This is a genomic window from Streptomyces cyaneofuscatus (genome assembly GCF_033109485.1).
Taxonomy (GTDB): Bacteria; Actinomycetota; Actinomycetes; order Streptomycetales; family Streptomycetaceae; genus Streptomyces; species Streptomyces cyaneofuscatus.
In genome coordinates, this window is the sequence record NZ_CP137002.1 from 1,660,305 (window position 1) to 1,717,975 (window position 57,671).

A 57,671-nucleotide genomic window follows, 5' to 3' on the forward strand; every position below is an offset into this window, starting at 1 on the left:
TGAACGCCTCGGCGAACGCCTCGGTCAGCGAGGGCGCCAGGTGCAGTCGCTGGAGCAGATGGCTCAGCGTGGTGAGGATGAAGAAGCGGCTGCGCAGCTTGGCCATCATGATCTGGCTGGCCGAGGCGCCCCCGGTGAAGAAGGACATCGCCAGGTAGATGGCGATCTCGATGAGCAGCCGGATGATCTCGGCGATGACCTGCCACTTGGACTCCATGATGTCCATGGAGGTCTTGCGGCGGCCCTCGGCGATCTTGTCGAGCTGGTCGGAGAAGTCGCGCAGGTAGTTCTTGCCGCCGTCGTCGATGAGCATGCCCATCGCCTTGGCGTACGACGAGGCGAGGTCGTCCGGCATGGACTCGCCGATGTCGTGGATCGACTTGTCGATCAGCGAGGAGAGCCGGTCCAGTTTGCGCCCGAGGCCGGAGTAGGGCCGGCGGCTCTCGAAGGCGAGGTCCTCGTCGGCGTCCATGAGCTTCTCCCCGGTGAGGATGAAGATCATGGCGTTGACCTCGGGCGATACCTGGATGCTCACCGACGGCCGTCCCGGGGGCCGTGCGGGAAGGACGGGCCGTGCGGGCAGGACGGAGCAGCCGCTCCCGGTCGCGTACGGGAGCGGCCTGCGGTGCGGAGATCAGCGCCGGCCATGCCCGCCCGGGCCGTCGATTCCATCGGTCTCCAGGCGGCTGTTGCCGTGCTCGATCTCGTCGATGTTGCGGTCGCGGGTGTCCTTCATCATCCGGACGTTGCCGATCGTGGCGTCGGTGATGCCCACCAGCGCGTCCCGGATGGAGAGCATGGTGTCCTTGGTGGTCTGCCGCTCCTTCTGCTCCTGCGGCTTGGCCTTCTCGGAGAACTCGCTGTTGGTGCCGGGCCAGCTGACCGTGGGCGCCAGCTCGTCGAGGAACTCCTCGGTCATGGACCGGGTGAGCGTGCCGATCTCCTCCAACTGCCGTGCCAGGGCCTCGATGCGCTCGGGGTCGACGTAGTACCGCTGTCCCATCCCCTCAGTCCTCTCCCTCGTCGCCGAGCGCGTCCCGCCAGGCGGGGGTGGCCGGGCCGCGCTCGGTGTCCTGGTCGTCCTCGCGCAGCACCTCGGGGCCGAAGATGCGCTCCCAGTCCAGCTCGAAGCCCTTCAGCTCGGGCACGTTGCTGCTGGGTTCGGCGAACGGGGCCATCGCCTTCATCACATGGCGGTTCATCTTCAGCCGGGCCGCGCTCGCCGCCTCCAGCACGCTGGCGGCCAGCTCCTGCGGGGACATGTCGCGGTACTTGTTCTCCAGGAACTCGATCCCGGTCAGCTCACCCTGCGGGCCCGCGGTGGCCCGGACCGCGCGGTCGGAGGAGAGCGCGGCGAACGACGCCGACCGCAGCTCGCGCTCGGTACGCGCCACCGCCTCCTGGGCCGCCTGCAGTTCGGCCATGGCCTTCTCCAGGCGCTTCTCCAGCGGTTCGGTCACGCCCGCTCCCCTCCTTCTGCCTCGGTCTTCACGTACGTACGGATGTCGGTTCGGGCTCGGCGCCCGGCCCGCTCATCCTGCCTGGTGACAGGCGTCTGAGCGAACGTCACCTCCCGATGACGGCCGGGGTGCCGCCCTCCTCGGTGCCCCAGACGTCCGCGTCCTCCTCCAGGTAGTCGGCGGAGGTGACGGGCCTGCGCCCCTGCTCCTCCTCGTCCTCGGCCGGGGAGTTGCCGCCGGTGGTCGTCACCCGGGAGGCGGGAGTGAGGAAGGTGTCGCTGTCCTCCTGGCGGTTCCACGGGCTGCGCCTGCGGCGGTTGCGGCGCTCGCTCTCCTCCGCCGCGTCGACCAGGACGGCGCGCACGCGCTCGCCGTTGCCCTTCTCGCTGCCCCCGCCCATGCCGCCCATGCCGCCGCCCATCGGCATGCCGGGGGTGCCGGGCGTGCCCGGGGCGCCGGGGGCTCCCGGTCCGCCGCCGGAACCGCCGCCGGGGACCGTCGCGTTGTTCGTGGCGCTGTCGGAGAGCGGGGCGACCTGGCCGAGGGTCTCCGAGGACGGGAGGTTCGCACCGGGGAGGCCGCCGCCGGAGCCGAGGGGGCCGCCCGCACCGACCTGGGCGCCCAGCCCCAGCTCCGAGAGGGAGACGTCCCGGGTGGTGGTCCCGTCGCCTCCCCCACCCCCACCACCGCCACCGCTGCCGCTGCTGCCGTTGGCCAGGTCCTTGAGCCCGTCGAGATCGAGGTCCCGGTTCCCGTTCGGGCCGTCCAGGTCCCGGTTCCCGTTGAGGTCACCGAGGTTGCCGAGGTCGCGGTTCCGGTCCAGGTCCCGGTCGAGGTCCCGCAGGTCGTCGAGGAAGTCCGGCCTGTCGTTGGCGCTCCCGCGCGAGTTGAGCTCGTCGAGGGTGACCGTCTCGGTCCTGCCCTGGGGGTCGGTGACGGTGGCGATGCCGGTGTCCGGGTCGATGGAGTGGCTGGAGCCGTCCGGGAAGGAGTTGACGAACCGGCCGTTGTCCAGCGAGGAGACCGAGCCGTCCGGGTTGGTCACGTCGGCCCCGTGGGTGAGGTCGGTGACGACCTTGGAACCGTCCGGAGCGATGCTGGTGAGCTGCCCGGTGTCCGGGTCGAAGACGGTCTTGCCGCCGTCCGGGAACGTGGTGGCGAAGTCGCCGTTCTCCAGCCCGGTGAGACTGCCGGTCGAGGACTTCAGTCCCGTGTCTCCGGTGTTGAGGTTCCCGAGGTCGCCCAGGTCGTTGATGGTCTCCCGGTCGCCGAGGTTGCCGAGGTCACCCAGGTCCCCGCGTGATTCGGTCGGCAGGTCGGCGTTGATGTCGCCCAGGTCGCCGAGGTCGCCCAGGTCGCCGATCCCGTTCCGGCCGTTCAGGCCGCCGAGGCTGCCGAGGTTCTCCGTGGTGACGGTGCCGTCGGGGGCGGTGGAGGTGGCCTGGCCGGTCGCGGGGTCGATCTCCTGCTTCGTACCGTCGGGGAACGTCGTCGTCAGCTTGCCGTCGTCGCCGAGGGAGGTGACCGAACCGTCCGGGTTGGTCACCCGGGCGCCGTCGCCCAGGTCCTGCGTGGTGACGCTGCCGTCCGGGTGGGTGGTGGTGAGGATCCCGGTGTCCTTGTCGAAGGAGGTGTTGCTGCCGTCCGGGAAGTCCGTGGTGAGGCCGGATGCGTCGAGCTGGGTCTTGCCACCGGTCGGGGTGGAGAGGGAGCCGCCCGCCCCGTTGTTGAGGTCGCCGAGGCTGCCCAGGTTTTCGGTGATGGCCTGGTTGGCCGCGTCATTGGGGTTCCGCGTGGAGCCGGGGCCGCCGTTGAGCCCGCCGAGGTTGCCGAGGTTCGAGGTCACGGGGACCGGCCCGCCGCCGGGGTTGTTCACGTCGCCGAGGTTACCGAGCTTCTCGGTGACCGCGTTGTTCACGTCGTCGAGGCTGGGGGTGTTCGAGCCGCCGGGGCCGCCGGGCGTGTTGATGGAGCCGAGGTCACCGAGGCTCTCGGTCACCGGGATGTCCGACTTGAGGTTCAGCAGCTCGTCGAGGTTGCCGAGGTTCTCACCGCCGCCGCCCGGCCCGTTGATGTTGCCGAGGCTCTCCTCCATCTGCTTGGCCTGTTCCTCGGCCTCCCGCTTGGCCTCCTCCTGCTCCCGCCGCTGCTCCTCGCGCAGCTCGTCCTGGTACTTCTTGTCCTCGGCGCGCTGCTCCTCCTGCTCCTTGCGGAGCTCCTCCTGGAGCTTCTTGTCCTCCTCGCGCTGGAGGCGCTGTTCCTCGCGGAGCTCGTCCTGGTACTTCCGGTCCTCCTCGCGCTGCTCCTCCTGCTCCTTGCGCAGTTCCTCCTGGAGCTTCTTGTCCTCCTCCCGCTGCTTGCGCTGCTCCTCACGCAGCTCCTCCTGGTAGCGGCGGTTCTCCTCGTTCTCCTCGTTGATCTTCTCCTTCTCCTCCTCCAGCTTCTTCTTCTCGTACTCCTCGCTCGCCGTGCCGGTCGACTTGGGCTCGGGTACGTTCTCGGAGAAGTCCTTGGAGAGGTCCAGGAACTGGTTGTTGAGCCGCGACTGCACAATGCGGGCGTTCTTGACGAGCATGTCGTCCACGGCCCGGCTCCAGATCGTCACCGCCTTGTCGCCGACCTTGGCCCAGTTGGCGATGTCGGTGAGGTCTCCGTACTCGGGGTGGACCTGAGAGAACCCGGCCTGCGGGCTGTGCCTGACAGTCGAGCCGTAGCGGGTCGTGGTGGACGTGATGTCCGTCTTGGCCACGTTCTCCGCGTCCACCCACTTGGCGAGGTCGTCCAGGACGTAGCGCAGCACCCGGTGCGGGTCGTAGTAGTCGGACTGGGCCCAGGTGAGCCAGTAGCCGAGCAGGTCCCGGGCGGCCTGCTCCAGGTGGGAGCGGCCCAGGGAGAGTGCGCGGGAGTAGACGGTGCTGCCGGTGCCGGTGGCGTCCCCGCTGCCCGCCGTCTCGTTGAAGGTCTCCACGTAGGCGTCGTAGTTCTCGCGGATCTTCTTGATGAGGCTGCGGAAGACCTCCGCGGCCTCGCCCTTCCAGCTCGCGTCGTCCCGGCCGAAGCGGTCCTCCCAGTCCTTCAGCACCGGGGCGTGGAACTTGAAGAACTGGGCCGCGTAGTCGAAGGAGTGGCCGGCCCTGGTGAAGGACTCCAGGTCGACGGCGTCGCCTTCCTTGGCGACCTCGCCGCTGAAGCGGCCGTCGCCGCTGTTCCCCTTCAGCAGGGCCAGGAGCGCCGCCCGGGGCCCGTTCATGTAGCGGGCCAGCGGGATGGTGCTGAACTTGTCCTTGTTGTAGTCCGTGAACTCGTTGCCCTCGCGGACGTCCACGTTGTTGACGTCGGTGGAGTCGGTGCCGGCGAAGATGATCTCGTCGCCGGCCTTCACGCGCCCCTCGAAGACGATCCGGGCCTGCATGATGGAGCGCTTCTTTCCGCTGTCGAAGAACCAGATGTCGTAGTCCTGGCCCTTGTTCTGCAGGAAGCCGGAGTCCTTGACGAGGAGGCTGAGGCTGCGTTCCTTGATGTCCATGCGGAAGAGCTTGCCGCCGTGGTCGGAGCGGAGGGTGTCGAAGATCTCGCTGCGCTTGGGCACGGGGTAGCCGGTGATGTGATGGACGAGGTCGGCCCAGTTGTCGGACGATGCCGCGTCCGTGTCCTCGTACTTGTCGACGTTCCCCACGGATGATTCGTCGTACCGGTCCGCCACCGCGCGCCCTCTCTCGTCTCTCGCCGTCCACCCCGTGCGCGGGGGCGGCTACTTCTCTTCCGTGCCCGTGGACCCGCTGGTGAGCGTGTCGACCTCTTCGAACGTCTGGAGCAGCGTCTGTGCGTCGATCGCGTCCAGGTTCTTGTTCTTGGTCTTGTTGGCCTCTTCGATGGTGTCGGTGAGGGCTTCCTTGAGCTCCTTGAAGAGCTCCATCTGGTCACCGAGCAGCTTGTCCAGCGAGGTCGCGACGGACGTCACGCTCTCGACCAGCGTCGGACCGGAGATCATCTTCTCCCTGCCGATCAGGCCGAGGCGCAGGATCTGCGATGCCTGGTCGAGGTTGTCGGGCGTGGTGTAGCCGCCGATCAGCTCGCTGAGGGGGCGGATGCGGCCCTCGCCCTCACCCTCGCCGTCCTCCTTGTGCTTCTTGGCCTTGGTGTAGACCGGGTGCACCTCGTTGTCGCGGAAGTTCTCCATCTGCTTGAGGTCGAAATGCTTGACGTCGGCCTGCTCACCGGCCATGGGACGTCCTCCTGCGCGATCGGGTCCGGACGGGGTGTACGGGAACGGAGCTACGGGAAGCCGGGGGCCGCCTCCACCGCGTACGGCGGGAGGCGGCCCCCGGCGGGAGGGCTAACGAGCCCGCACGCCACCCCAGTTGTCGGCGCTCCTGCGCTCGTCACGGGAGTGGTTGTCGTGGATGCTCTGGACCAGCTCACCGCTGTCGCCGAGGAGCAGGGCCATGTTCTTGGTCGCCTGGTCCCACTCGGCCTGGACACCGCGGTACATCGCCTGGTCGTCACCCTCCCAGGAGGTGATGAGCGGCTTCAGCTCGTCCTCCAGGTTGTTGAGGGTGGTGATGATCTGCTGGGTCTGCTGCTTCAGTTCCTCGATCGCGTTGCGGACCGTGGAGTACTGCACGTCGATGATGCCGTCGGCCATGACATCTCCTCTCGGGTGGGGGGCGGATCAGCGCAGTGCTTCGAAGACGCCTTGGCTGGTCTTGCTGTTGAGCACCTCGGTGAGGTCCTGGTTCTCCTTCGCCAGCCGGTCGGCCGACGTCACGTTCTCCTGAAGCGCGTCCACCATCTTGCTGATCTGGACGACGACCTTCTGGGCCTCGCCGTTCCAGCTGCGGAACAGCTTCAGCAGGGCCTGGCCCTCGTCACCGCCGACACCCGAACGAGCGGCGATCTCGGCGACGTTGTTCTGGATCTTCTCGACCGCGGACCGGGCCGACTCCAGAGAGGAGACACCTCCCAAGCCCTTGGCATAGTCCGCCCGCCTCTGGCCACTGTCAGCCATGTCGCGCTCCCTTCGTTGAGTGACTCTCATCGCACCGTTGCCCGCTGAGGCTAAAGAGAACTCGTCGCGCGGCGCAACGGATGTCAGGAAGATTTGAGCATGGATCTGCCCGTCAGAATCCTTGCATGCCAACGGAGTTGTCCGAAGGTTTCAGCGAAATGAACGCGCTCCGGCCAAGGTTGGCGTGTTGCGGTCCATACGGACGGGAAACGGGCAGCCGGAGAATCCGAACGGTCATCACGGCCGCCCATTCTCTGAGCTTTATCTGAGGTTTCTCTCCGCCGAGTTATGTTCGAAGCTTTACTTTCCCGCTCCCTTTTCCCTTTCTTCGGCACCGTATGGGGGGTATGCCTGGATCATGGCCGGGAGTCAACTGTGTCGCCCTTGCCGGAAGCGCACCTGGGGGCGGTGACCCTGGGCTCAGCGGCGCCCGAGGCGGCGGCCGGGTCCAGGTCCGCGCCGGTCGGCAGCGCCGCGAGGAGCGGTGCGGGCACCGAGCCGATGTCCCCCTCCCCGTACCCGAGCGCGCTCAGGGAGTCCTTGGCCGGGACGCGGTACTTCACGCCGTTCTCCGCCACCAGGTAGGTCGTCCCCGCGTGCGCCGCGCCGCTGGCGTGCAGGGCCCGGACCAGGGCGCCGCGTCCGGGGCGTACGACGGTGGCGTCCGTCCGGGCGCAGGCCTCGGCCACCGGCTGGGCGGCGCCCTGCGAGACCGCCACGGGGGCGAGCCCGGTGAGCGGCACCAGCACCGACCGGATCCGGGCGCCGCCGTTCCCGCCGTCCACCTGGGCGCAGAGCGCGGTGCCCCGGGGTGCGGACTGCGGGACCGGCGGCGTACGGGGCAGCTCGGCGGCGGCTCCGGCGGCGGCCGTCTCCTTCGCCCGGTGCGTACGGAGCGCGTCGGCGCCGACCTCGCGGGCCTCGGGCGAGCGGCCCTCGTAGGCGTCCTTCTGGGTGGCCGGGTCGCCCAGCACGAGGGCGGCCTCCAGCCGGGACAGCGGCACCAGGCCGTCCTTGCGCAGCAGGTGGTACGTGGACCCGCCGCCGACCACGCTGACCTCGAAGAGCTGGCCGATCCGGGTCGGTTCGCCGCCGAGCACCGGGCCCTTTTCGCCACGCCCCGGGACCTCCGGCGGCTTCAGGGCCGGTCCGGGGGCCAGGGCGTCGAGGAAGGCGGCGGAGACGGGCATGGCCCCCTCGGAGCCGTAACCGAGGGCGTTGCGGGCGTCGGAGGGGCGGTCCAGGGGCAGTCGGCTGCCCCGCCACACCAGGTACTCGGTGCGGTCCGGGCCGGTCACCAGCACCCCGCGGCCGGCGCCGACGTCCTGGGTCTCCAGCGGCGCCCCGGCGACCAGGGTGGTGGCCCCCGCCCGGTCGACCCCGATGCCCGTAACGCCGCCGGAGGTGCTGGGCAGCGCCCCGTCCGGGCCGGTCACGCACATGTGCCAGGCCCCCGAGTCCAGCTGGGCGGGGCCGGGAAGGGTGTCGGGGGCGCCGGGGATGCCGGCCGGGGACCCGACGGGCACGTCGCGCAGCGAGGCGGTGGAGACGTCCACGGCCTTGAGCTGCGCGCCGCCGATCAGCCGGGCCGAGGCGTAGTTGCGCACCGGGTGGAGTACGCCGTCGGTGCCGGTCCACAGGTAGCGGGCCCCGGTCTCACGGTTGACCACCAGGTTCTCGCCCTTGCGCCAGGTCTCGTTGCCGCCGGGGCGCAGCAGCCCGTAGACGGTGGCGCCCGCGCCGATCAGGACGGTCACCAGCAGGCCGAAGACCACACCCCGGGTCGTCCGGCCCAGCGGGCTCTCCGGGGCGTCCGGGTCGGCCGTCAGCAGGCCCGAGCTGAGCCTGCCCATCATGAAACCGTGGGCCTGCACCTGGTCGCGCTTGGACTGCACAGCCTCTCCTCAACTCTTCTTCGATGGAACGGCGATGGACCGGCGTACGGGGGTGTTCCGGCCGGGTGGGCCGTACGGGAGCCACTCAGCCGAACAGGCCGCGCAGCCAGCCGAAGAGGCCCGCCACCCACAGGGTGAACGGCAGCAGCGCGACCGCGAGGCCCGTGTGGGCCAGCTCCGCCGCCCGGCCCCAGTACGGCAGCATCCGGCGGCCGGGCACGATCCAGGACGCGGTCACCAGGGCGGCCGCCACGGCGAGCAGCACCGCGAAGACGACCACGCGCCCGTCGGCGTCGCTGTCCACCGCCCAGGCCCGGGCGAGCAGCAGCAGCCCCCAGATCCCGGGCACCGCCAGGGTGAGCCGCTGGCCGATGTGGACCAGGCCCCGGGAGTGCAGGAGCAGCAGCAGGGCCAGCGCGAGCGCGGTGAGCGTCTCGGGGAGGTCCGGGGTGTGGGCGAGGACGGCGAGGGCGGCGGCGGCGATGGTGCCGGTGGCGGCGAAGAGCGCGGTGACCCAGCGTCCGGCGAGTTCGGTGCGCTCGGCGACCTCGTCGCCCGCGTACGGGTCGATGCCTTCCTGGAGCTGTCCGGCGGAGGACGGCAGGGAGGGCATCCGCATGCCGGCCAGTTTGAAGGCGAACGGTGCCACCGCTCCGGCGGCCAGCGCGACGATCGTCGCGACCAGGGCCACGGCGGCGGGCACGTCCAGGCCGGTGTAGCCCATCAGGGCCCCGGAGATCGCGGTGGCGACCGCGACCACGGCGGTGGCCAGCAGGGCGGGGGCGCCGACGGCGGAGGCGGCGAGCGCGAGGACCGCGCCGCCCGCCGCGGCGGCACCGGCGGCGAGCAGCCGGGCACCGACCACCCGGGCCGCGTCGGGGCCGGTGAGGTCGCCGCCGGGCAGCACCCAGCCGACCAGGGCGAAACAGGGGGCGACCAGCAGGCCCAGCGCGGTCGCGGAGAGGCGGTCGCCGACCGCGCGGCTGGCGGAGCCGGCACCCGCGAGGAGCAGCACTCCGGCCACGGCCGCGCAGGCGGCCCGGATGGCGGTGGAATCGGCCACTCCGGGCCAGAACACCAGCACCAGCGCGGCCACGACGGTCGCCACGGCGGTGCCCACCAGCAGGCCCCGGGCGGCACCGGCGTGCCAGGTGTGCAGCCGGCGGCCCACCGTCTCGGCGATGCCGTCGACCAGGTCGTCGAGCCGCGCCTCGGGCAGCGCCTCGGTGTGCGGGCGCAGATGGAGCACGGCTCCGTCGGCGAGACCGGCCTGGGCCAGGGTGGTCTCCTCGTCGAGCGGCGCGTCGCCGAGCCGCTGGAGCACCCAGCCGGCGTGGTCGAGCCCGGCCTCCTCGGCCTCCTCACCGACGTACCGCAGGAGGGTGGGGAGCAGATCGGCGACCGGCACGTCGGCGGGCACGGCCAGATCGATGGTGACGCTCGGCGCACGTACGGTCAGGCGGCACGATTCGGCCACCGCACTGTCGGTCATCAGCAGAACTCTCGTCTTCCGTGCAGGCTTTGACAGGCTTGGCAGGCTTTGACAGGAGGACTTCCCCGGAGAGGGAATGTGCGAACAGTACGGATAAGTCCGCGCGGCGGTGAACCGGGGGGCCGGGCAGGGAAATTGTGCCCGCACACCCGATGGCCGCCACTCCCACGTGGACAGGTCGCGTTCCGTGAATGCAGACTACTGCCTGCGGCCACCGGTCGTACTGCGGAGGGCACTTCGTATCCGGTGGACGCTTGTCCCGCACGGAAGTCGGCCGTCCCCCGCTATCCGCTCGAAACATTCACCCGGCGTTCATCGATGACCCGCCGGTATTCGGTGCGGGCCGGAAAGCCAGTGAACCGGAGGTTCTCTTCCTTGAGTGTCGTGCTGTTTCGCCGCCCCGCCCGCAGGCGCGGGCCGGAGATGCCCGAGGGGCAGTTGACCCTCCAGGAGCCGCCGGTCCTCGCCGAGACCGTGCCCGACACCTCGGCGGTGTGGACCTATCTGCCGATGGCCCTGATGTCGGTGTCGATGATGCTGATGTTCCTGCGCCCCGGCGGCGGGAACGGCGTCTTCATGTATCTGGCGATGGGCGTCATGGCGCTCTCCGCCGGTGCCATGCTGCTGGGGCAGCTGATGCGCCGCTCCAGCGAGCGCAAGCAGCGGCTCAAGGGTGAACGCCGCGACTACCTGCGCTACTTGGCGCAGACCCGTAAGCGGGTGCGGACCACCATCGCGGAACAGCAGCGGGCGCTCGCCTGGCGCCACCCCGAGCCCGCCTCGCTCCGCTCGCTGGCCCGCACCTCCCGGCTGTGGGAACGCCGCCCGGCCGACGAGGACTTCGGCGAGGTCCGGCTCGCGGTCGGCGAACAGCAGCTCGCCCTCACCCTGAACCCGGTCTCCACCCGCCCGGTCGAGGACCTCGAACCCCTCTGCGCACACGCCCTGCGCCGCTTCATCCGCGCCTACTCCACCATCCCGGAACAACCGCTGGGCCTCTACCTGCGCTCCTCGGCCCGGATCCTGCTCCGCCCGGAGGAGACGCCCGGTGAGGAGGCCGGTGCGGAGGGCACGGCGGCCGGTGCCGGCGGCAGCGATGACGTACGGGCGCTGGTGCGGGCCATGCTCGGACAGCTCGCGGTGTTCCACGCGCCCGAAGAGCTGTGGATCGCGCTCTGTGTCAGCGACGAGCGGCGGCCCGACTGGGAGTGGGTCAAGTGGCTGCCGCACGTGCTGGATCCGCACGAGGAGGACGGTGCGGGGCAGGCCCGCCGGATCACCGCCGACCTGACCGAGCTGGACGATCTGCTCGGCGCCGAGTTCGCCGAGCGCCCCGGCTTCGACCCGGACGCCCGCCCGGGCCGCGACGAGCCGTACACGGTGATCGTGCTGGACGGCGTGAGCGTCCCGGAGGGCCATCGCTGGGAGGGCCACGGCTACCGCAACGCCCTGATCCTCGACGTGTCCGGGGCGCTGCGCTGGCGCCCCGGCCGCAACACGCTGCGGCTGACCGTGGGGCCGGACCAGGTGAGCCTGGTGCGCACCGACCGCAGCCGCAAGGAGCGCTCGGTGGAGCTCGGCCGCCCGGACCGGCTCGGCCCGCTCGGCGCCGAGTCGCTGGCCCGGCTGCTCACCCCCCGCCGGATGAGCCTCGGCACGGACATCGCGCAACCGCTGGACAACGACGTCGAGCTGACGACCCTGCTCGGCATCCCCGATCTGCACCGGCACGATCCGCAGACCCTCTTCGACCGGCACACCGGCTCCGGCCGGCTGCGGGTGCCGATCGCGGTCGGCGTGGACGGCCGCCCGGTCGAGCTGGACATCAAGGAGTCCGCGCAGGGCGGCATGGGCCCGCACGGCATGCTCATCGGCGCCACCGGCTCCGGCAAGAGCGAGCTGCTGCGCACCCTGGTCCTGGGTCTCGCCCTGACCAACTCCTCCGAGACGCTCAACTTCGTCCTGGTCGACTTCAAGGGCGGCGCCACCTTCCTCGGTCTGGAGGAACTCCCCCACACCTCCGCCGTCATCACCAACCTGGCCGACGAAGTCGCCCTGGTGGAACGCATGCAGGACGCCCTGCACGGCGAACTCATCCGCCGCCAGGAGCTTCTTCGGTCGGCGGGCAACTACACCTCGGCGCTGGAGTACGAGCGGGCCCGCGCCGCCGGAGCGGACCTCGCGCCGCTGCCCAGCCTCTTCGTGGTGGTCGACGAGTTCAGCGAACTGCTCTCCACCCACCGGGAGTTCATGGAGCTGTTCGTGATGATCGGGCGCCTGGGCCGCTCGCTGGGCGTGCACCTGCTGCTCGCCTCGCAGCGCCTGGACGAGGGGCGCATGCACCAGCTCGAGAGCCACCTCTCGTACCGCATAGGGCTGCGCACCTTCTCCGCGATGGAGAGCCGCGGGGTGCTCGGTGTGCCGGACGCCTACGAGCTGCCCGCCGCGCCCGGCAGCGGCTATCTGAAGTCCGGGGTGGAGGCGCTGACCCGGTTCCGGGCCGCGTACTCCTCGGGGACGTACCGACGTCGTACGGGGGCCGTCGTGCAGGCCCGGGTGGCGAGCCAGGTGGTGCCGTGGACCAGCGGGTGGGTGGTGCCGCGTACCCTGGAGCCGGCGCCCGAGCCGGAGCCTGCGAGCGAGGAGGACGAGGAGGCGCTGCTCGATGTGGCGCTGGAGCGGCTGCAGGGTTCCGGGCCCGCCGCGCACCAGGTGTGGCTGCCGCCGCTGGACGAACCGTCGCCGCTGGACGCCCTGTTGCCGGGCATCGCGGCGGACGAGGAGCGCGGTTTGATCGCGGCGGGGTGGCCGGGCGCGGGGCGGTTGCGGGTCCCGGTCGGGTTGGTGGACAAGCCGTTCGAGCAGCGCCGCGACCCGCTGATCGTGGACCTGTCCGGGGCGGGCGGCCATGTCGCCGTGGCGGGCGGTTCGCAGAGCGGCAAGTCGACGCTCGCCCGGACCCTCATCGCCGCCCTCGCCCTCACCCACACCCCGGCCGAAGTCCAGTTCTACTGCCTGGACTTCGGCGGCGGCGGCCTCTCCCAGCTCGCCGCGCTCCCGCACGTCGGCGGGGTCGCGGCGCGGCTCAACCCGGAGCGGGTGCACCGGGCCGTCGCCGAGGTGATGACGCTCCTCGCGCGCCGCGAGCAGTTCTTCGTGGACCACACACTCGACTCCATGCAGTCCTACCGGCGCCGCCGGGCGGCCGGGGAGTTCCCGGACGAGCCGTTCGGCGATGTGTTCCTGGTGGTCGACGGCTGGTCCACGGTCCGCCAGGACTACGACGACCTCATCCCGAAGTTCAACGAACTCGCCGCCCGGGGCCTCAACTACGGCATCCACCTGATCATCACCACCACCCGCTGGGTGGAGCTGTCCGCGCAGGTCCGCGACCAGGCCGCCACCCGGCTCGAGCTGCGGATGGGTGACCCGATGGACTCCGAGATCGACACCCGTAAGGCCCGCTCGGTGCCGCGTACCGGCGGCCGGGGCATCACCGCCGACAGCAAGATGCACTTCCTCGCCGGCCTGCCCCGGCTGGACGGCAGCGGCTCGCTGGAGGACCTCGGGGAGGGCGTCGCCCACCTGGTCGCGGAGGTCGCCCGGCACTGGTCCGGCCCGCCCGCCCCGCAGGTGCGGATGCTCCCGCACCGCCTTCCGGTCTCCGAACTCCCGGCGCCCGAGGCCACGGAGGGCGGCGGTATGCGCCTGGCGCTCGGCCTCGACCAAGACGCCTTGGAGCCGGTCTGGCACGACTTCAGCCGGACACCCCACCTGATCGCGGTCGGCGACACCGAGAGCGGCAAGACCAACCTGCTGCGCCTGATCACCCAGGGCATCACCGCCCGGTACGCCCCCGAGGAGGCGAAGATCATCGCGGTGGACTACCGCCGCACCCTGGTCGACGCCATCCCCGAGGAGTACCGCATCGGCCACGTCATCTCCCTGGACAACCTCAACGAGACCATCGAGGGCGCGGCCCGGGCGATGAAGACCCGCGTGCCCGGCGCCGACATCTCGCCCGCCCGGATGCGCACCTGCGACTGGTGGACCGGCCCGCGCCTGTTCATCCTGGTCGACGACTACGACATGGTCTCCGGAAACTCCTTCCAGAGCCCCTTCGAGCCGCTCTTCGAGAACCTGACCCTCGGCTTCGAGATGGGCCTCCACCTGGTCGTCGCCCGCAGCGCCATGGGCGCGGGCCGGGGCCTGAGCGACGGCCTGATCCGCCGCCTCGACGAGGCCAACAACCCGGCCGTCCTGCTCTCCTGCCCGCCCACGGAGGGCCGCCTCTTCGGCAACGCGAAGCCGCTCAACCTGCCGCCGGGCCGGGCGCTGCACATCGCGCGGCGCAAGCCGCGGCTGATGCAGACGGCGCTGGTGGAGCAGGCCGGAGAGGTACGCCGGTAAACCGGAGAGTTACGCCGATGAGGCGCCCTCCCCCCGACGGGTGGGCGCCTCTCGCGTTCAGCCCTCGGTCGTGCCGGACCCGGCCGGGCGCCAGCCCCGGGCACGGGCCCGGGTGAGGGCGAAACCGGCCCAGAGGAGGGAGAGGACACCGGCCGACCCGAGGAGCACGAAGAGGGTCGCCCGCCCGGTGGCGCGGTCGGTGTCGGAGGTGTCGCGTACGGCCACGGGCTCGGCGGCCCGCTCCGCACCGGCGGCGGGCGCGGCGGGGTCGCCGAGGACCGTGGTGACGGCGGCGTAGGCGTCCAGCTGGGGCAGGTCGGCCGGGTACGCGGTGGCGGTCAGCCGACGGGTCACGGCATCGGCCGGCTCGTCGGGGTGCGTGGCCCGGACCACGGCTGCCGCGCCGGCCGCGTACGCGGTGGCCACCGAGACGCCTCCCCCGAGGTAGTGCCCGCTCCCGCGCGGGCCGCCGGAGACCACCCCGGCGCCGGGGGCGGCCAGATCGACGTCGGCGGTGGGCAGGGCGCCGTCCGGGCGGGTTCCGGCAGGCAGCATGTCAGCGACCGCGAGGACGCCGGGTTCGCCGGCGGGCCAGTAGGTACGGGAGGGAATCTCGTCGCCCGAGCCCCGGGCCGGCGGCTCCGGGGTGGCGGCGGCGACCACCACCGCCCCGGCCTTGCGGGCCTCGGCGACGGCCCGGGTGAGCGCGGCGTCCTTGCGCGGGAGGGCCACCGCGACCGCGATGACGTCGGCCTTCGCGGCGGTCGCGGCCCGTACCGCCGCCGTGACGAGCGCCGGGTCCGGCTGCCCGCGCCGGTCGGTGCCGCGCAGGGCGAGGATCTTCGCGCCCGGGGCGACCCCGGCCAGCCGGGGGGTGGTGGTGCCGGTCCCGGCGATCAGCCCGGCCAGGAACGTACCGTGCCCGACGCAGTCGTCGGCGGCCTCGCCCTCGGCGGTGACGCGGCCCTTGAGACCGGCGGCCCCGGGGTCGACCCCGGTGGAGACCAGCGCGACGGTGACGCCCGCGCCGGTGGAGTGCCGGTGGAGCCGGTCCAGGTCGAGGCGCTGGCGGGACCAGTCCTGCTTCTTGGCCTTCTCCTTGGAGGCGGGGGTGCAGGCGACGGCCTCGGCCCGGGGGTCGAGTGCGGTGGGCATGCCGGGCAGCTCCTGGCCCTTCGCCCCGTCGGCAGCCGGTGTACGGGTGACAGGTGCCGCCTGGGCCGGGGCGACGGCCGCGGGCAGCATCAGGGCGGCGGCGAGCCCGGCCCCGTACAGCAGGCGGGTCGTCCCCCGCGCGGGCGGCCTCACTGCGGGACCGCCTTCGGGGCCACGGCCGTGACGTCCGCCGGGAGCAGGATGCGCAGGTCGTCCAGGGTGGGCGCGGCCAGCGAACTGAGCCTGCCCGCCTGGCGGGTGACCATCGACTCGACCACCTGGCGGGCGAGCCGGGCGTTGCCGAAGGAGCGGTCCCGGGGCAGCGCGTCGAAGTACTCCTTGAGCAGCGGCCCGGTGCCGGGCCCGCACTCGTACCCCATGTTCGCGGCCTGGGCCCGGACGATGGTGACCAGCTCCTCGGAGGAGTAGTCGGCGAAGGCGATCCGGCGCGGGAAGCGGGAGGAGAGGCCGGGGTTGGAGGCGAGGAAGCGTTCCATCTCGTCGGTGTACCCGGCGACGATGACGACGACCTCGTCGCGGTGGTCCTCCATCAGCTTCAGCAGGGTGTCCACCGCCTCCTGCCCGAAGTCGGCGCCGCCGCCGCGCGGGGTGAGGGTGTAGGCCTCGTCGATGAACAGCACACCGCCACGGGCCTTTTCGAAGACCTCGCGGGTCAACTGGGCGGTGTGGCCGATGTAGCGGCCGACGAGGTCGGCGCGGGCCGCCTCGATCAACTGGCCGCGTTCCAGGACACCGAGCTGGGTGAGCACCTCCCCGTAGAGGCGGGCGACGGTCGTCTTGCCGGTGCCGGGAGGGCCGGTGAAGACCAGGTGGTTGCTGAGCGAGGGGACGGGCAGCCCGGCCGCCGCGCGGTGGCGGGCGGTGGTGATGAGGTTGACCAGGTCGGCGACCTCGCGCTTCACCTCGGCCAGGCCGATCATGTCGCCGAGGCGGGTGAGCGGGTCGTCGGCCGGTGCGGCGGTCTCGGAGGCGGTCGCGGCGGCGGTGGCGGAGACGTCGTCGGGGAGCAGCAGCCGCAGGTCGCGCTCGGTGACCTGCGCCTGGGCGGCGAGCCGGACGGCCTGCCGGTCCACCATCTCCTCGAACACCCCGCGTGCGGCACGGCCGTTGCCGAACCCGGCGTCCCGGTCCATCGCCCCGAAGTGCGCGGCCAGCGCCTCGGCGGTGCCCTCACCCAGCTCGTACTGGTGCTGGGCGCACATGCTCTCCATGATCGCGACCAGGTCCGGCACCGAGTAGTTCTCGAACTCGACGGTCCGCGAAAAGCGGGACGCCAGACCGGGGTTGGAGCTGAGGAAGGAGTCCATCTCGCGGGAGTAGCCGGCCGCGACCACCACCACGTCGTCGCGGTGGTCCTCCATGAGCTTCAGCAGGGTGTCCACGGCCTCACGGCCGAAGTCGGCGCCGCCGTTGCCGCTGTCGGCGGTGAGGGTGTAGGCCTCGTCGATGAACAGCACGCCACCGAGGGCCCGCTGGAAGGTCTCGGAGGTCTTGATGGCGGTGCCGCCGACGACCTGGGCGACGAGGTCGGCGCGGGAGACCTCCACCAGGTGGCCGCTGCGCAGCGAACCCAGCTCGGCGAGGATCGCCCCGAAGAGGCGGGCGACGGTCGTCTTGCCGGTGCCGGGCGGACCGGCGAAGACCAGATGTCTGCTCATCGGCGGTGCGGGCATGCCGAGCTGCTCGCGGCGCTGGGCGAGCTGGGTGAGGTTGACCAGGGTGCGGACCTGCTGCTTGACGTTCTCCAGGCCGATGAGCGCGTTGAGGGCGCCGAGGGGTCCGTCCGCCCGGTCAGGGGCGGGTCCGTCGGCCGCGCCGGAGCCGGCCGGGTCGGTGTTCTCTGCGCTGCCGCTGCCCCAGGCGTCCCGCTTGCCGTTGGAAACGCTGTTGAGGCCTTCCACGGCGAGCCGGTCACCGGGGGCGGTCTGCACCAGGCCGCCGCCCTCGTTCTCCCGGGCGGTGCAGTTGACGAGCGAGACGGGCGCGGTGGACTCCACCCGGAAGCCGTCCTGGGCGCCGCCGTTCGCCTCGCAGCCGCTGAGCGAGGCGAGGGCGCCCTCGCGGAGCAGGAAGCCGTGGCCCTTGGGGGCGTGCACGGAGGTACGGTTGGCGGTCAGTTCGCCGCCCGCGGCGACGACCACGCCCTCCTCACCGGAGATCTCGACGCGGAAGTCGCGGACGGTGACGTTGCCGCCGTCCTCCACGATCAGGCCGCTGGTGGCGGTGTCGGAGACCCCGCCGCCGGCCAGGTAGAGGGTGGAGCCGGAGGCCACCCGTACCCCGGCGCCCTTCGGCCGGACGATCTCGCAGTCCTCGACGCGGCCCCGGGCGTCCCGGGAGGCCGCGATGCCGTCGCCGGCGGGCTCGACCAGCCGGGCCCGGCGCAGCAGCGGGTTGGCGCCGCCGAGCAGCGCGACGGCAGGCGAGGAGCCGATCACCTCCAGGCGGTCCAGCTCGGGCGCCGCGTCCTCCTCCAGGAGCAGCCCGGCCCCTTCGCAGTCGCGGACGGTCAGCCCGGTCAGCGCCGGGGAGGAGGCCCCGGCGACCCGCAGCGCCGCGCCCTGCGCGCCGTCCACCCAGCAGTCCTCGAAGGTGCCGCGCGCCCGGTCGGTGACGACCACGCCGTGCCCGCGTGCGCGCGAGACGCGGCAGCGGCGCAGGACGGGGTCGGTTCCCCCGGCCAGTGCGATGCCGTTGCCGGAGGCGCCGGTGACGCGGACGTCCTCCAGGGTGGTGCGGCCCGAACTGCTCAGGTGGACGCCGGTGCTGGTGTCGTGGACGACGGTCCGGACGACGGAGAGCGCGGAGTTCTCCTCCAGGGCGATGGAGGGCTTGTCGGTGGAGGAGATGTCGCAGTCCTCGACGGTGCCGCGGGTCTCGCCGTTGGCGAGGAGACCGTTGCCGCGGGCGCCGCGTACCGTGCAGTCGCGGATGCGGGCCTCGCCCTGCTCGGCGAGGACGATGCCGCTGGTGCCGAGGTGTTCGAGGGTGCAGGACTCGACAGTGGTGGGCGTGGTGGAGGTCACCACGACCCCCGCGCCCTGCGGGTTGCTCACCCGGCAGTCCCGCAGCGCGAGGGAACCGGTGCCGCCGGCCAGCATCGCGGTCCAGGCGGCGCCGACGATCTCACACCCGTCGAACGCGGCCTGCCCGCGCCGCACATCGACGGCGGGCAGCTCCGAGTCCCCACCTCGCAAGGTGAGTTCGGAGACCATCACGGCGTCGGCGCGCAGCGCGATGACGCTGCCCGAACGCGGCCGGATCTCCACCGTGCCCCGCCCTTCGGCGGCGGTGAGGGTGACCCGGGTGTGGATCACCAGGTTCTCCGCGTACGTTCCGGGCCGGACGCTGATGAGCGCCCCAGTGCGGGCGGCGGCGAGCGCCTCACCGATCGTCGAGAAGCGGTCCCCGGGGCCGACCGACAGTACCTGGCGCGACACGCACCAACCTCCTTGCTACGGCGGCGTCCTGTCCGGACGCCCCTCTTCGCCGGGGCGCGGTGAGGCGGTCCGGCGATGCCATCATGCCTGGCCCGGGGCGGCACGCGGAGGCCGGGAGCGGGGCTCCGGGTCCGCGGACCTCCGGGTCACGTGCTCCACTTCTGGTTGTCGTTGCCCGTGCACTCCCACAGGATCAGGTAGGTGGACGGGCCCCGGTCCCGGCTGTGGTTCGGGATGTCGACACACTTGCCGACGACGGTGTTGACCAGGTCGTGGGCGCCGTTCAGGGTGAACTTCTGGGCGGCGGAGCCGTTGCACCAGGCGAGCTGGATGGGCGTGCCGTTGCCGAAGTTCGCGTTGGCCACGTCCAGGCACTTGTCCTTGGCCCGGATGGTGCCGTCGGAGCCGAAGCGCCATTTCTGGGCCTCGGCGCCGTTGCAGTCCCACATGAACAGCCGCTGGCCGTCGTTGAAGTTGTGGCCGGGTACGTCGAGGCAGCGGCCGGAGAGATGGCTTCGGAAGGAGACGGGCCCGCTGAACGTCACGGCGGGAGCGGCCTTGGCGGGCTGGTTCTTGGCCCCGCCGCTCTCCTTCTTGGGCTGGGCCTTCGGGCTGTCGGCCTTCTTCGGCGCCGACTTGGCGGCGGTTTCCTTCTTCGGCGGTGCCTCAGGGCCGGCTTCCCTCTTCGGCTCGTCCTTGCCGCCGCCCGACGGGGCGGCGGGCGGGGGAATGGCCGGAACGGCGTTGCCGGCCTTCTCGGCCGCCCCCTCGTCCCCCTTCTTCCCCTTCTCGTCCTCGGCGGCCGCGCTGGTCTCGGGCGCGGTGACGGCGAACTCGCCCGGCGCCTCCGGCCCGCTCCCGTCGAGCACGGTCCCGGCCGCCGCCGCGTTCGTCTGCCGGGGCCCGTCGTCGTTGTTCCCGGCGAGCACGAGGAAGGGCACCGACACGAGCAGCGCTCCCACGACCGCAGCGCCCGCGAGTGCGGCCTTGCCCGGCCGCCCCACGGGACCGGCCTGCTGCGGCCGGTCGATGGCGGTGGCGGTCATGGTCCGTACGAGGGCGGGGAGCCGGCTCTGGGCGGCGGCGGAGGCACTGGGGTCGGGGTCGGCGGCGGAGTCGGGGTCAGCGGCGGAGGCGGGGTCGGTCCCGGGAGTTCCGGGGGTTCCGGGCTGAGCCCCGGCGGTCCCGGCCGGGGACTCGGCCGTCGCAGCCGTCGCAGATCCGGAGGTCACGGGACCGGGCTCGGGCCCGGCCGCTGCGGTGCCGGCGGCAGGGGCAGCGGCCTCAGGGGACTTGGGCGCTGCGGACTTCTCACCCTCGGAGGACTGGGGCTCTCCGGACGCCTCCCTCGATGCCTTCGATGCCTTCGATGCCTTTGAGGCGGCGGCCGCTTCGCTCTCCGCCTGTGCGGGCGCGGAAGGGGTCTGCTGGGACGACGACGAACGCGTCACGGGGTCCTCCCTGTGGTGTGGGGCCAGGGTTCGGTCGGATGGGGGCCGCCCGCCCCGGCCACGGGGGCGGGGTCCAGGGGCCCGAGAAGGCTGTCGGCCGGGACGAGCAGGGGTGCCGCGGCACCGGGGTTGACCGACAACAGGGCGCCGGCGGCCGTCACCGACCTGGCCAGCTCCCGTGCGGACAGCGTGTCATGGTGAAGTGCCGCCGACATGAATTCATGTGTGGGCGAGGTGAACAGGAGCACCACCGGCGCCCCGTCCCGCCCGGCGGCCATGAGCGGCCCGCCGTCAGGCCCGCGTACGACGGTGACATCCGCCTCCGCGAGTTCCGCGAGGGCTTCCTCGACCGTGCCGTACCCGGTGGCGGCCCGCTGAGCCGCCGCGTCCACGGGATCGGTGGGCTCCGGCCACCCGAGGACCCGGGCCGAGGGCCGGTAGGCAGGGTTGGCGCGGTACTCCCCCACGCCCCCGCTCTCGTCCGACTGCCACTCCCCCAGCACGGCCCACTCCGGCGGCGTCCGCTCCCCGTTCCACTCCGGATCGACGATCCCGATCCAGTGCCCCGGCGCCCGGCGGGCCGCGTCCTTCACGGCATCGGGCACCAGGGAGGCATCGGGCACCGGCACCGGAGAGGTATCGGGCAAGGCCAACGGAGAGCCCTGCGGGCCCTCTTGCGGCTCTCCGGTCGGATTCTCCACCTGAACTCTTGGCTCCGTACGACTTCTTGAGCGCCGAGCGGTCTGCGCGCACGGCCGACAGTGATCAGATCGGGAAGCCAACAGGATGTCATACGAGCCTCGTTCACGGCGCGCGGCAGGAGATCCGAATGGCCTGGTCATGTGCCCGTTTGCTGCCCGAACGGAGAACTTTCCGGGACCAGTGAGGCGCAGGCGGACAAAGCGCCGGGAGCGTAAAGGGCGAGACACCGCCCACCCTCCCCACGACGGGCTACGTTGGGCGCGCCACCGAGGAGGAGTCACCGCATGCCCCCCGAGCCCCCCACCCCTGGCGCCGGCACCGCGGCAGCCACCGCCGGCGCGGAGGAGTCCACCCCCGCGCCCCCATCTCCCACCGCACCGCCGGAGGAGACCCACACCTCGCCCCCGAAGGCCGAGCCGAAGCCCACCGCCTCCGCCAAGGAGGAACCGGCGGCGAAGGCGCCCGCCACCCCGGAAGCCACTGCCGCACCGGAGCCCGGCGCGCCGGCCGAATCCTCGCCCCCCGCCGCACCGGCCGAGACGGCCAAGGAACCCAAGGAACCCGGGGAGGCCCGCGCGGAGGGCGCCGCCCTGGCAGCGGCCGTCGCAACCGCACCGGAGACCAGGACACTCACGGCCGTCGACAGGGGCCGCCCCCGCACCCCGGTCCTGGCGGGGGCCGTATTCATCGGCGCGGCCCTCGTCGCGATCCCGGTGCTCCTGATGGGCAGCGCGAACGACGAGGAGCCCCGTAACACCGGGACGGCACCGGTCGCGGGAAGCGCCGACACGGTCCTCAACCCCGAGACGGCTCCGGCGGCCCTGGAGGACTACGTGGCGGTGAAACCCACCCCGTCCGCGACCGAACCGAAGAAGATCACCCCACCGAAGGCCGCCCCCGCCCCGGCCGCCCCCGCCCCGCAGCCCGCCACGAGCGCCCCCACCGAGAAGCCGAAGCCCAAGACCTCCCCGGAACCGAAGCCGAAGGCCTCCCCGAAGCCGAAGCCCAAGGCGGCCCCGAAGCCGAACTGGGGCACCCAGACGGTCTCCGCGACCAGCTCCATCGGGGTCGGCCAGTCCTGGGCCACCAACCGCATCCGGATGACGATGCAGCAGGACGGCAACCTCGTCGTCTACAACGAGCAGAACAAGCCCGTCTGGGCGGCGATGACCTTCGGCGAGAACCACCGGGCGATCTTCCAGCCCGACGGCAACCTGGTCATCCACAACGGCGACGACCGCGCGATCTGGGCGTCCAAGACCCACGATTTCGGCGGCGCCCAGATGGTTCTCCGCGCGGACGCCAAGGTGGTGATCGTCCACAACGGGAGGGTGGTCTGGTCGACCTGACGGGGCGGCCGGCGGGTGGACCACCCGCCGACACGCGCCCGGGAGTGACACCCGGTCCCGAATGTCACTCCGGATCGTTCCGGATGCCCCGCCCCGCGCTCCCCCGCCTACCTTGTCGACGGCGCCCGCACGACCGACCCCTCCGGAGCCCGGGGAGCAGCGATGCCGACGACCCTCACCACCGACCGACCACGCGCCACCACGCTCTTCCGCCCCGCCCCGACCGTGCTCGGTCATCAGGAGCGCCAGGTGCTCTCCGCGATCGGCTGCGGCCTGCGGGACGACGAGATCGCCGCCGAGCTGGCCGTCCCCGAGGACACCGTGGCCGAGCACCTCGCGCGCATCCTGGTGAAGCTCGGACTGCGCGACCGGGCCGCCGCCATCGTCCACGCCTTCGACTGCGGCCTGGTCGTCCCCGGCCGTGGCCCCCGCACCCGGTCGGCGGGGCCGGCTTCCCTGACCGTCGCCGCGCGAGCGCCGAGGCCGGCGCCGAAGGTACGGATCTCCCTGCTCGGGCCGGTGCGGGCGTGGCGGGACGGACGCCTCCTCGATCTGGGGCATCTGCGCCAGCAGGCCGTCCTGGCGGCCCTGGCGCTGAGCGCGGGCCGGTCCCTCAGCCAGCAGCAACTGCTCGACGACGTATGGGGGGTGGAGCCGCCGGTCACGAATGTCGTGCCGGTGTACGTGTACCGGCTGCGCAAGGCCCTGCACGACGTGGCCGGTCCGCGTACGGTCATCGAGCGCGGGCTCCGCGGCTACCAGCTGGTCCCCGGTGCGGTCGACGTGGACGTGGCACACCTGCGGGAGCTGGTCACCGGCATCGGGAAAGCCACGCGGGCCGGCGAACCGCTCGAAGTGGTCCGTCTCTGCACCCAGGCTCTGAAGCTGTTCCACGGGGAGCCCATGGCCGGTCTGCCAGGGCCGCTCGCCGAGCTGGAGCGGCTACGGCTCACCGAGCGCAGGATCGCCATCGTGCGGCGGAAGGTCGAGTGGCAGCTGCGCCTCGGCCAGGACGACGAGGCGATCGACGAGCTGTTCGCCCTGACGGCGGCACACCCCGTCGACGAGGCGCTGGCCGCGATGCTGATGCGGGCGCTGTACGAGGGCGGACGCCAGGCCGAAGCCCTGACGGTGTTCGAGCGCGCCCGCCGCCGGCTCGCCGACGACCTCGGGGTCTCCCCGAGCAGGATGCTGCGGCGGGCGCACCAGATGATTCTGCGCGGGGACGAGGCCGGGCTCGGGCTCACTCCCCCGGCCGGTGCCGGTGCCGGCCTCTGATCACCAGGAGGCGGGGTGCCAGGCGCCGTTGTACCACTGCTCGTTGGCGCTGTTGTTGTGGTGGTCCATGTTGAAGTCGTGCGGGTAGTTGTTGATGTGGTTGTGGGGGTACGTCCAGATGCCGGCGGACTCGTCGCAGACGTAGTCCCAGTGGCAGATCGTCTTGACCGGTACGTTGCCGAAGAACCGGTCGGCGCCGGCGAGCGGGGCGCCGACGATGCCGCCGAACGGCACCGATCCCCCGTTGGCGCCCGGGCCGCCCTGGCGCTTGGGGTCCGAAATGAGAATGGCGTTGACCTTGTCGAAGGTCTGCCAGTTCTCGGTGACCCAGGTGTGCACGACCGCGGCGCCCAGGGAGTAGCCACCCATCTTGACGTGCTGGTTCGGACACGCGGCACGCTGGTCGCGCACCAGCCGGTTCAGCTCGTTGACCCCTGCCCGGGCGCTCGCGCCGTTGGGAATCTGCGTGGGGTACCCGACGTGCTGCTGGATGTTGCCGGTGAAGCCGTCGTTGTTCCACGAGCTTCCCGTGCCGCCGACGACGATCGTGTAGGTGCCGTGGCACGGAGCAGCCGCCTGTGCCGCCTGCGCCGTGGACGCCTGTGTCACCGAAAGCCCTGCCGTCAGCAGAAGTCCGGCCGACGCGGCCGCCATCCTCTTCGCTCGCATGCGTTCCTCCCCATGTGGTCTGCCTACGGCTCACGACCCTGGCAGGGGCCGATGACCTCGCGATGAAATGCGCGGCGAGGCCCGATTCCCCAGGCATCAGGCATTAGGCATGAGGCATTCCCAAGGCATTCCATCGGCATTTCATCGGCGCTTCCTACCGTCGGCCGCCAACGACCTCATGCACAGCGGGACTTCACGACGGAAAGGCACACCATGGCAAGAAGCGGCTTATATCGCCTGCTCATGAGAGTGGCGCTGGTCGTCGGCGTCTGGGCGTCGGTCATCGGGCTGACCGCCTCGGCCGCCGTCGCCCGGCCCGAACCCGTTCCGGCGCCGGGCGACGACCGGTCCGGTGTCTCCCGGTACTTCAGCGGGCCCCAGGGCCTGGCCATTCCGACCGCCCCGTGCGATCCGGCGGGTCCGTCCGCCACCGACGGCATCATGGCCGGTCAGCTCAATCCGCAGCTCGACGCGAAGATGGCCGGCTATCTGACCGCGTACAAGATGTCCTGCGCCCGGATGGTCACGCAGGCGGTGAAGGACCGGGGGCTCAACCCGAGGGCCGCGGCGATCGCCATCGCCACGATCATCGTGGAGACGAGCATGAACAACTACTCCCAGGCCGTCGACCACACCAGCATCGGACTGTTCCAGCAGCAGGACTGGTGGGGCTCCCGGGAGCAGCGTCTGAACCCGGCCTACGCCACCAACGCCTTCCTCGACGACATGGAACGGCGGTATCCGGGCGGCTCGTGGAACAACGCGCCGATCGGTGAGGTGTGCTGGCGGGTGCAGCAGCCGAGGGAGGACCTGCGCCACCTGTACGGGATCGAGGCGGGCGACGCGACCCTGATCGCCAACGCGTTGTGGTCCGGTACGAGCGCCGGCCCCAAGCACCCGTACGCCTCCGGCCGGGTCGTGTCCGGGCGGTCCGCGGACGGGCGTCTTGAGGCCTTCGCCGCCGGTGCCGACGGCGTCTACCACGCGTGGCAGACGGCGGCGAACGGCGCCTGGTCCCCGTGGCGGCCGGTGGGCGGCCCGCGCAACGCCCAGCTGGCGGTGGCGTCGAACGCCGACGGACGGCTGGAGCTGTTCGCGCTCTCGGACAGCACGTTCGACCACATGTGGCAGACCGCGCCCAGCGGCGGCTGGTCCGCCTGGAAGAACTTCGGCACCGGGGGGCACCGGCTGGCGGCGGGCCACAACGCCGATGGCCGCATCGAGGTGTTCGCCTCCAACGCGGACGGGGTGTTCCACCGCTGGCAGACCGCGCCCAGCGGCGGGTGGTCCGGCTGGGAGGGCACCCACGGCGGCCCGGCCAACGCGCGGCTCGCCATGGAGAACGCGCCCGACGGGCGGCTGGAGGTCTTCGCGCTGTCCGACTCCACGTTCGAGCACCTGTACCGGACCCGCGTCAACGGGGGCTGGTCCGCCTGGGAGAACTTCGGCACCGGAGGACGTAACGTCGCCGCCAGCCACAACCAGGACGGCAGGCTGGAGGTGTTCGCCTCCAACGCCCAAGGGGTCTTCCACCGCTGGCAGACCGGCCCCTCCTCGTGGTCCGCGTGGACCGGCACCGGCGGGATCCCCGACGCCGAGCTGGCCACGTCGCGGTCGGTCGACGGGCGGGTCGAGGTGTTCGCCATCAACGCCACCACCGCGAGCCACGCCTGGCAGACCCGCCCCAACGCGGAGTTCTCGCAGTGGGAGACCTTCGGGGGCGGCGGCACGTCGATCGGTACGGGCCGCAACGCCGACGGCCGCATCGAGGTGTTCGGTACGAGTCATGCCGGCGTCTACCACCGCTGGCAGACCGGCTTCGCCACCTGGTCGGAGTGGGCCTGGCTGAACGACGCGGGCCCCTCGATGCCTCAGGGCGTCGTGGCAGGCTCCTCCACCCCGAAGGGCCTCGTGGGCGGCTCCGCCCGCAGGTGAGAGCTCCGGGACGCGCGCCCGCCGTCGTCCCCGTGGACCGCATCGGCGGCCGGACGGGACGACGGCGGGCGCTCGGGCGGCACGCACCGGACACACCGGTCGGCGCCCTGGTCGACATAGTTGGCGTAGTTGGCGTAGTTGGCGTAATTAGCGTAGTTGGCGTAAGGGCCCGCCCCGCCCTAGCCGACGGTCTCCCGCCTGTCAGTCCGTAACCTTCCGGGGTCTTCCGGGCCCGCGCGGTTGCTAGCTTCCGTACGGCCCGTCCCCGCACGGCCCCCGGCCGTCCATCCCACTCACCCCGAGATCGCCGGGGGCAGGAGGACTCGTGTTTTCAGGGATTTCCCGACGCGCGCTGACCTGGGCTCTCGCGCCGGCCGCCGCTCTGCTGCTGCCGGCGCTGCTGCCCGCGGCTCCGGCCGAGGCGGCCCGGACCGCCGCCGTGACGCCTGCCACCGTGGCCCCCGACGCCATGGCCCCCGCGGCTGCCACCGCCGCGACCGCGGCCTGCCCGGCCGCCGGTTTCGTCTCCCAGCACTTCCACAGCGGCCACAACGGCGTCGACATCGCCAACGCCGTCGGCACCCCGATCCACGCCGTGGGCGACGGCGAGGTGACCATCTCCGGGTACGACAACACCGGCTACGGCCAGTGGATCCGGGTCCTGCACCCCGACGGGCGGATCTCCGAGTACGGGCACATGTCCCGGCGGGACGTCTCCGTCGGCGACCGTGTCGTGGCCGGCCAGCGGATCGCCCTGATGGGCTCCGAGGGGCAGTCCACCGGCCCCCACCTCCATCTGCGGATCTGGGCGGACAGGTCCACCTCGCGCGGTATCGACCCCGAGGTCCACCTCGCCGAGCGCGGCGTGGTGCTGCCCTGCACCCCGGGCGCGGTCCCGCAGCCCCGGCCGCCGGTCTATCCCGCCGAGTCGGGCCGGGTCGTGTCGGCGCGGTCGGCGGACGGGCGCCTGGAGCTGTTCGCCGCCGGGGCCCAGGGCATCCACCACGCCTGGCAGCGGCGGGCCAACGGCGACTGGTCGGAGTGGGAGTCGCTCGGCGGGCCCGGCAACGCCGAACTCACCATCGCGCCGAACGCCGACGGACGCCTGGAGCTGTTCGCCCTCAACGGGAACACCTTCGAGCACCGCTGGCAGCTGAGCCCGTCCGGCGGCTGGTCGGGATGGGAGAACTTCGGCGGCGGAGGCCGGGACACCGCGGCCGGTGTCAACGCCGACGGCCGTATCGAGGTCTACGCATCGGGCCCGGCAGGCCTCTTCCACCGGTACCAGGTCGCCCCGAACGGCGGCTGGTCGGGGTGGGAGCCCACGGGCGGCGGCCCCGCCGACAGCCGGGTGGAGCTGGGGAAGGCGCCCGACGGACGGCTGGAGGTCTTCGCTCTCAACGGCTCCACCTTCCAGCACCGGTACCAGACCGCGCCCAACGGCCGCTGGTCCGCCTGGGCCGGATTCGGTGAGGGCGGACACGACCTGACGGTCGACCACAACGCGGACGGCCGGCTGGAGGTCTTCGCCTCCGGCCCGGTCGGCGTCTTCCACAAGTATCAGACCGGCCCGTCGAGTTGGTCCGGCTGGGAGCCCATGGGCGGCCCGGCCGGATCGCAGCTCACCAGCGAACGCACCCCCGACGGCCGGGTCGAGGTCTTCGCCATGAACGGCAACACCGCCCTGCACATCTGGCAGAAGGCGGTGAACGCCCCCTACAGCGAGTGGGCCCCCTTCGGGACCGGCGGCACCGAGGTCGTCGCCGCCGCCAACGCCGACGGCCGCATCGAGGTCTTCGGCACCAGCCACGCCGGTACGTTCCACAAGTGGCAGACCGGCTTCGCCACCTGGTCCGAGTGGCTCTGGCTCAACAACTCCGCCGGCCCCGCCGTCGACTGACCCCTCCGCCTCCTCCGCCCCTCCTCCCCCTCCGCTCCTTCCGAAGGAAGCCATGCCTCCGATCAGCAGACGGAGCCTGCTCCGCGGTGCGGCCGGCGCCGGCGCCCTGCCCCTCCTGGGCGCCGGCCCGGCCACCGCCACCGCCCCCGCACCGGTCCCGCCCCCGCGCCGGATCGGCGCGGGTCCCTTCCGTTACGTCTACGACCCGTCCACCTCCACGGGCCCGCGCTATCTCAACGACCACACCCTCATCAAGGCTCACGGCCGCTGGCACCTGTTCGGCATCGTCGGGAACAGCGCACCGCGCGGCGAATCCCCGGACAGCGCGGCGGAGATCTCCTTCGCCCACGCCTCCGCACCGAGCCCGCACGGCCCGTGGACCAGCCACCCCGACGCGCTCACCGTCGACCCGTCCTACTTCGGCGAGGAGCACCTGTGGGCGCCGCACGTCATCGAGGCGGACGGCAGGTTCTGGATGTTCTACGCTGCGGGCGGCGCGGGTGCCAGGGGCGGCGGCGCGGCGATCAACCTGGCGACGTCGACCGACCTGTTCACCTGGACCCGCGAACCGTCCGGCCCGCTGTTCCGGGGCCTGGTGGCCCGCGACCCGATGGTGCTGCGGGTCGGCGGCGAGTGGGTCATGTACTACACGGAACTCTCCGGAACCGGACCCGGTGCCGGCGGGGGCGGCATCGGAGGCGTGGGCGTGGCCAACCACACCGTGGCGTACCGCCGTTCCACCGACCTGCGGCACTGGAGCGATCCGGCCGTCGCGTTCACCGACGCGAGCACGGAGGCGACGGTCTCGGTCACCGAGTCGCCGTACGTCGTCGAACGGGACGGCTGGTACTACCTGTTCATCGGTCCGCGCAACGGCTACGAGGGCACCGACGTCCTCGCGTCCCGCGACCCGTTCCGTTTCGGGCTCGCCGGGTACGCCGGGCATGTGCCGGGTCACGCCGTGGAGGTGGTCCGCGACGGGGAGAACTGGTACGCCAGTGCTGCGGGCTGGTTCCGGAACGGGCTGTACGTGGCCCAGCTGTCCTGGCAGGACACGCCACCGCCGTGGCAGAGCCCCGACAACCCGGTGGCCGGCCTCGACGCGGCCGGCCGGCTGACGGTGTTCGCCCTCGATGCCGGTGACCGCGCGATGCTGCGGCGCGTCCAGCTCGACCCGCACACCGACAGCTGGTCGCCGTGGGAGCCCTTCGGAGGGCCGGCCGGTGCGGTTCCCACGCTCGGGCGCACCCCCGACGGCCGGCTGGAGGTGTTCTCGCTCGCCCCGGGCGGCGCCCGTCTGCACCACCGGGTGCAGCGGCCGGACGGCGGCTGGCACGACTGGGAGGAGTTCGGCGGCCCGGCCGGATCGGCGCCCGCCGTGGCCCGCGACTCCTCGGGCCGGCTGGAGGTCTTCGCCCTCGCCCCCGGCGGCGCCTCCCTCGCCCGGCGGCGGCAGCGGACGGCCGGGTCCCTCGCCTGGGACCCGTGGGAGCCCGGCTTCGGCGGGGCGGCGGGCGCACCCCCGGTGGTCGCGCCCAACGCCGACGGCCGGCTGGAGGTGTTCGCCCTGGCCCCCGGCGGTGCGGGCATCGACCACCGCTGGCAGGAGGCCCCGGGCGGCCCCTGGACCGCGTCCTGGCACCGGTTCGGGACCGCGGCGGGGGCGGCACCCCGGGTGGCCCGGGACGGCAGCGGCCGGCTCACCGTCGCCGCGATCGGGCCGTCCGGCGTGGGCACCTTCGCCCGGCGCCAGGCCGTGCCGAGCGGCGGCTGGGAGGCGTGGGAGCCGCTGTTCGGCTGGAGCGCCGCCGCCCCGGCCCTGGCCGTCAACGCCGACGGCCGGCTGGAGGCGTTCTCGGTCTCACCCGGCGGAGCGCGTCTCGGCCACCGCTGGCAGGTCGCTCCCGGCGGGGACACGCATCCCGGCGGGGAGTTCGGCGAGCCCGGCATCCGGCTCGCCGCCACCCCCACGGCGGTGCGCGACGCCACCGGCCGGCTGCACGTCTTCGCCGTCACCACCGCAGGCCGGATCCGGACCCGCGTCCAGACCGTGCCGAGCGGCGGCTGGCAGCCGTGGACGGCGTTCGGGGACCGTACGGTCGCGCCCCTGGTATCGGGCAGCCCCGCTCTCTGACGCTCCCTCACCGAGCCAGGCCGGGCACGGGGCGTGCCCGGCGCGGGCAGCAGGTTCCGGCCATGAGGCCGAAGAGCGCCCGTGAATTCCCCTGACAGATGAGTATCGTTCCGCTCGTCCGACAAGCGACGCAGGGAATGACGCGGGGAACGGGGGGCGCGGTGAGCGGCGTTATCGTCCATCTGCCGCAGGGAAGCGGGGGCGCCGCCGGCGGCCGGCCGCACGAGGACTCGGTGACGTTACGGCTGGGCCCCGGCGAGGTCGCCCGCTTCGGACGGGGCTCCACCGCGGTCCCCGTGGAGCTGCGCCTCGACGACCCGGCGATCTCCCGGCTCGCGGGGGAGATCCGGGTGACCGACGACCACTGGCAGCTGACGAACCACAGCACCACCCACAGCTATCTCGTGGAGAACCCGGAGGGGGCGGGCGAATACCTGCGGGTGCCGCCGCGGCGGGTCGGGGCGCCGATCCCGTTCGAGTTCTCGCGCGTCGTGCTGCCGACGCGCGGTGATGTCACGATCTCCTTCCAGGTGTTCGCGCCCGACCACGTCTATCTGGACCCGGACGCGATGGGCGGCCCTTGGGGGAACAGCACGGTCACCGCGTACTCCCTGAACGAGACGGCCACGTACTTCCTCGTCCTGGTCGCGCTCTGCGAACCGCGCCTGCGCGACCAGTCGCGCGTGGCGGTCCCGACCACGCCCCAGATCGTCGAGCGGATCGGCGGCCACGTCACGGGTGGTGAGCTGACCGCGCGGGCGGTCAGCTCGCACATCGACTACCTCGCGGACGAGAAGCTCCGCATCGGCGCCCCGGGCGCCCACGAGCCGGGCAAGGGAGAGCGCCGCAACGGCAAGCGGGAGGAGATCGTGGGGCTGGCGCTGCGGTTCGGGCTCGTACGGGAGGAGCATCTCGCGCTGCTGCCGCCCCTGACGGGGGCCGGCGGGCGGGAGCGGCAGGCCGCGCGATGAGACCGCCGCACGGCCCGCCCGGCATCACGGACGGCGACCGGGCGGACCCGCTCCCGCCCGGCCACCGCGTCGGGGACTGGGTGGTCACCCGACTCATCGGCTCCGGGGGCTGGTCCACGGTGTACGCGGCGCGACCGGCCGGCGAATATCGGGTCCGTGCCGACGGACATCCGCACCGTACCGGCGGACATCCCGACCGTACCGGCGGACATCCGGACCGTACCGGCGCGACCGCCGTGCCTCCGGGCCCCGCCGACGTCGCACTCAAGATCATGCCGACCGCCGGACTCGCGCCGCGCCAGGTGCGCAGGATCGTGGAGTCCGCCCGCCGCGAGGTCGAGCTCGGAAGCAGGGCAGGCCATCCCCGGTTGATCGGGCTCCAGGAGTCGTTCGTCCTCACCGAACCCGGCCACCCCTCCCTGGAGGGCGCGATCGTGCTGGTCATGGAGCGGGCAGCGGGCAGTCTGCGGGAGCTGATCGACGCGGGCGTGCCCGAGGACGACCGCGGCGGGCTGATCGCGGGCATCTGCGAGGGGCTGGCCCATCTCCACCGCTCGGGCTGGGTCCACGCCGACCTCAAGCCGGAGAACGTCCTGCTGGGCGGGGACCGGTCCGTGAAGCTCTCGGACTTCGGCCTCGCCACCGAGCTGACGGGGACGCACGGTTACGTGCCGCCCCTGGGCACCCTGGACTACTTCCCCCCCGAGCGCTGGCGGGCACCGCTGGGCGAACTCGGCGTACGGGTCCGGCCGACCGCGGACATCTGGGCCCTGGGCATCGTCATCCACGAGGTGTTCGCGTCCGGCTCCTCACCCTTCCCCGGGGCCACGCCCATGGCGCGGGGCGCCGCGGTCCAGGAGTACGGCCAGGGGCGTGCGCCGCTGCGCATGGACCACGCCGTACCGCCGTTCTGGCGTGCGCTGGCGGCCGACTGCCTCGCCCCGACCCATGAGGCCCGGGCCCGCCACACCGCCGAGAGCCTGCTGGCCCGCATCGCCGCCCACCGGGAGACCCCCGGGGCGGGGGCGGGGGCGGCACGGCGGGGTCCCCGGGCCCACAAGGCCGTCCTGGCCACCGCGCTGTGCGGGATCGCCGGCGCGGCCCTGTACTCGGACGCGGTACGGGCGGCCACGGCCACGGCGCCCGCCGGCACGGTCCAGGTGTACAACGCGGAGCGGGACTGCCGGGGACAGTCCGTGCGGGACCCGCGCTGCAGCCTGGGGCTCGCGATCGATCCCGTGCGTCCCTACACGGCGGAGAACGTCGTGGCGACCAGGGTGTGGCACGGCGACGTCCTCGCCGCCGACTGCCAGGTGGCCGACGGGGAGACGATCATCGACGAGGAGGACCGCCGGTCCACCCACTGGTTCCGCGTCCGCCTGCCGCCCGGCTCGGAACCCGCCACGGCCTGGCTCCCCGCCGTACGCGCCAAGGACGGCACGGCACTGCCGGAGTGCTTCTGACGCTGCCGGTTCCGGCCGGGAGGGCACGGGCCGTCGGCCGAGCTCACCCCCGTGAAGCTCGACCCCGGCCCGACCCCGTCCCGGCGGCGGCCCGGCGGCCACCCGCCCCCTCGACACTTCAGTGGCGACGAAGCATTGGTAACGTACACCAGAGTGACTGCCCGACGTCAACCAAAGTGTCGCCGGGGTCAGCCCTGAGGGCTTCGAGAAACACTGTGGTGGGCCAAGGCCCGGCATCACGCCAAGGAGGTCGTGTACGTGGAGGATGACCGGTCACCCACCTTCGCCCAGCTGCTGGATCACCTCTTCCGCGAGGTGCACCCCCCTTCCCGGGGGCCCTACACCTACGCGGAGGTCGCGGAGGGGATCCGTAAGGCCGCGACCGGGGAGGGCCGCGGGGTCACGGCGAGCGCCATCCAGCAACTGCGCACCGGCGCCAAGCGGAACCCGACGCGGCACACGATCAAGGCCCTGGCCGACTTCTTCGGCGTACCGGCGGGCTACTTCGTCGACAGCGAGGCGGCCGAACGCACGAAGGCGGAGATCGGCCTCCTCGCCGCCATGCGGGACCAGGACGTCCGCAAGGTGGCCCTGCGCGCCAACGGACTGAGCGTGGACAGCCTGAAGATGCTGTCCACCGTGATCGAACAGGCCCGGAGACTCGAAGGGCTCACCACCGACGACGGCCCGCAGGACCTGAACCTGGACGACTGAACCGCTGCACCGGGCGGCGATCGCACGATCCCTGCCCCGTGACGAACCGACGAACCGACGAACCGACGAACCCCCTGTGGCCGCTCATCGCCAGGGGGGCATCAGGCGTTTCCCGGGACAAGCCCGGCATCCCGGTCCGCGCAGCGCCTCGCGGCGGCACCCCACCCTCGGAGCGGAGTCGCGAACATGTCAGCATTGGTGCGCTCACACAGAGCTACCCAGGAGAGATCCGCCCCGGCCGGCCACCCCCGACCGGCGTGACCGGAGTGAGGACATGGACTTCGAGCAGCTTCGCGCCGCGTGCGAGGCACGCGTCGAAGCGCTCGGGCTCCCGCACCGCTTCAGCACCCGCGACCTCCGCGACGCCGTGGCCGAACAGCGCGGACGCCCCATCATCCTGCGCCCCCTGAGCACCCTGGGCGCCCTGGACGCCCCGTGCGGGATCCGTCTGGAGACCCCGGACGCCGACCTGTTGTTCTACGAGGAGGCCACCTCCCCCCTCCACCAGAATCACATCCTCGCCCACGAGATCAGCCACATCGTCTGCGACCATCCCGGCAGCCTGGAACTGGACCAGGACACGCTGCGCGCGATCGGGTTCGACCCCACTCTCGTACAACGCATGTCCGGCCGAACCAGCTACACGAGCGAGGACGAACGCGAGGCCGAGGTGATGGCCAGCGTGATCCGCCAGCTCATGTACCGGGGACGCGAGGGCCCGCCGAGCCGGCCCGCCAGGGGCGCCGAGAGCTGGGACGCGCTGTTCGCCGAGCCACACAGGAAGAAACGCCACCGGAAATGATCAATGTCCTGTTCACGGGCACGGCCGTCGTGCTGCTGTGCTTCGCCGCGTACTGGGTACGGGGACGGGGTGGCCACCGCCCCAGGGGCACCTGGGCGATGGCGGCGCTGCTGACCTCGTTCGCCCTCGCCTTCGCCTCCTACGCGCCCGCCGTGGAACGCGCGGTCGAATCGGTGGTCCCGCACGTCGCCCGGCTCCTCAGCAACACCTTCACCCTGACGGCGGCCACCGCGGTCCTCGCCTTCCTCTTCCAGCTCAATCTGGACCAGGAACGGGCCGACCGGCAGATCCGACTGCGCGTCATCGCGCTCGCGGTCTCCGTCACCGGTATGACCGCCTTCTTCGTCGCCGAGCAACTCACCGGACGTAACCCGGTGTTGTACGCGTGCTATGTGCTCATCTACATCTCCTACCTGGGGTACACGGCCAAGGACTTCCTCCTCCAGACCTGGGCCCAGTCCAAGCGGTCGTCCCGGCGCAGCCAGCGCTGGGGCCTGCGCACGACCTCGGTCGGCTGTGGCTTCGCCCTGCTCTACGCCGCGTACAAACTCTTCGCCCTGATCTCGATCGGCCTCGGTCTGGGGCTCATTCCTGACCACGCCCGGTGCTCGAACCCGGTGACCCCCTTCCGCTGCGCCTTCAGCGTGACCGCGCCCGCCGTCGCCGTACTCCTCATCACCGCCGGACTCACCCTCCCCGCCCTGCTGTGGCCGCTCAGCCGACTGCGCCGCCGCCGCTGGGAACGCAACTCGTTCACCGCCCTGGAACCCCTGTGGCGCGAGGTCACCTCGGCGGTCCCCGAGGTCGTGCTCGACCCGGGCACCACCGAAGTCGACGCCCATGACGTCGACTTCCACCTCCACCGCCGGGTCATCGAGATCAACGACTGCGTGCTGGCCCTGCGCCCCTACCGCCGGACATCGGTACGGGACGCCGCCGCGGCCGAGGCCGCCCGCCGGGGAACGGCCGAAACCCCCGAGGGCGAGGCCGAGGTGGAGGCGGCGGTCATCGCCGCGGCCGTCGCCGCGAAGCGCACCGGACGCCCCCTCGAAGGCGACGAGGCCCCGCCCGCCGCCGGCACCCGCTCCCGCAAGGGAGACCTCCCGGCGGAGACCGCGTGGCTGCTGCTCGTGGCGGAGGCCTACGCACGGCACCAGGCACCGGACAACGCGCAAGCGACCTCGCCGAGCCACCCAGCACCCATGAACACGGGAGCGTCCTCATGACCGCCCCGCGGCAGGACCCCCTGCGCGACCCGCGCTTCTTCACCGACCCCTACCCCACCTACGACCGGCTGCGCGAACGCTGCCCGGTCCAGCGGATCCCCACGGGCTCCGGCGGCCACCACGCGTACCTCATCACCGGCCACCCCGAGGCCCGCGAGGCGTTCACCGACCCCCGCCTGTCCAAGGACACGGCCCGCTTCTTCGCCGACCGCCCCTCGAACCGCGACCTGCACCCGGCGATCTCCCGCAACATGCTGGCCAGCGACCCGCCCACGCACACCCGCCACCGACGGGTGGCGACGCCCCTGTTCACCACCGGACGCGTCCGGGCACTGCGCCCGTACGTCACCCGGGTGGTCGAGGACCTCACGACGGCCTGGCGACCGGGCCAGGAGGTCGACCTGGTGGCGGAGCTCGCGCTCCCCCTCCCCATCACCATGATCTGCGAACTGCTGGGCGTCCCGGAACCCGACCGCGCCGAACTGGCCACCTGGTCCCACGCCCTCTTCGACGCGACCGACACCACCGTCGTCGACACCGCGTCGCACCGCATCGGCAACTACCTCACCGATCTCGTCGACACGGCCCGCGCCACCCCCGACGAAGGCCCTCTCGCCTCCCTCGTACGCGACTGCGAGGAGGGCGGCCTCGACCGGGACGAGACCGTGTCCCTGGCCGCACTCCTCGTCGTCGCCGGGCACGAGACCACCACCCACTTCATCGGCAACGCCGTCCTGGCCCTGCTCCGGCACCCGGAGGCGTTCGACCGGCTGCGCCGGGACCCGGACCTGATCCCCGGAGCCCTCGACGAACTGCTCCGCCACGACTCCCCGGTGAGCGTGGCCACCTTCCGCCACAGCACGGAGGACCTGAGCATCGGCGGGACCGACATCCCGGCGGGCTTCCCGGTCCTCATCTCCCCCGGCGCCGCCAACCGCGACCCGGCCCACTTCCCCCACCCGGACCACCTGGACCTCGACCGCGACGCCACCGGCCACCTCTCCTTCGGCCACGGCATCCACCGCTGCCCGGGCGCCCCCCTGGCCCGCGCCGAGGCGGAAACCGCCCTCCGCACCCTGGTGACCCGCTTCCCGAACACCCGCCTGGCCATCCCCGCGGACACCCTCACCTGGCGCCGAACCCGCCTCACCAGGGGCCTGGCCACCCTGCCGCTGATCCTCGGCTGACCCACCTGGTGCAGGATCATGAACAGTGAGGCGATGTCGCTTCACCGAAAGTGAGGAGGAACTTCGGGTGATGGCGCGCACGATCCTCGCGCGCTTCAGCGGCACTGCCAGTTTTCACACCAACGTCAACAAGCCCGGACATGTGAGCGGCACACTCGACTTCACGTCGTCGAGCTGGGCGTACAGCCCGCTCACCTGTTTCCACAAGGGAAACAGGTCGAGAGACGCCCCCTCATACGGAAAGCAACAGGTGAGAGGTTCGCTCGGCGCCGAACGCTCCACCCCGGGCCGGAGCGTCACGGCTGCAGGCCCGCTTACGCCGCCGTTCGCCCCGCCCCGGCCACTTGAGTTGCCCTACGCGATCGACGTCCTCCGAGCCGGCCGCCGAAGCCCCCTCGCGGAGATCGGCCTCAGCCGACGTCCCGGCGCGCGAACCGCCACCAGGCCGCCGCCGCGACGGGGAGCAGGTGAACGGACAGGGCGAGGAACGCGGTGGTCGCGGTGGTGCCCTCCCGCATGGCCAGGCAGGCGGCCTCGCCGACGCAGGTGGTCCTGTCCGTCTCCATCAGCAGACGCTCGTTGAGGACGGCGAACGTGATCCCGGAGAGCTGGTACTCGGCCAGCGCCGGGAGGTACTCCTGGACGATGCGGCCGGACGCGACCAGATAGGCGAGGGCGATACCGAGGGCCGTGGTCGTGCGGCGGGTCAGCATGGCGAGGGAGTAGCCCAGCAGCGCCATCAGGCCGACGAGGACCGCGCCACGCGCCCCGATGACGGCGAGCACCGTCCAGTACCGCCCGTCCGCGTCAGCCAGGGACCCCTTGAAGCCGGCCACACCCAGCAGGAGGGGCACGAAGAAGACCGAGGTCAGGACGGCGGTGGCGGTCGCGACCGCGGTGACGAGCAGGCCCCTGGTGAGGAAGAGACGGGTGCGCCGGGGCTCGGCCGCGGTGAGGGTGAGCATCACACGGGACGACCAGTCGGCACCCCCGCTGAGGACACCGAGAACCAGGGCGGCCAGTGACAGCCCCGACAGCACGGCGCGCAGGTCGACGAAGGACGCCTTCGTCATGAGGTAGCGGGGGTCGTCGAAGAACTCGCGAGGGGACAGGGTCTCGACCGAGCCCGCGGGCCGGGTCGCCGCTTCCTCCGCGTACGTACGGTAGGCCGCTTCGGCCGCCCGCCATGCCGCCGCCACATCGGTGTGATGGCTGAGGAAGGCGGATACGGCGAGGGCCAGGAGGATCGCGGGGAGCGCGAGGAGGCCGTACCGAACGGGCTTCGGACTCAGTACCCGGTGCAGTTCGGCGCGGACGAGGCGGCTCAGGGGCGGCGGCGAGGGTTTCGCCAGGAGGGTCATCAGCCGACGTCCGTTCGGGTGGAGCGCCACAGGGCCAGAGCGAGGACCGGGAGGAGATACAGGAGGATCCCGGCGAAGCCGTCGAAGGCGGTCAGGTCGACGTGGGTCGCCGCACAGCCGGGGCCCGAGATGCAGTCGGACTCCGCCATCGGGATGACGGGCTTCTCGTTGAGGACGGCGAAGGTGAGGCCGTCCATGTCGTACTCGGCCAGTCGCGGCCCCCGCCCCCCGAAGACCCGGCCCGCGCCGGCGAGATAGAGGAAGGAGATGGCGAGGGCGGCGGGGACGTGGCGCGTCAGCACGGCCAGGCTGTAGCCGAGGAGGGCAAGGAGGCCCACGAGCACGATGCCCCGCAGGAACTGGCTGGCCAGCACCGCCCAGTACGCGGCGTCCAGGCCCTCCGCACTCCCCCGTAGCTGAGCCGCGAGCAGCAGACACGGCACGAGCAACAGCCCGCACAGAGCGGTCACCGCCATGGAGAGACCGCCGACCAGCACACCGCGGGTGAGGAAGAGCCGGGCACGCCCGGGTTCGGCGGCGGTGAGGGTGAGCATCACGCGCGAAGCCCAGTCGGCGCCGCCACTGACGATCCCGAAGACCGTGGCCACCGCGCAGAGACCGAGCAGGACGGTGCGCAAGTCACCGAAGGAGAGCGATTCCATCAAGTAGCGCGGGTCGTCGAAGAAGGAGTCCGGCCCGATGCTGCCGGTCGGCATGCCCGTACGCGCGGCCTGCTCGATGAACTCCCGGTAGCGCGCGTCCGCTTCGCGCAGCGCCGGGCCGGTGTCGACGCTGTGGGTGAACAGCTTCGACAGGCCGAAGGCCAGGACCAGCAGTGGCAGCGCAGCCGCGACACGGCGTACGGCCGGGGGCGCGGTCAGCCGGAACAGCTCGGCCCGCACGAGGCGACGCAGGGGCGGGGCGCCGAAGCCGCGCAACTGGTCAACGGCGGTCAAAAGAACCGTCCTTAGCCGCGGCGTCGGCTGCCCGGATCGCCGCGACGTAGATGTCCTCCAGGGAGACGGACTCCACCAGCAGCTCGCGCGGATACACGTCCTGGGCGGTCAGCAGCCTCAGCACCTCGGGTGCATGCGGATGCGGCCGGGGTGCGGGCATCCGCAGCTCGTCCGTACCGCGCGGGCCTGCGGCCCGGGTGAGGGTGTGGCCGTGCCGTTCCAGTACGGCGACGGCCTGCTCGGTGACCGTGTCGTGCACCCGCACCACCAGGTGCTCGGTTCCCCGGGAGATCAGCTCGGAAACCCCGGCGTCGCAGATGACGCGGCCGTTCCTGACGATGGTGACCCAGTCGCAGACCAGCTCGACCTCGGCCAGGATGTGGGAGGAGACGACCACGGTCATACCGCGCTCGTCGCGCAGCCTCTTCAGCAACTCCCTCATGTCCCGCACGGCTTCGGGATCGAGCCCGTTCATGGGCTCGTCGAGGACGAGGAGTTCGGGTCCGGAGATCAGGGCCCCGGCCACGCCGAGCCGCTGCTTCATGCCGAGGGAGTACCCGGAGTAGGCGCGCCGGGCGGCGTGGGTGATCCCCACCAGTTCCAGCGCCTCGGCCACCTCGGTGGGGCCCGCGCCGTGCAGCTCCCCGATCAGCCGCAGGTTGTGCTCGCCGGTCAACGAGGTGTTGAACGCCGGCCCTTCGATGAGCGCGCCCATGCGACCGGCGACGTACCGCTGGTCCTTGGGGAGCGCGTGGCCGAAGGCGTGAACACTGCCGCTGTCGGGCCGGACCAGACCGAGGAGAGTTTTGAGGGCAGTGGTTTTTCCTGAGCCGTTCGGTCCCAGAAGCCCCACGATCGAACCCCGGGGAATGGACATGGAGAATCCGTCCAGGGCCTGCTGCCGACGTCCGCGCGCGGTGCGGAAGGACTTTCGGACGTCGTCGAAGCGGACGAGCGCGTCGGAGGGCCCGGCGTAATCGGGCTCCTGCGTCACGCGGCTTTGCCAATCTTTCCGGTCTTGGGCTCGGGGAAGGTCACAGAGCAGTAGCCCGTCCTGTTCCCCGCTTCCCACGAATCCTTGTTGAGCGGCACGAAAAGCAGTCCGATCATGGATCCCTTGTTCTTCGAAACGAGGGGGTCCAGTACGGGAGCGCAGAGGGTGCGCATGGCGTCCATGACGCCGCGATCACCGGGGAACGGGCTTTCCCCGCTTTCGGGGATATCAGCCTCGGACAGAATCTCGAATCGGTGCGGCGTAGCGCAGTCCACTGTGCCGACTTCCTGGTCCGAGCGGACATCTCCCTGGAAGTTGGAACACATGCCGACCTTGAGATCGGCATACGGGATGGGAGTTCCGTCCGGCAGATCACTCATCGCATCGCGGGAGTTCGCGGACTGCTCCGCCCCTGGAGCTGGGTCCTCCGCTTCCCCCTTTGTCGTGGCGCAACCCGACAGCATCAGCGCCGTCAGGGCGACTGTCGCCAGCGGTAACGTGAGGTGATGACGCATGCCTGGTTCGCCTTCTGGTCCGGGGACGCGTGGTGCGGGTGAACTTCCACCCGCACCACGGCATTTGATTCAAGCAGTCGGAAAGGCTAGCACTTGCGCGTACCGTAGTACGAGTCCCAGGTGTCGCCGTCACTGCCGCCGTTGTTGTCCGCCCACCAGTCGACCAGGTCGCCGGCGATGTAGCGGACGTAGCGGTTTCCGGTGTTTACCCTTCACCGCGGCAATAGGGGTAGTCAACGGGAATTAAGGCGATGACTGGTTCAAGACAGCGCCACGCTGAGCAATTCCAACGGAGGGGCCACCTCCATATTCCCTCTACGCGATTGAGGGGCCGGCCGAGGCGGGACAATGCGGGCGGAAGTCACAGCTCCGTCCGCACAGTGAGTGATCACCCTCTGCGGGCCCCGTCGTCCGTAGCGGGTAAGGCTGTCTCGATCTCGGCCCCGGCAAAGTCGGAGGGAGGCCGTGCAAGGGGACAGGGACCGGCCGACAGGCCGTTCAGTGACCCCGGACGGGCCACGGCCCCGGACGACGCCCCGTTACCCTCACTCGTGGCCCTCCGCCTCCCTCTTGGCCCTCCACCGGCAGGCCGAGGGCAACCGGGACCTCCCGCGCTTCGGTGAACCCGTACGTTCATCGAACTCCGCCCCTGACGACGCGAGCATCGGCCCGCTCAAGACCATCCGGGCGACGGGGGTGGACCGGGACCATGCCTCGTCCGGCGGGACGGAGCTCTAACGAGGGGTGGCGGTGGGCGGTGGGCGGCGATCCCGCGCCGACTACCCGGCTCCGGCTTCACGCATGGTCCGCCTCCGAGCACCCTCGCTGGGCTCTGCAGCCTCGGGCGGCCTGCGAGTGTCGCCCCTCCGCTCGCAAGAAGAGCAGCCTGATGGCGCCCGGAGCGTCAAACGAGCGTCGCAGCGGACAGTCCGTGCCGCTGAGGCGAGCCGTTCACCCCACCTCGCCACCCTCGCCGGCGCCGACGCCCGCTTCGAACGAGGCCGTTGTGCACCGACACCCCCAACCCCCACAGACACCACCCCGGAACGGACGGTTCATGGGCGTCAACACGCCATTCTCAGCTACCTGTTGTGACTGAATGAGATCAACACCTCAACAAATGAGGTTAGTTGACCTACGCTTTGCATGCCCTCAATCCCGAACGTGGGTTCGACATGTCGTGAAAGGTTTCGCTTCTCGTGGCTGGTACCGCTGTCCGCAGGGTCGTCAGGTCGGGACCGCCGCAGTGAGCCGACCGTCGAGGTCGAGGGAGCCACGACGCGACCTCGGTGCGCGCGCCGCCGTCGCCGGATGGGCCGTCTCCCTGCCGGCCGCCGCCGGTGCGGGGTGGGCCGCCGTCAGCGTGGACGCCGAGTGGCACCAGGCCCTCGCGGGAGCCTGTGCCGCGGCCGTCGCCCTGCTGATCGCCCGCGTGCTGGTCCTCACCCGGCGGCTGTCCACCGAACGCGCACGCCATGCCCGGGAGGCCGAAGTGGCCGCCGCCCGGGGCGCCGAGGTGGCGCACCTGGCGACGGTACGCGTCCCGGCCATCGCGGAGCGGCTGCACACCGGACAGCAACTGGACGGCGTGCCGGGGCCGATGGCGCCGCCGGAGGAGACCGGTGAGGAGTTCGCCCGGGCGCTGGACTCGGTCGTCGTAGCGCTCGGCTCGGACACGGCCGTGCACCGCGAGCGCGCCCTGCGCGACTCGGTGCAGGCCGCCTTCGAATCCGTGGCGCGCACCATGCACGTGATGGCGACCGTGCAGCAGCAGGTCCTGGACGAGGTCGAGCGCTCCATCGAGGATCCTCTCCTGATGGCGAACGTGATGAAGGCCGACCACGCGGCCTCCCAGATGACCCGCAAGGCGCAGACGCTTCTGGTGATGTGCGGAATCTGGCCCGCCCGTCGGGAGACCCGGCCGGTCTCGCTCTACGACTGCGTACGGGGCGCCCAGTCCCGGATCGTGGAGTTCGGGCGGATCGAGGTGCACGGCGGACAGACCCTGTACGCGGTGCCCCCGGCCGCGGAGGGGCTGATGCACTCCATCGCCGAGCTGCTGGAGAACGCCACGGTGTTCTCACCGTCCAGCTCCCCCGTGGTCGTCAGCGTGCGGGAGGTGGGCTCCGGTGCGGTCATCGAGATCGACGACGCCGGGCTCGGGATGCCGCCGGACGTCCTGCACCAGGCCCTCGGCCATCTCCGCGACGACCTTGACCTGACCCGCCTGGGTGCGGTGCCCCGCCTCGGCCTGGCGTCCGTCGGGCGCTGGAGCCGGGAGCTGGGTTTCAGATTCCCGGCGTCCGGCACGCCGTGGTGGTGTCCGAGGACGGGTTGCGTCTCGGCCACGCCTCCGCCGAGAACCTCTCGGGTCCGGTGGCCAGCCTGAGCGTCGCCGACGCGGAGTCGCTCTCGGCGGCCGGTGCGGCGATGACCATGACGGGCCGGTCCACCAGCGCGCTGCTCTTCGGACGAGGCGCCGGAACACGCCAGTTGATGCTGGAGACCGACCAGGGTTTCGTGCTGTTCACCCATGCCGGGGTGGGCGCGCACCTGGGGGTCGCCACCGAGCTGGACGCCGACGTGGGCCTGGTGGCCCAGCAGATGCAGTTGCTGGTCGCGAAGATCGGCGCACACCTGAGCAGCCTGCCCCGGGACGAGGCCGCCGCGACGTGATGGCAGAGCGGCCCGAGGTGCCGAGGGCCTCGGCGATCCGCCCCTACGTCATCACCCGCGGCCGCACGGAATCCGAGGGCGAGCCGCTGTCCTGGGAATCCCTGGTGATGACGGCGGAGGCGGCATTCCCCGCCACCCTCCAGCCGGAGCACCTCGCCATCCTGAAGCACTGCGAGGGGCTCATCTCGGTCGCGGAGGTGGCCGCTCACCTCGGCCAGCCGTCATCGGTCGCGCAGGTGCTGCTCTCCGATCTCCTGCGATGGGGGCTGATCGTGACCCGGCCGCCCATCCCGCCGGCCGAACGCGCCGATGTGACCATGCTCAGAAAGGTCCTCCATGGTCTCGAAAGCTGTCTCTGAAGCCCCGGCCGAGGCCGGCCCGCCGCCCGCGGCGGCCGGCGGGAAGTACCTCGACTCGAACGTGTCGGGCGCGGCGAAGATCCTGGTCGTCGGCCCGCTGGGAGTGGGCAAGACGACGCTGATCGGTACGGTGTCGGAGATCGAACCGCTCTCCACCGAGGCGTCGATGACCAGGGCGGGCGTCCGGGTGGACCCGTACGCCGGGGACAGCGGCAAGAAGACCACCACGGTCGCCCTGGACTTCGGCCGGCTGACCATCGACGGCGATCTGGTCCTGTATCTGTTCGGCACTCCGGGCCAGCAGAGGTTCCTGCCGGCCTGGCGGGATCTGGCCAAGGGGGCGCTCGGCGCGCTCGCGCTGGTGGACAGCCGGGACCTGGCGGCTTCTTTCGACGCGCTGGACAACCTGGAGGATCTGGACCTGCCCTTCGCGGTCGCCGTCAACGTCTTCCCGTCCGGCCCCCGATACGACGCCGACGACATCCGTACGGCCCTCGACCTGCTGCCCGGCACCCCGCTGGTGACCTGTGACGCCCGGGACCGGGCCTCATCGATCCGGGCGCTGATCGCCCTGGTCCGCCACCTCATCCACGTCGCCACGGAGTCCTCATGAGCACGCCGCACCCCACGGCCCGGCCGGCCGCCGGCTGCCCCGTCACCGGCGCCCCCGTCACGGGGGCCGCGCTGTACGGGCCCGGCCTCGACGGCAACACCATGCCCGCGCTGTACGAGGAACTGCGCGGCACGCACGGCCCGGTGGCGCCGGTGTCCGTGGCCCCCGGCATCGACGCCTGGCTGGTCCTGGGCCACCGCGAACTGCTCCGGCTCACCCGCGAGGAACAGGATTTCTCGCACGACCCGCGCCGGTGGAGCCTGCTGCGCGAAGGTCGGGTGCCGGCCGACTCGCCGATCCTGCCGATGGTCGGCTGGCGCCCCGCGCTGCTCTTCGCGGACGGACAGCAGCACCGCAGGATGCGCACCGCCGTCTCCGACGCGCTGGCCGGGATCAACGGGCACGAGCTGCGCCGCAGCGTACGCACCACCGCCGAGGCCCTGATCGCCGGATTCGCGGCGCACGGCGAGGCCGATCTCGTCGCCGCCTACGCGCGCATGCTGCCGATGCGGGTGATCGCCGGGCTGCTCGGGGTGGACGACCGGACCGGCCGGGAGCTGGTGGAGGCGGTGGGAGGCCTGGTGTCCGCCACCAGCGGGGCGGCGGACGCCAGTCGCAGGATGGGCGCCATCCTGCTGTCACTGATCGAGGAGAAGCGGCGGGTGAGGGGCGACGACATCGTCTCGGCTCTGCTGCACCACCCGGCGCGGCTCACCGACGAGGAGGTGCTGCACAACCTGGTGGTCATGTTCGTGGCGGGCAACCAGACCACGGTGAACTGGATCGCCACCGCGCTGCGCATCCTGCTTTGCGACCCCGCGCTGCGCTCCTCGCTGAGCGGCGGCCACCTCAGCGTGGACGACGCACTCGACCTGGTCCTGTGGCGCTTCCCGCCCACCCAGAACTTCCCGGCCCGCTACGCCACCCGCGACATGAGTTTCGGCGGCCAGGACATCCGGGCGGGCGACATGCTGATCCTGGGCCTGGCGGCGGCCAACGCGGACCCGGAGGTCCTGCCGGCCGACGGCGCCCCCGTGGTCGGCAACCGCTCCCATATGGCCTTCGGCGCGGGCCCTCACACCTGCCCCGCCCAGGACCCGGCCCGGCTGATCACCCGGACCGCGGTCGACACGATCCGGCACCGGCTGCCGGACCTGGAACTGGCAGTTCCGGAAGCCGAGTTGAAGTGGGTCAACTCGCCCTGGAGCAAGGGCCTGGGCACTCTGCCCGTGCGCTTCACCTCGCCGCAGTTGCCGCAAGGGCCGGTACCCTCCCAGGCGACCACGACCACGACTGCGGCCTCGACCTCGGCCCCGGCATGGCCGCACCGGAACGCGGCGCAGCCACAGGCCCGTCCGCACTGACCGTTCGAAGCACGTCCGCACTCACCCGTTCGGAGCACGTCCTCCCCCGGCCTGTCGCCGTCCCTCCGAAGACCTGGAGCCCCGTTGAACACGTCACCGCAGAACCCCACGGCCGACCGCCCGCACCGCCTGGACCCGGCGGGCGGCTGCCCGCACGCGGCCAACGCCCGGCTGCTGGCCCAGGGGTCGGTCACTCCGGTGGTTCTCCCCGGCGAGGTGCGGGGGATGGCCGTGCTGGGCCACGACGCGCTGAAGGAGTTCCTCGCGCACCCCGACGTCGCCAAGAACGCGCAGCACTTCACGGCGCTGCAGGCCGGGGAGATCGCCGACGGCTGGCCGCTGAAGACCTTCGCCACGGTGCAGGGGATGACGACCGCGGACGGCGCCGACCACCGGCGGCTGCGGTCGCTGATGAGCAAGGCGTTCACGGCCCGCCGGGTGGAGGAACTACGCCCATACGTAGCGGAACTGACAACCCGCCTGCTGAACGGCCTGGAGAAGGCCACAGCCGAGGACGGCGTCGTCGACCTGCGCACCCACTTCGCGCTGCCGCTGCCGATGGGCGTCATCTGCGAACTGCTGGGCGTGGACGAGGCCCACCACGACCGGCTGCACCGCCTCTCCAACCAGATCGTGGCCACGGACATCGGGCCGGCCGAGGCGATGGCCGCCAACCGGGAGATGGTGGAGGTCCTGAGCGCGGTCGCGGCCGCCCGGGCGGCCGACCCGGGGGACGACCTCACCAGCGCGATGATCGCGGCCCGTGAGGAGGACGGCGACCGGTTCAGCCCGCACGAGCTGATCGGCACGCTGATGCTGACCATCATCGCGGGACACGAGACGACGCTGAACCTGATCACGAACGCCGTACGCGCCCTGTGCACCCACCGGGACCAGCTCGACCTGGTCCTGACCGGCCGGGCGAGCTGGGCGGACGTGGTGGAGGAGACCCTGCGCTGGGACAGCCCGGTCAGCTACTTCCCCTTCCGCTACCCGACCCGCGATCTGACCCTGGACGGCACCGTGATCCCCCAGGGCACCCCGGTCCTCGCAGGCTACTCCGCGGCCGGCCGCGACCCCCAGGCCCACGGCCCGGACGCGGCCCGCTTCGACGTCACCCGCCCCGGCACGTCCCGCCACCTCTCGCTGGGACACGGCGCGCACTACTGCATGGGCGCGCCGCTGGCCCGTCTGGAGAGCATCACGGCCCTGGAACAGCTCTTCACCCGCTTCCCGGCCCTGGACCTCGCGGTTCCGGAGCCGGAACTCCCGCGCCACGCCTCGTTCGTGGGGAACAGCGTGCAGAAGTTGCCGGTGCGGCTGAAGGGGTGAGGGAGCGCCCGGACGAACCTGAGCAGCCTCAGGGGATCGCAGGTCAGACCGCCTTTGCAGCCGGCTCCAGGATCGCCACGCACTCCACATGGTGCGTCATAGGAAAGGCGTTGGCCTAGGCGAGTCACGGAAAACCCCAGGTCAGACACACATTTCTCAGCTCGCCATCCTGCGTGGGGGACCTGGAGCGTCAAATGAGCGTCACAACCTCCCCCACGTTCCAGGCCATCCGTGTCGGCGCCTATCCCTGGCGCTATGTGACAAGAGGCAGCTCTCGTCGAGGCTCGGGAAGGTACAAGCCTGGAGCTGCTGCGGTCGGCTCGCTGGTGGGCACGCGCGGCGGTGTCGGTACCGCCCACATTCCCAGGGGGTGACTCAGGATGGTTCAGCACCGGCCCGTGGTCCGGTACGACGGCGTTCGTTACGGGAACACAAGCGCGAAGCGACGGGCTTGGATAGCGGTCGCATCCGGCCGATCACGTCCGGAGACGCCATCGTGGGAGGACCTCGGTCCGTGTTTGAGGGGGCACCCTCAGCGCTTCAGAGATCTTGCAGACGACTGCGCGGCGGCGGGGTCGACGGAGTTGACAAGGCATCTGCGGCTGCTTCTACGTCGATGTCGACCTGGACTCTGCGGAACTGTTCAAGGGTCTCGAGCTCTTGGTCCGTGAAGCCTCCTTCGCTGAGACGAATGGCCTGCGCCAGAACTTGAATGGTCTGCCCGATACGAACGGCATCCTCCGCGGCGCCGCGATGAAGCGATCGATAAGACGTGGCAGTGGGGCCCTGCCAGCCGGTCTCGATGCCGTCGACGATCTCGTCCATACGCTTGAACTGCTTGCCGAGATACTCGTGCATGTCATCCAGATCGTCCGCCAGCTTTCTCAACTGTGACGACGTATAAGCGAGTTTGGGCTCATCACCCATGTCGGTCCCCCACGTTCGAACCCGTGTTGCAAGCCGACCAACCCTAGCAAGGCGGACACGACTTCACAGCCACGAGGGTCACGCACGCCGCTATCACTCCCACCACTGAGAGGCCCGGCTTCGCGTTGGACAGGCATGCGGCCGCCATGCGGCCCAGTGCCCGAGTCGGACTCCGCTCAGTTGATGAGTAGCATCATGAGTGACTGCTTCTAGGGGGATCAGTACCGTGCCGGGCGAAGACCGCATCACTGTTAATTTCGCTACTTTGCAACAGCTTTCAGGTGACCTGGAGGACATCCTCCGCGTCCTCAACAAGAGACTGGACACGTTGTACGGGCGGGCTGCCAAAGCCGTTCTGAGCTGGGACGGCGAGGCGCGCGAAGCGTTCATCGACGAGCTGGACAAGTGGAGCCACTCCGCCGACGACCTCAAGGCGGCCCAGGCTTGGCTTCACGAGGTCGTGGTGAAGGGCCACCTGAACTACGCCGCGGCCAACAGGTCTGTGCTCGAAGGCTGGGGAGGCGGTGCCTGATGGCCGGCCCTGCCTCACCCGCCCAGCCGCCGGGTGACAGCGGCACCATCGACGTCAAGCCGAGCGACCTCTGGTCGGTCTCTGGTCGGGTCGCCGCACAGCAGGACTTCCTGGTACGGGGTGCCAAAACGCTTCTCGAGGAGCTGGGCAAGTACCCCGACGCAGGCGGTGCCGGCACCGAGGCCGAGAAGTTCGCCCGGGCGTACAAGAAGATCGGTAGTCGCTGGCTGGAGGTGTGGGGCCGGTCCGTGCTCAGCGTCGGCGGTGTCGCAGTCGGGTTCACCGAGACGGCCAATGCATACACCAGGGCAGACGCGGCAGCCCACCCCAAGCCGGGGAAGACGGCCGAGCAGCGCCCCCGGCCCGCAGTCATCGACAAAGACCCGAACCTTGGCTCCATCCCCGACATCAAGTGGGGCGATGACGACGGCGGCGATGACATCCTGCGGGGCTTGATGGAGGGCATGCCCGAAATCGTCCGGGATCTCCTCCATCCCCTGTGCAAGCACGTGTTCCGGGTCGGCAGGGTGGCAGACGTTTACCCGTATCCGGAGCAGCACTATCTCAACTCCCTCTGCCACAGCTGGATGAACGTCTCCGTCACTGCGTCGCTGGGGGCGGACCAGCTCACCCAGGCTGTCGGTGTCATCACCAACCACCAGCAGGCGGAGTGGGAGGCTGCGATGCGGACCTTCTGCAGCGCCCTGTGGGGAGGAACGGCCTGGGGGCAGCGACAGCACGGCTACCAGTGGGCGCAGACCGCCAACTCCGGCCACGGCACACCACGCGTCCCCACGGGCAGTCAGCCCGTCCTGGCCGTACTGAAAGACACGGCCGATGACATCGCCACCATCCTGCGCGAGTACGCGGAAGCCGCCGTCGACCTGAACCGCGACGTCAAGGACGAGCTCGACCGCGCCATGTGGAAAGCCGCCAAGGACATCATCGAGGACCTGGCCAAGCCCAAAGACCTGAAGAGCGCGCTCGGCGCCGCCACATCTCTCCTCGGCAGCGGTGCTGGCCTGCTCCTGTCGTTCGACGTCAAGACGGTACTAAACCTCGACACCGCCAAGCTGAACGGGATCGTCGCCAAATACACCGGCGTCCTCGACGGCTTGACCACGCGGATGACGGCACTGGAAGGGCCGCTGGATGAGGCGTACCGCAGCGCCCCCAAGTTCGAGGCCGGCATCGCTCGTGCGCACGGCTTCGGTACGCGGGCCCTGGAAGAATTCAAGGACTCGAAGGTCTGGCTGAAGGTCGATTCGAACGGCAACTACGACCTGAATCTCGCCGCCAACGAGTACATGGCGAACGGCCATACTTTGGACAAGCACGTCGGAAAGACGGACGAGCAGTTGGCGCAGCGCCTGCGTGACCAGCAGTCAGGCGGCCCGACAACGGCCTGGCCTCACGGCAAGCCGATGCCCAGCGGCTCCTCCGCCTTCCCGAACTACCAGCGCGCCGAGGAATTGACCGAGCGCAATCTCAACAAGAACAAGGCCGCCATCGAGGCATGGATCAAGGGGCCTCCGCCGGCCTCCGACGGCGACGTCAAGTCGTTCTACGACAAGGTGCCCAGCGGTGAGACCAGTGGCCGTAGCGTGAGCAAGCAGCCGGTGGACCCCAACGACCCGCTGTCCGGGTACAAGCAAGGCGGTCTGAATGCCAAGGCGTACGACGTGAGCGGGGTCGACACGCGTATCCGCTACGACAGCAACCGCAACCCTCCTTTCACTGTCATGACGTCGATGCCCTCCAAGACCTAGCGAAAGCCGAGAAAGGCCAGCACCACATGTCCGTCGACCAGACGTCCTGGGAAGCCGCGGTACGCCACTTGTACGAGGACGCGTACCCGTACGACGCCACGGGCCCGCGTCGCCACGAGAACTGGGTCCTCGACGTCCTTGCTCTGATGGCACGGGCCCCGGACCCCCGCGGCTGGACCCGTCTCGATGACGCGGCTGAGAACCCGGAGCGCGAGGCGTGCCCCACCTATCCCTTCGCCGCCCACCCGCCGGAGTACATCGCGAGGCGTCTCCAGGAGATCGACCGGGCTAGTGCCGAGAACCTGCTCCTCGCCCTTACGGACGACGGCTGCACCCTGTCCAACCTGAGTCGCTTCGCCGAAAGCGAGGCGGAGCTCCGGGTAATGGCGCGCACGATCCTCAAGCGCTACGGGGACTCCGCCCTTTTCGTCACCAACGTCAACAAACCCGGTCACGCGAGCGGCACGCTCGACTTCACATCATCGGGCTGGGCGTACAGCCCGCTGAGTGTGTACTCGGAGGACTATGGCCTGATCGTCGTCTCGGACACCGAGGTGGGCATGTTCTGGAACTTCGCCGACTACTGAACCGCTAGCCGTCCGTGGGAGCTCGGCTCCTGACGAGACAGTTTGAGAGGACGCCCCGTGCTGACCCGATCCGCCTCATACCCCGACCGGGAGACCGCCCAGTGGGCCACCCAGCAGGTGGTGACCGCCAACGAACAGGTCGTCCACCGCTGGCTCGCCCAGAACACCCGGGTCCGCCTCACTCTCGAGGCAGCCTGGCCGTCCCGTGAGGAGCCCGTGGGCCGGGTCCAGCTGGAGGGCGACCTGCTGGCCGGGCGCGGCCCCGTCGATGTGCGCGCGGCGCGCGTGGTGCTGCGCCGCGAGGCGACGAGTCCTCTCGGCTTCGTCGTCCACACAACCGTCCCGTTCTACCTGTAGGGGTCGCACGCACATGTCCATGAAGCCCCTCGAACACGACCGACGGTACGGCGAGCTGGACCAGGTCATGCGCGCGTATCTGGGTCAGCCGGCCGACGACACCCCGGAGCGACGCAGTCGCGCCCTGGACGCGTACCTCCGTCACACCTGGCATACCCGCCCTGCGGCCATCGCGGAGGCGGAGCGACAGCTGCGCGAATACAGCCGTAATCCTCCGGGGCGCATTCGGCATGAGCTGGGTGAGTTCTACTCGATCCCGGACACCGGAAAGCCCCAGTCGGACATCGGTGACTGGCTGACGGTGCTGGCCGACCACCTGAAGCGGAGCATCGAGGAGGGCGACGTCCCGGAGCCATCGTCCCCACAGACGCACTGGGAGTGGCACGCGCGCTTTCCGGAGACTGCGCAACTACTGGGGGGCTGGTTCTCGCAGGACATCGTTGACGAGTTTCTCGGCCACGACGCCGCAGTCACAGACTACGCCCAGACCACAAACCCGCAGTTGGTCGCCCGCCTCGTGGGTGAACTGCACGAGTTGCTCGCCCTCCCCCTGGACGAGGGGGACTACGCCCTGGCTGCCGCCGAACTCGGCATGGAGGTCGGCCCGCCGGAACCGTTCTCCCACGGCGCCTGGTTCCAGTCGCTGGCTGCGACGCTCTCCGGTGTCTGATCCGGCTGATCGGGCGATTCGCAGTCCGAAGGCGGATGTATCTCAGTGCCCTAACCACACCGACCGGGCCAGGACGGCTACCCCAACCTGACCACCCGGGCGGCCAGATGGCTCGTGGCGGCCAAGAAACCTCTCCCCCACGATGATGCGACGGCCCGTACCGCGCCGTGGGTTCGAAGCTCACCCGACGCATCGTAAGAACGAGCGTCAGATGAGCGTCGAGCCCGTCGTGCACCATTCCTGACGAAGGCCGCCGCAGACCGCTTGCCCCTGCACTCTTGGGTGAGGCCGCAGGTCAGAGCAGTGCGCCTGGACGGCCGCGCGCTCCATGTCGTGTCCGGTGGGAAACATGTCGAACGCATCCCGCCGCACCTGAGAACCCCGGAAAAACTGCAGGTCAGATCCCCTTTGCAGCAGGCTCCAAGATCGCCACGCACTCCACATGATGCGTCATAGGAAACAGATCGAACGCTCGCAGCGTCCGCACCCGGTACCCGCCCTCCGCGAAGTACGCCAGGTCCCGGGCCAGCGCCGCCGGGTCGCAGGCCACGTAGGCGATCTTGCGGGCGCCCAGGCCCGACAGGTGCTTGACCACCTGCTTGCCCGCGCCCGCGCGCGGCGGGTCCAGGACGATCAGGTCGCACTCCGTGATGCCCGTGCGGGGCAGGACCTGGTCGACCTTGCCCTGTTCGATGCGGACCCGGTCCAGGTCCTTGAGGTTGTGGCGGGCGTCCTCGACCGCGCGCTTGCCGGACTCGATGCCGAGCACCGCGCCCTTCTCGCCGATGCGCTGGCCGATGGCTCCGGCGAAGAGGCCGACGCCGCAGTAGAGGTCGAGGGCCGTGTCGTTCTTGCGGGGCAGCAGGCCCTGCATGACCGCGCGGACCAGGGTGTTGGCCGCCTGCGGGTGGACCTGCCAGAAGCCGCCGGAGCCGACGCGGTACGTGCGGTCGTCGGCGCGTTCGCGGACGAAGGCGCGGCCGTGGACGCGGTGGACGCCGCCGTCGTGCTCCTCGACGCGGAGTACGGAGACCGGCTTGTCCAGCTCGACCAGGGGGAGCCGGCCGCCGGGCTTCGGGGTGAGGATGACCTGGCGGTCGTTCGAGCCGGTGGCTGTGATGGCCTCGACCGCGGCCAGCTGCGGCCACTCGCGCTTCTCGACGCCGAGTTCCGAGACGCCGGGTGCGGCGATCAGGCAGTGGTCGATCGGCTGGACGTCGTGCGAGCGGTGCTTGCGCAGGCCCGCCCGGCCGTCCGCGTCGACGGTGTACTGGACGCGGGTGCGCCACGCGGGGACCTCGCCCGGCGGGAGCTTGTCGCCATCGGCGGGCATGACCGTGCCGTCCCAGCCGGCCTCCTCGGGCGTCAGGCCCGCCAGGCGCTGGAGCTGCTCGGCGATCACCTCGCCCTTGAGACGGCGCTGCGCGCCGGGCTTGGCGTGCTGCCAGTCGCAGCCGCCGCACATGCCGGGACCGGCGTACGGGCACGGGGCCTCGACCCGGTCCTTGGACGGCTCCAGGATCCGTACCGCGTCGGCCCGCAGGAAGCGGGAGCCCGTGTCGCCGTCGGTGACCTTGGCGATGATCTTCTCGCCGGGCAGCGTGTGGCGGACGAAGAGGACCTGGTTCTCGGCGGTACGGGCGATGCAGTGGCCGCCGTGTGCGACGGGGCCGACCTCGACCTCGTACTCCTCCCCGACCAGCGACGACGTGGGTGCGTTCTGCATGAGGGGAGGCTCCAGGGAGGGGGAAGGGGGGCATACCGGGCAGGCGTGCATGCCCGGACGACAGCCGACCAGTCTACGTGGGTGTGGCCGAGGCTCCGACCACGACCGGCCGCGGCCCGCCTCAGCCCTTCCGGCCCGGCTCCTTGTGCCGGCGCTCCACCGGGCCCCGCCGTACCGAACCCGGAGCGCTCCAGTCCGCTCGCCTGCGCGCCCGCTTCTTCGCCGCCTCGGAGGACTGGAGCTGGTACGGGACGGAGGTGACCATCACGCCCGGGGTGAACAGCAGGCGGCCCTTGAGGCGCAGGGCGCTCTGGTTGTGGAGCAGGTGCTCGTACCAGTGGCCGACCACGTACTCCGGGATGTACACGCTGATCACATCGCGCGGGCTGCTGCGGCGCAGGCCCTTGACGTACTCGATGACCGGGCGGGTCACCTCGCGGTACGGCGAGTCGAGGATCTTGAGCGGTACGTCGATGTTGCGCCGCTCCCAGTCCTCGCGCAGGGCCCTCGTCTCGTCCGGGTCGACGCTGATGGAGAGCGCCTCCAGATGGTCGGCGCGGATCAGCTTGGCGTAGGCGAGGGCCCGGAGGGTGGGCCGGTGGAGCTTGGAGACCAGGACGATCGCGTGGACGCGGGAGGGGCGGACGCTCTCGTCCGGGGAGGCGTCCTCGGCGGAGATCTCGGCGGCGACCCGGTCGTAGTGCTTCCGGATCGCGGTCATCGTGCCGTAGAAGATCACCATGCCGAGCAGGGCGACCCAGGCGCCGTGGCTGAACTTGGTGGCGAGCACGATCACCAGGACCACGCCGCAGAAGAAGGCGCCGAAGGCGTTGATGGCGCGGGACCGGATCATGTGGCGGCGCTTGGCCTGGTCCCCTTCGTCGATCAGCAGGCGGTTCCAGTGCCGCACCATGCCGGTCTGGCTGAGGGTGAAGGAGACGAAGACGCCGACGATGTACAGCTGGATCAGACGGGTGGAGTCGGCTCCGTAGATCCAGACCAGCAGCATCGCGGCACCGGCCAGCAGCACGATGCCGTTGGAGAAGGCGAGCCGGTCGCCGCGGGTGTGGAGCTGGCGCGGCAGGTAGCGGTCCTGGGCGAGGATCGAGCCGAGCAGCGGGAAACCGTTGTACGCGGTGTTCGCGGCCAGGAAGAGGACCAGCGCGGTGGCCGCGGCGAGCAGCATGAACAGGAACGAGCCGTGGCCGAAGACCGCCTCGGCCACCTGGGCGATCACCGGGTCCTGGGTGTAGCTCTCGCCGACCGGGACGCCGTCGCGGAGCAGGTCGACGGCCGGGTTCTCGGCCATCTTGACATCGGTGGTCATGGCCAGGGCGATGATCCCGCAGAACATGGTGACGGCGAGCAGGCCCATCATCGCGAGCGTCGTCGCCGCGTTCTTCGACTTCGGCTTACGGAAGGCGGGCACCCCGTTGCTGATCGCCTCGACCCCGGTGAGGGCCGCGCAGCCGGAGGAGAAGGCCCGCAGGAGGAGGAAGAGGAGAGCGAAGCCCGCGAGCCCCTGGTGCTCGGGTTTGATCTCCAGCTCGGAGGTCGGGGCGTGCATCGTGTCGCCGAGGACCAGGCCCCGGAACGCGCCCCACACGAGCATCAGGAAGACGCCGGCCACGAAGAGGTAGGTGGGGACCGCGAACAGCTTCCCCGACTCCTTGACCCCGCGCAGGTTCATCAGCGTGAGCAGCACGATGGCGCCGATCGCGCAGAGCGTCTTGTGCTCGACGACGAAGGGGATCGCGGAGCCCAGGTTCTCCACTCCGGCGGAGATCGACACGGCCACGGTGAGGACGTAGTCGACCAGCAGCGCGCTGGCGACGGTCAGTCCGGCCTTGGGCCCGAGGTTGGTGGTGGCGACCTCGTAGTCGCCGCCGCCACTCGGGTACGCGTGGACGTTCTGCCGGTAGGAGGCGACGACCGTGAACATGAGAACCACGACGGCCACCGCGATCCACGGGCTGAAGTGGTACGCCGACACACCCGCGATGGACAGCACGAGGAGGACTTCTCCGGGTGCGTACGCCACCGAGGACAGCGGGTCGGAAGCGAAGACGGGGAGCGCGATGCGCTTGGGGAGAAGGGTCTCCCCCAGCTTGTCGCTGCGCAGCGCCCGCCCGATCAGGATCCTTTTGGGCACGTCGGTCAGTTTGGACACGTCGAGGATCGTAAGCGGCCACCGTGCCGCTCACGCGCGCCTGATCGGCGTGACACCCCTGTTCTCCTGCGGTAGGAGCAGAATCCGACCGTAATCTTTAACGCAATCCTTGCGAACAGCGCAGCGCTTTTACTCCCCCTTTGCCCATGTGCCCGGGGCAACGCACACTCGGAGGAAACAGCGGTCCCCCAGCGGCATAAGCTCATCCCCGGGCAACGCCGAAGTCGTTGCCCCGTTGTTTGCCCGGCAAGCTGAGAGAGAAGTGTGAGCAGCGTGTTTTCGCAGGTCAGCCGGTTGACCAGGACGGCGAGGTAGGCGAACGGTGCACATCGTCATCATGGGCTGCGGGCGCGTCGGAGCCGCTCTCGCACAGACCCTGGAGCAGCAGGGCCACACGGTTGCGGTGATCGACCAGGACCCCACGGCCTTCCGCCGTCTCGGGTCCGGATTCGGCGGTCGCCGGGTCACCGGGGTCGGCTTCGATCAGGACACCCTCCGCGAGGCGGGCATCGAGGACGCCGGGGCGTTCGCCGCGGTCAGCAGCGGCGACAACTCCAACATCATCGCGGCCCGCGTGGCCCGCGAGATGTTCTCCATCGAGAACGTCGCGGCCCGCATCTACGACCCGAAGCGGGCCGAGGTCTACCAGCGGCTCGGCATCCCCACCGTGGCCACGGTCCGCTGGACGGCGGACCAGATGCTGCGGCGGCTGCTGCCCTCGGGCGCGGAGCCGCTGTGGCGCGATCCGAGCGGGGGTGTGCAGCTCGCCGAGGTGCACACGACACCGTCGTGGATCGGCCACCGGATCAGCACGCTCCAGGAGCAGACCGGCGTCCGCGTCGCCTTCCTCACCCGGTTGGGCGAGGCCATCCTGCCGACGTCGCAGACCGTCCTGCAGGAGGGCGACCTGGTCCACGTGATGATGCGTACGGACGAGATCGCCAAGGTCGAAGAGGCCTTCGCCGAGGGTCCCGAGGAGGGTGGTCACTGATGCGTGTGTCGATTGCCGGAGCGGGCGCGGTGGGCCGTTCCATCGCCACCGAACTGCTGGAGAACGGGCACGAGGTGCTGCTCATCGACAAGGCGCCCAGCGCCATCTCGGTGGAGCGGGTCCCGTCGGCGGAGTGGCTGCTCGCGGACGCCTGCGAGATCACCTCGCTGGACGAGGCGGCCCTCCAGCGCTGCAACGTGGTGATCGCGGCGACGGGCGACGACAAGGTGAACCTGGTCGTCTCGCTGCTCGCGAAGACCGAGTACGGCGTGCCGCGTGTGGTGGCGCGGGTCAACCACCCGAAGAACGAGTGGCTCTTCAACGAGTCCTGGGGCGTCGATGTCGCGGTCTCCACCCCGCGGCTGATGTCGGCCCTGGTCGAGGAGGCGGTGAGCGTCGGCGATCTGGTCCGGCTGCTGCGCTTCAGCCACGGCGACGCCAACCTGGTGGAGCTGACGCTGCCGCCGGAGTCGGCGCTGGCCGGCACCCGGGTCGGCGATGTGGCGTGGCCCGAGGACACCTCGCTGGTCACCATCATCCGGGGGACGCGGGTGCTGACGCCGAGCCCCGAGGAGTCCCTGGAGGCCGGTGACGAGCTGCTGTTCGTGGCGGCCCAGGCGCGCGAGGAGCAGCTGGAGGACCTGTTGTCGGTCCGCCGCGATCTGTCGTCCGACGGCTGACGCGTAGCCGTAGAGCTGACGCGTGAACATAAGAAGGGCCCGTAACCGCACAACAGCGGTAACGGGCCCTTACCTTTACGCCTTTACGCCTCCGGGTTGCGGAGGGCCGCTGCGGCCTGCTCGGCCTTGCGGTCCTTCTCCGCCTTCTCCTCGGCCTCCATCTCGGCGAACACGTCGATGGGCGGCGGAGCCTTCGCGAGGAAGACCCAGGTGAGGTAGACCGCGAGGAGGAACGGCGGGATCTTCAGCGCGATCAGCACCCAGCCGAACTGGGTGGTGTCGGCCCACCAGTACAGCGGGAAGAGAATCGCGCACTTGGTGAGCAGGATGAGGCCCCAGGCGTAACTGGCCTTGGTGTACGCCTTCTTCCGGCCCGGGTTACGCGTCCGCCAGGACAGGTTCTCCTTGAAGACCGGGCCCAGGATGAGAC

47 protein-coding genes (2 of these 47 cut by a window edge) are annotated in these 57,671 nt (G+C 71.2%); 25 read left to right on the forward strand and 22 right to left on the reverse strand.

Annotated elements, in window-relative coordinates:
• The 9 genes from R2B67_RS06820 to eccD all read right to left on the reverse strand — a co-directional run.
• A protein-coding gene (locus R2B67_RS06820) for a lonely Cys domain-containing protein (protein ID WP_381073724.1) crosses the window boundary here: on the reverse strand, positions 1 to 502 show its start. 25,934 nt of this gene lie to the left of the window's left edge; 502 of the gene's 26,436 nt are visible here — the first part of the coding sequence; its start codon is at positions 500 to 502; its stop codon lies beyond the left edge, outside the window.
• A gap of 132 nt (positions 503 to 634) precedes the next feature.
• Positions 635 to 1,003 (reverse strand): hypothetical protein, encoded by a 369-nt coding sequence (locus R2B67_RS06825; protein ID WP_018516197.1) that lies wholly within the window; start codon positions 1,001 to 1,003, stop codon positions 635 to 637.
• Positions 1,004 to 1,007: 4 nt separating this feature from the next.
• Positions 1,008 to 1,460 carry a YbaB/EbfC family nucleoid-associated protein gene (locus R2B67_RS06830; RefSeq protein WP_237328352.1) on the reverse strand — a complete coding sequence of 151 codons (453 nt, stop codon included), beginning with the start codon at positions 1,458 to 1,460 and terminating at the stop codon, positions 1,008 to 1,010.
• A gap of 106 nt (positions 1,461 to 1,566) precedes the next feature.
• On the reverse strand, positions 1,567 to 5,163 hold the full coding sequence (locus R2B67_RS06835; RefSeq protein ID WP_317816898.1) for an AAWKG family protein: 3,597 nt from the start codon (positions 5,161 to 5,163) through the stop codon (positions 1,567 to 1,569).
• Positions 5,164 to 5,211: 48 nt separating this feature from the next.
• On the reverse strand, positions 5,212 to 5,685 hold the full coding sequence (locus R2B67_RS06840) for a type VII secretion system-associated protein (RefSeq protein ID WP_317816899.1): 474 nt from the start codon (positions 5,683 to 5,685) through the stop codon (positions 5,212 to 5,214).
• Positions 5,686 to 5,796: 111 nt separating this feature from the next.
• Positions 5,797 to 6,105: a WXG100 family type VII secretion target gene (locus R2B67_RS06845; protein ID WP_018516200.1), complete on the reverse strand. Its 309-nt coding sequence runs from the start codon at positions 6,103 to 6,105 to the stop codon at positions 5,797 to 5,799.
• 27 nt (positions 6,106 to 6,132) lie between these two features.
• The gene (locus R2B67_RS06850; RefSeq protein WP_317816901.1) at positions 6,133 to 6,468 is read right to left on the reverse strand and encodes a hypothetical protein; all 336 of its coding nucleotides are present in this window, start codon (positions 6,466 to 6,468) and stop codon (positions 6,133 to 6,135) included.
• 356 nt (positions 6,469 to 6,824) lie between these two features.
• The gene (eccB, locus tag R2B67_RS06855; protein ID WP_317816902.1) at positions 6,825 to 8,363 is read right to left on the reverse strand and encodes a type VII secretion protein EccB; all 1,539 of its coding nucleotides are present in this window, start codon (positions 8,361 to 8,363) and stop codon (positions 6,825 to 6,827) included.
• Positions 8,364 to 8,448: 85 nt separating this feature from the next.
• A complete protein-coding gene (gene eccD, locus R2B67_RS06860) occupies positions 8,449 to 9,855 on the reverse strand; it encodes a type VII secretion integral membrane protein EccD (RefSeq protein WP_317816903.1) in 1,407 nt (468 codons plus the stop codon).
• 375 nt (positions 9,856 to 10,230) lie between these two features.
• Between eccD and eccCa the strand changes: the two genes are divergently transcribed.
• A complete protein-coding gene (gene eccCa, locus R2B67_RS06865; protein ID WP_317816904.1) occupies positions 10,231 to 14,265 on the forward strand; it encodes a type VII secretion protein EccCa in 4,035 nt (1,344 codons plus the stop codon).
• Positions 14,266 to 14,322: 57 nt separating this feature from the next.
• Here the strand turns inward: eccCa and R2B67_RS06870 are convergent, their stop codons facing one another.
• From R2B67_RS06870 to R2B67_RS06885, 4 genes are all read right to left on the reverse strand, one after another.
• On the reverse strand, positions 14,323 to 15,573 hold the full coding sequence (locus R2B67_RS06870) for a S8 family serine peptidase (RefSeq protein ID WP_317816906.1): 1,251 nt from the start codon (positions 15,571 to 15,573) through the stop codon (positions 14,323 to 14,325).
• Entirely contained in the window at positions 15,570 to 18,881 is a 3,312-nt protein-coding gene (locus R2B67_RS06875) for a right-handed parallel beta-helix repeat-containing protein (protein WP_317816907.1), read from the reverse strand. Before R2B67_RS06875 ends, R2B67_RS06870 begins: the two co-directional genes overlap by 4 nt.
• Before the next feature lie 146 nt (positions 18,882 to 19,027).
• A complete protein-coding gene (locus tag R2B67_RS06880; RefSeq protein ID WP_317816909.1) occupies positions 19,028 to 20,332 on the reverse strand; it encodes a ricin-type beta-trefoil lectin domain protein in 1,305 nt (434 codons plus the stop codon).
• Complete coding sequence (locus tag R2B67_RS06885; protein WP_317816910.1) at positions 20,329 to 20,961, reverse strand: type VII secretion system-associated protein; 633 nt, start codon at positions 20,959 to 20,961, stop codon at positions 20,329 to 20,331. Before R2B67_RS06885 ends, R2B67_RS06880 begins: the two co-directional genes overlap by 4 nt.
• 357 nt (positions 20,962 to 21,318) lie before the next feature.
• On the opposite strand from R2B67_RS06885, the gene R2B67_RS06890 reads away from it, so the two are divergent.
• Both R2B67_RS06890 and R2B67_RS06895 read left to right on the forward strand, forming a co-directional pair.
• Positions 21,319 to 22,383, forward strand: a complete 1,065-nt coding sequence (locus tag R2B67_RS06890) for a mannose-binding protein (RefSeq protein WP_317816912.1) — start codon at positions 21,319 to 21,321, stop codon at positions 22,381 to 22,383.
• 162 nt (positions 22,384 to 22,545) lie between these two features.
• Positions 22,546 to 23,661: a BTAD domain-containing putative transcriptional regulator gene (locus R2B67_RS06895; RefSeq protein WP_317816913.1), complete on the forward strand. Its 1,116-nt coding sequence runs from the start codon at positions 22,546 to 22,548 to the stop codon at positions 23,659 to 23,661.
• Here R2B67_RS06895 and R2B67_RS06900 read toward each other — a convergent pair whose 3' ends face one another.
• Positions 23,662 to 24,330 (reverse strand): cutinase family protein, encoded by a 669-nt coding sequence (locus tag R2B67_RS06900; protein ID WP_109979934.1) that lies wholly within the window; start codon positions 24,328 to 24,330, stop codon positions 23,662 to 23,664. It abuts the gene before it with no gap.
• Between the two features lie 213 nt (positions 24,331 to 24,543).
• On the opposite strand from R2B67_RS06900, the gene R2B67_RS06905 reads away from it, so the two are divergent.
• From R2B67_RS06905 to R2B67_RS06945, 9 genes are all read left to right on the forward strand, one after another.
• The gene (locus R2B67_RS06905; RefSeq protein ID WP_317816915.1) at positions 24,544 to 26,265 is read left to right on the forward strand and encodes a PLL family lectin; all 1,722 of its coding nucleotides are present in this window, start codon (positions 24,544 to 24,546) and stop codon (positions 26,263 to 26,265) included.
• A gap of 325 nt (positions 26,266 to 26,590) precedes the next feature.
• Positions 26,591 to 28,165: a M23 family metallopeptidase domain-containing PLL-type lectin gene (locus R2B67_RS06910; protein ID WP_317816916.1), complete on the forward strand. Its 1,575-nt coding sequence runs from the start codon at positions 26,591 to 26,593 to the stop codon at positions 28,163 to 28,165.
• 52 nt (positions 28,166 to 28,217) lie between these two features.
• The gene (locus R2B67_RS06915) at positions 28,218 to 30,299 is read left to right on the forward strand and encodes a DUF8189 domain-containing protein (RefSeq protein ID WP_317816917.1); all 2,082 of its coding nucleotides are present in this window, start codon (positions 28,218 to 28,220) and stop codon (positions 30,297 to 30,299) included.
• A 161-nt stretch (positions 30,300 to 30,460) separates the two neighbouring features.
• Entirely contained in the window at positions 30,461 to 31,270 is an 810-nt protein-coding gene (locus R2B67_RS06920; protein WP_317816918.1) for an FHA domain-containing protein, read from the forward strand.
• Entirely contained in the window at positions 31,267 to 32,733 is a 1,467-nt protein-coding gene (locus R2B67_RS06925; protein WP_317816919.1) for a serine/threonine-protein kinase, read from the forward strand. Before R2B67_RS06920 ends, R2B67_RS06925 begins: the two co-directional genes overlap by 4 nt.
• A 258-nt stretch (positions 32,734 to 32,991) precedes the next feature.
• Positions 32,992 to 33,447 carry a helix-turn-helix domain-containing protein gene (locus R2B67_RS06930; RefSeq protein ID WP_026242257.1) on the forward strand — a complete coding sequence of 152 codons (456 nt, stop codon included), beginning with the start codon at positions 32,992 to 32,994 and terminating at the stop codon, positions 33,445 to 33,447.
• Between the two features lie 274 nt (positions 33,448 to 33,721).
• Complete coding sequence (locus R2B67_RS06935) at positions 33,722 to 34,249, forward strand: M48 family metalloprotease (protein WP_109979929.1); 528 nt, start codon at positions 33,722 to 33,724, stop codon at positions 34,247 to 34,249.
• The gene (locus tag R2B67_RS06940) at positions 34,246 to 35,475 is read left to right on the forward strand and encodes an MAB_1171c family putative transporter (RefSeq protein ID WP_317816921.1); all 1,230 of its coding nucleotides are present in this window, start codon (positions 34,246 to 34,248) and stop codon (positions 35,473 to 35,475) included. The genes R2B67_RS06935 and R2B67_RS06940 overlap by 4 nt, the downstream gene beginning before the upstream one ends.
• A complete protein-coding gene (locus R2B67_RS06945) occupies positions 35,472 to 36,662 on the forward strand; it encodes a cytochrome P450 family protein (RefSeq protein ID WP_317816922.1) in 1,191 nt (396 codons plus the stop codon). The genes R2B67_RS06940 and R2B67_RS06945 overlap by 4 nt, the downstream gene beginning before the upstream one ends.
• Before the next feature lie 410 nt (positions 36,663 to 37,072).
• On the opposite strand, the gene R2B67_RS06950 is transcribed toward R2B67_RS06945, so the two are convergent.
• The 4 genes from R2B67_RS06950 to R2B67_RS06965 are packed head-to-tail and all read right to left on the reverse strand — an operon-like array spanning position 37,073 to position 40,488.
• On the reverse strand, positions 37,073 to 38,023 hold the full coding sequence (locus R2B67_RS06950) for a hypothetical protein (protein WP_317816923.1): 951 nt from the start codon (positions 38,021 to 38,023) through the stop codon (positions 37,073 to 37,075).
• Positions 38,023 to 38,979, reverse strand: coding sequence for a hypothetical protein (locus R2B67_RS06955; RefSeq protein WP_317816924.1), 957 nt, complete (start codon positions 38,977 to 38,979; stop codon positions 38,023 to 38,025). The genes R2B67_RS06950 and R2B67_RS06955 overlap by 1 nt, the downstream gene beginning before the upstream one ends.
• Positions 38,966 to 39,973, reverse strand: coding sequence for an ABC transporter ATP-binding protein (locus tag R2B67_RS06960; RefSeq protein WP_317816925.1), 1,008 nt, complete (start codon positions 39,971 to 39,973; stop codon positions 38,966 to 38,968). The genes R2B67_RS06955 and R2B67_RS06960 overlap by 14 nt, the downstream gene beginning before the upstream one ends.
• The gene (locus R2B67_RS06965; protein ID WP_018516224.1) at positions 39,970 to 40,488 is read right to left on the reverse strand and encodes a septum formation family protein; all 519 of its coding nucleotides are present in this window, start codon (positions 40,486 to 40,488) and stop codon (positions 39,970 to 39,972) included. The genes R2B67_RS06960 and R2B67_RS06965 overlap by 4 nt, the downstream gene beginning before the upstream one ends.
• 1,246 nt (positions 40,489 to 41,734) lie before the next feature.
• Between R2B67_RS06965 and R2B67_RS06970 the strand changes: the two genes are divergently transcribed.
• From R2B67_RS06970 to R2B67_RS06995, 6 genes are all read left to right on the forward strand, one after another.
• On the forward strand, positions 41,735 to 42,877 hold the full coding sequence (locus R2B67_RS06970; RefSeq protein ID WP_381073673.1) for an ATP-binding protein: 1,143 nt from the start codon (positions 41,735 to 41,737) through the stop codon (positions 42,875 to 42,877).
• Positions 42,781 to 43,164 carry a roadblock/LC7 domain-containing protein gene (locus R2B67_RS06975; RefSeq protein WP_381073726.1) on the forward strand — a complete coding sequence of 128 codons (384 nt, stop codon included), beginning with the start codon at positions 42,781 to 42,783 and terminating at the stop codon, positions 43,162 to 43,164. The genes R2B67_RS06970 and R2B67_RS06975 overlap by 97 nt, the downstream gene beginning before the upstream one ends.
• Positions 43,164 to 43,523 carry a DUF742 domain-containing protein gene (locus tag R2B67_RS06980; protein WP_317816926.1) on the forward strand — a complete coding sequence of 120 codons (360 nt, stop codon included), beginning with the start codon at positions 43,164 to 43,166 and terminating at the stop codon, positions 43,521 to 43,523. The genes R2B67_RS06975 and R2B67_RS06980 overlap by 1 nt, the downstream gene beginning before the upstream one ends.
• A gap of 61 nt (positions 43,524 to 43,584) precedes the next feature.
• Positions 43,585 to 44,136 carry a GTP-binding protein gene (locus tag R2B67_RS06985; protein ID WP_018516230.1) on the forward strand — a complete coding sequence of 184 codons (552 nt, stop codon included), beginning with the start codon at positions 43,585 to 43,587 and terminating at the stop codon, positions 44,134 to 44,136.
• A complete protein-coding gene (locus R2B67_RS06990) occupies positions 44,133 to 45,500 on the forward strand; it encodes a cytochrome P450 (protein ID WP_317816927.1) in 1,368 nt (455 codons plus the stop codon). The genes R2B67_RS06985 and R2B67_RS06990 overlap by 4 nt, the downstream gene beginning before the upstream one ends.
• 84 nt (positions 45,501 to 45,584) lie before the next feature.
• The gene (locus R2B67_RS06995) at positions 45,585 to 46,832 is read left to right on the forward strand and encodes a cytochrome P450 family protein (RefSeq protein WP_317816928.1); all 1,248 of its coding nucleotides are present in this window, start codon (positions 45,585 to 45,587) and stop codon (positions 46,830 to 46,832) included.
• 540 nt (positions 46,833 to 47,372) lie between these two features.
• Here the strand turns inward: R2B67_RS06995 and R2B67_RS07000 are convergent.
• Positions 47,373 to 47,759 carry a WXG100 family type VII secretion target gene (locus R2B67_RS07000; protein WP_317816929.1) on the reverse strand — a complete coding sequence of 129 codons (387 nt, stop codon included), beginning with the start codon at positions 47,757 to 47,759 and terminating at the stop codon, positions 47,373 to 47,375.
• Between the two features lie 226 nt (positions 47,760 to 47,985).
• On the opposite strand from R2B67_RS07000, the gene R2B67_RS07005 reads away from it, so the two are divergent.
• From R2B67_RS07005 to R2B67_RS07025, 5 genes are read left to right on the forward strand one after another with little or no spacing between them, the layout of a single operon-like run.
• Positions 47,986 to 48,291 carry a WXG100 family type VII secretion target gene (locus R2B67_RS07005; protein WP_222316598.1) on the forward strand — a complete coding sequence of 102 codons (306 nt, stop codon included), beginning with the start codon at positions 47,986 to 47,988 and terminating at the stop codon, positions 48,289 to 48,291.
• Positions 48,291 to 50,060 (forward strand): RNase A-like domain-containing protein, encoded by a 1,770-nt coding sequence (locus R2B67_RS07010; protein WP_317816931.1) that lies wholly within the window; start codon positions 48,291 to 48,293, stop codon positions 50,058 to 50,060. The genes R2B67_RS07005 and R2B67_RS07010 overlap by 1 nt, the downstream gene beginning before the upstream one ends.
• Before the next feature lie 26 nt (positions 50,061 to 50,086).
• On the forward strand, positions 50,087 to 50,647 hold the full coding sequence (locus R2B67_RS07015; RefSeq protein WP_317816932.1) for a hypothetical protein: 561 nt from the start codon (positions 50,087 to 50,089) through the stop codon (positions 50,645 to 50,647).
• A 42-nt stretch (positions 50,648 to 50,689) separates the two neighbouring features.
• Complete coding sequence (locus R2B67_RS07020; RefSeq protein ID WP_261339882.1) at positions 50,690 to 51,004, forward strand: RNase A-like domain-containing protein; 315 nt, start codon at positions 50,690 to 50,692, stop codon at positions 51,002 to 51,004.
• 13 nt (positions 51,005 to 51,017) lie between these two features.
• Positions 51,018 to 51,674 carry a contact-dependent growth inhibition system immunity protein gene (locus tag R2B67_RS07025; protein WP_030703582.1) on the forward strand — a complete coding sequence of 219 codons (657 nt, stop codon included), beginning with the start codon at positions 51,018 to 51,020 and terminating at the stop codon, positions 51,672 to 51,674.
• A gap of 397 nt (positions 51,675 to 52,071) precedes the next feature.
• Here R2B67_RS07025 and R2B67_RS07030 read toward each other — a convergent pair whose 3' ends face one another.
• Together R2B67_RS07030 and R2B67_RS07035 are read right to left on the reverse strand one after the other, a co-directional pair.
• On the reverse strand, positions 52,072 to 53,400 hold the full coding sequence (locus R2B67_RS07030) for a class I SAM-dependent RNA methyltransferase (protein WP_317816935.1): 1,329 nt from the start codon (positions 53,398 to 53,400) through the stop codon (positions 52,072 to 52,074).
• Between the two features lie 121 nt (positions 53,401 to 53,521).
• A complete protein-coding gene (locus tag R2B67_RS07035; protein ID WP_317816936.1) occupies positions 53,522 to 55,570 on the reverse strand; it encodes an APC family permease in 2,049 nt (682 codons plus the stop codon).
• Between the two features lie 322 nt (positions 55,571 to 55,892).
• Between R2B67_RS07035 and R2B67_RS07040 the strand changes: the two genes are divergently transcribed.
• Both R2B67_RS07040 and R2B67_RS07045 read left to right on the forward strand, forming a co-directional pair.
• A complete protein-coding gene (locus tag R2B67_RS07040) occupies positions 55,893 to 56,561 on the forward strand; it encodes a potassium channel family protein (RefSeq protein ID WP_030571488.1) in 669 nt (222 codons plus the stop codon).
• Positions 56,561 to 57,241: a potassium channel family protein gene (locus tag R2B67_RS07045; protein ID WP_109979906.1), complete on the forward strand. Its 681-nt coding sequence runs from the start codon at positions 56,561 to 56,563 to the stop codon at positions 57,239 to 57,241. Before R2B67_RS07040 ends, R2B67_RS07045 begins: the two co-directional genes overlap by 1 nt.
• A gap of 83 nt (positions 57,242 to 57,324) precedes the next feature.
• Here the strand turns inward: R2B67_RS07045 and R2B67_RS07050 are convergent, their stop codons facing one another.
• Positions 57,325 to 57,671, reverse strand: partial view of a DUF3159 domain-containing protein gene (locus R2B67_RS07050; protein ID WP_317816938.1) — the 3' portion only. Its footprint extends 448 nt past the window's final position; 347 of the gene's 795 nt are visible here — the last part of the coding sequence; the start codon falls outside the window, past its right edge; it ends in the stop codon at positions 57,325 to 57,327.

Coding starts and splice junctions, on each gene's coding strand:
- R2B67_RS06825 (WP_018516197.1), bottom strand. CDS start 1,003: ATGGGACAGCGGTACTACGTCGACCCCGAGCGCATCGAGGCCCTGGCA.
- R2B67_RS06840 (WP_317816899.1), bottom strand. CDS start 5,685: ATGGCCGGTGAGCAGGCCGACGTCAAGCATTTCGACCTCAAGCAGATG.
- R2B67_RS06845 (WP_018516200.1), bottom strand. CDS start 6,105: ATGGCCGACGGCATCATCGACGTGCAGTACTCCACGGTCCGCAACGCG.
- R2B67_RS06850 (WP_317816901.1), bottom strand. CDS start 6,468: ATGGCTGACAGTGGCCAGAGGCGGGCGGACTATGCCAAGGGCTTGGGA.
- eccD (WP_317816903.1), bottom strand. CDS start 9,855: ATGACCGACAGTGCGGTGGCCGAATCGTGCCGCCTGACCGTACGTGCG.
- R2B67_RS06890 (WP_317816912.1), top strand. CDS start 21,319: ATGCCCCCCGAGCCCCCCACCCCTGGCGCCGGCACCGCGGCAGCCACC.
- R2B67_RS06895 (WP_317816913.1), top strand. CDS start 22,546: ATGCCGACGACCCTCACCACCGACCGACCACGCGCCACCACGCTCTTC.
- R2B67_RS06900 (WP_109979934.1), bottom strand. CDS start 24,330: ATGCGAGCGAAGAGGATGGCGGCCGCGTCGGCCGGACTTCTGCTGACG.
- R2B67_RS06905 (WP_317816915.1), top strand. CDS start 24,544: ATGGCAAGAAGCGGCTTATATCGCCTGCTCATGAGAGTGGCGCTGGTC.
- R2B67_RS06915 (WP_317816917.1), top strand. CDS start 28,218: ATGCCTCCGATCAGCAGACGGAGCCTGCTCCGCGGTGCGGCCGGCGCC.
- R2B67_RS06925 (WP_317816919.1), top strand. CDS start 31,267: ATGAGACCGCCGCACGGCCCGCCCGGCATCACGGACGGCGACCGGGCG.
- R2B67_RS06935 (WP_109979929.1), top strand. CDS start 33,722: ATGGACTTCGAGCAGCTTCGCGCCGCGTGCGAGGCACGCGTCGAAGCG.
- R2B67_RS06940 (WP_317816921.1), top strand. CDS start 34,246: ATGATCAATGTCCTGTTCACGGGCACGGCCGTCGTGCTGCTGTGCTTC.
- R2B67_RS06945 (WP_317816922.1), top strand. CDS start 35,472: ATGACCGCCCCGCGGCAGGACCCCCTGCGCGACCCGCGCTTCTTCACC.
- R2B67_RS06950 (WP_317816923.1), bottom strand. CDS start 38,023: ATGACCCTCCTGGCGAAACCCTCGCCGCCGCCCCTGAGCCGCCTCGTC.
- R2B67_RS06965 (WP_018516224.1), bottom strand. CDS start 40,488: ATGCGTCATCACCTCACGTTACCGCTGGCGACAGTCGCCCTGACGGCG.
- R2B67_RS06980 (WP_317816926.1), top strand. CDS start 43,164: ATGGCAGAGCGGCCCGAGGTGCCGAGGGCCTCGGCGATCCGCCCCTAC.
- R2B67_RS06990 (WP_317816927.1), top strand. CDS start 44,133: ATGAGCACGCCGCACCCCACGGCCCGGCCGGCCGCCGGCTGCCCCGTC.
- R2B67_RS07000 (WP_317816929.1), bottom strand. CDS start 47,759: ATGGGTGATGAGCCCAAACTCGCTTATACGTCGTCACAGTTGAGAAAG.
- R2B67_RS07010 (WP_317816931.1), top strand. CDS start 48,291: ATGGCCGGCCCTGCCTCACCCGCCCAGCCGCCGGGTGACAGCGGCACC.
- R2B67_RS07015 (WP_317816932.1), top strand. CDS start 50,087: ATGTCCGTCGACCAGACGTCCTGGGAAGCCGCGGTACGCCACTTGTAC.
- R2B67_RS07025 (WP_030703582.1), top strand. CDS start 51,018: ATGTCCATGAAGCCCCTCGAACACGACCGACGGTACGGCGAGCTGGAC.
- R2B67_RS07030 (WP_317816935.1), bottom strand. CDS start 53,400: ATGCAGAACGCACCCACGTCGTCGCTGGTCGGGGAGGAGTACGAGGTC.
- R2B67_RS07045 (WP_109979906.1), top strand. CDS start 56,561: ATGCGTGTGTCGATTGCCGGAGCGGGCGCGGTGGGCCGTTCCATCGCC.